The organism is Absicoccus porci, from assembly GCF_003725415.1.
Classification (GTDB): Bacteria; Bacillota_I; Bacilli_A; order Erysipelotrichales; family Erysipelotrichaceae; genus Absicoccus; species Absicoccus porci.
Window position 1 is genome coordinate 114,607 of record NZ_RJQC01000003.1, and the last position, 57,671, is coordinate 172,277.

Annotated in this window: 56 protein-coding genes and 6 tRNA genes (2 of these 62 only partly in view); 51 read left to right on the forward strand and 11 right to left on the reverse strand. The window is 37.7% G+C overall.

The genetic code is table 11. The features are described 5' to 3' along the window. A protein-coding gene (locus tag EDX97_RS08630) for a hypothetical protein (protein WP_128520765.1) crosses the window boundary here: on the forward strand, window positions 1–953 show its 3' portion. Its footprint begins 223 nt before the window's first position; 953 of the gene's 1,176 nt are visible here — the last part of the coding sequence; its start codon lies off the left edge, out of view; its stop codon occupies window positions 951–953. Between the two features lie 47 nt (window positions 954–1,000). Here the strand turns inward: EDX97_RS08630 and EDX97_RS08635 are convergent, their stop codons facing one another. Continuing rightward, window positions 1,001–1,498, reverse strand: a complete 498-nt coding sequence (locus tag EDX97_RS08635; protein WP_183164326.1) for an ECF transporter S component — start codon at window positions 1,496–1,498, stop codon at window positions 1,001–1,003. 128 nt (window positions 1,499–1,626) lie between these two features. Here EDX97_RS08635 and EDX97_RS08640 point away from each other — a divergent pair, with 128 nt between their 5' ends. From EDX97_RS08640 to EDX97_RS08655, 4 genes are read left to right on the forward strand one after another with little or no spacing between them, the layout of a single operon-like run. Then, window positions 1,627–3,777 carry an ATP-dependent helicase gene (locus EDX97_RS08640; RefSeq protein WP_128520767.1) on the forward strand — a complete coding sequence of 717 codons (2,151 nt, stop codon included), beginning with the start codon at window positions 1,627–1,629 and terminating at the stop codon, window positions 3,775–3,777. A 30-nt stretch (window positions 3,778–3,807) separates the two neighbouring features. After that, on the forward strand, window positions 3,808–5,802 hold the full coding sequence (gene ligA, locus EDX97_RS08645) for an NAD-dependent DNA ligase LigA (RefSeq protein WP_128520768.1): 1,995 nt from the start codon (window positions 3,808–3,810) through the stop codon (window positions 5,800–5,802). Continuing rightward, window positions 5,789–6,865 (forward strand): CamS family sex pheromone protein, encoded by a 1,077-nt coding sequence (locus EDX97_RS08650; RefSeq protein ID WP_128520769.1) that lies wholly within the window; start codon window positions 5,789–5,791, stop codon window positions 6,863–6,865. The genes ligA and EDX97_RS08650 overlap by 14 nt, the downstream gene beginning before the upstream one ends. A gap of 40 nt (window positions 6,866–6,905) precedes the next feature. Next, window positions 6,906–7,490 carry a hypothetical protein gene (locus EDX97_RS08655; RefSeq protein ID WP_245978042.1) on the forward strand — a complete coding sequence of 195 codons (585 nt, stop codon included), beginning with the start codon at window positions 6,906–6,908 and terminating at the stop codon, window positions 7,488–7,490. A gap of 56 nt (window positions 7,491–7,546) precedes the next feature. On the opposite strand, the gene EDX97_RS08660 is transcribed toward EDX97_RS08655, so the two are convergent. The 3 genes from EDX97_RS08660 to EDX97_RS08670 are packed head-to-tail and all read right to left on the reverse strand — an operon-like array spanning window position 7,547 to window position 11,557. Continuing rightward, window positions 7,547–9,394, reverse strand: a complete 1,848-nt coding sequence (locus EDX97_RS08660; protein WP_128520771.1) for an ABC transporter ATP-binding protein — start codon at window positions 9,392–9,394, stop codon at window positions 7,547–7,549. After that, on the reverse strand, window positions 9,381–11,129 hold the full coding sequence (locus EDX97_RS08665; protein ID WP_128520772.1) for an ABC transporter ATP-binding protein: 1,749 nt from the start codon (window positions 11,127–11,129) through the stop codon (window positions 9,381–9,383). The genes EDX97_RS08660 and EDX97_RS08665 overlap by 14 nt, the downstream gene beginning before the upstream one ends. Next, window positions 11,123–11,557 (reverse strand): MarR family winged helix-turn-helix transcriptional regulator, encoded by a 435-nt coding sequence (locus EDX97_RS08670; RefSeq protein WP_128520773.1) that lies wholly within the window; start codon window positions 11,555–11,557, stop codon window positions 11,123–11,125. The genes EDX97_RS08665 and EDX97_RS08670 overlap by 7 nt, the downstream gene beginning before the upstream one ends. Window positions 11,558–11,651: 94 nt before the next feature. Here EDX97_RS08670 and rlmD point away from each other — a divergent pair, with 94 nt between their 5' ends. Both rlmD and EDX97_RS08680 read left to right on the forward strand, forming a co-directional pair. Further along, window positions 11,652–12,947 (forward strand): 23S rRNA (uracil(1939)-C(5))-methyltransferase RlmD, encoded by a 1,296-nt coding sequence (gene rlmD, locus EDX97_RS08675; protein WP_128520774.1) that lies wholly within the window; start codon window positions 11,652–11,654, stop codon window positions 12,945–12,947. 13 nt (window positions 12,948–12,960) lie between these two features. Beyond that, window positions 12,961–13,048: transfer RNA gene (locus EDX97_RS08680), tRNA-Leu, on the forward strand. 1 nt (window position 13,049) lies between these two features. Here EDX97_RS08680 and EDX97_RS12120 read toward each other — a convergent pair. After that, window positions 13,050–13,181 (reverse strand): hypothetical protein, encoded by a 132-nt coding sequence (locus EDX97_RS12120; RefSeq protein ID WP_276330013.1) that lies wholly within the window; start codon window positions 13,179–13,181, stop codon window positions 13,050–13,052. A 43-nt stretch (window positions 13,182–13,224) separates the two neighbouring features. Here EDX97_RS12120 and EDX97_RS08685 point away from each other — a divergent pair, with 43 nt between their 5' ends. Together EDX97_RS08685 and EDX97_RS11750 are read left to right on the forward strand one after the other, a co-directional pair. Next, window positions 13,225–14,112, forward strand: coding sequence for an NlpC/P60 family protein (locus EDX97_RS08685; protein ID WP_221175926.1), 888 nt, complete (start codon window positions 13,225–13,227; stop codon window positions 14,110–14,112). Window positions 14,113–14,271: 159 nt separating this feature from the next. Beyond that, complete coding sequence (locus EDX97_RS11750; protein ID WP_183164327.1) at window positions 14,272–14,427, forward strand: hypothetical protein; 156 nt, start codon at window positions 14,272–14,274, stop codon at window positions 14,425–14,427. A gap of 208 nt (window positions 14,428–14,635) precedes the next feature. Here the strand turns inward: EDX97_RS11750 and EDX97_RS08690 are convergent, their stop codons facing one another. Continuing rightward, window positions 14,636–15,619: an aspartate-semialdehyde dehydrogenase gene (locus EDX97_RS08690; protein WP_128520775.1), complete on the reverse strand. Its 984-nt coding sequence runs from the start codon at window positions 15,617–15,619 to the stop codon at window positions 14,636–14,638. 3 nt (window positions 15,620–15,622) lie between these two features. Further along, the gene (locus EDX97_RS08695) at window positions 15,623–16,942 is read right to left on the reverse strand and encodes an aspartate kinase (RefSeq protein WP_128520776.1); all 1,320 of its coding nucleotides are present in this window, start codon (window positions 16,940–16,942) and stop codon (window positions 15,623–15,625) included. Window positions 16,943–17,082: 140 nt separating this feature from the next. Here EDX97_RS08695 and thrC point away from each other — a divergent pair, with 140 nt between their 5' ends. From thrC to EDX97_RS08775, 16 genes are all read left to right on the forward strand, one after another. After that, the gene (gene thrC / locus EDX97_RS08700; RefSeq protein WP_128520777.1) at window positions 17,083–18,558 is read left to right on the forward strand and encodes a threonine synthase; all 1,476 of its coding nucleotides are present in this window, start codon (window positions 17,083–17,085) and stop codon (window positions 18,556–18,558) included. Beyond that, window positions 18,551–19,408 (forward strand): homoserine kinase, encoded by an 858-nt coding sequence (gene thrB / locus EDX97_RS08705; protein WP_183164328.1) that lies wholly within the window; start codon window positions 18,551–18,553, stop codon window positions 19,406–19,408. The genes thrC and thrB overlap by 8 nt, the downstream gene beginning before the upstream one ends. Next, entirely contained in the window at window positions 19,401–19,835 is a 435-nt protein-coding gene (locus EDX97_RS08710) for an ACT domain-containing protein (protein WP_128520779.1), read from the forward strand. Before thrB ends, EDX97_RS08710 begins: the two co-directional genes overlap by 8 nt. A gap of 1 nt (window position 19,836) precedes the next feature. Next, window positions 19,837–20,526, forward strand: a complete 690-nt coding sequence (locus EDX97_RS08715; protein WP_128520780.1) for a TIGR01906 family membrane protein — start codon at window positions 19,837–19,839, stop codon at window positions 20,524–20,526. Continuing rightward, window positions 20,523–21,071: a Maf family protein gene (locus tag EDX97_RS08720; RefSeq protein ID WP_128520781.1), complete on the forward strand. Its 549-nt coding sequence runs from the start codon at window positions 20,523–20,525 to the stop codon at window positions 21,069–21,071. Before EDX97_RS08715 ends, EDX97_RS08720 begins: the two co-directional genes overlap by 4 nt. A gap of 66 nt (window positions 21,072–21,137) precedes the next feature. Next, a complete protein-coding gene (locus tag EDX97_RS08725) occupies window positions 21,138–21,422 on the forward strand; it encodes an HU family DNA-binding protein (RefSeq protein ID WP_128520782.1) in 285 nt (94 codons plus the stop codon). Between the two features lie 111 nt (window positions 21,423–21,533). Then, window positions 21,534–23,132, forward strand: coding sequence for a putative manganese-dependent inorganic diphosphatase (locus EDX97_RS08730; RefSeq protein WP_128520783.1), 1,599 nt, complete (start codon window positions 21,534–21,536; stop codon window positions 23,130–23,132). After that, complete coding sequence (gene pepT, locus EDX97_RS08735) at window positions 23,129–24,313, forward strand: peptidase T (RefSeq protein ID WP_128520784.1); 1,185 nt, start codon at window positions 23,129–23,131, stop codon at window positions 24,311–24,313. The genes EDX97_RS08730 and pepT overlap by 4 nt, the downstream gene beginning before the upstream one ends. Before the next feature lie 49 nt (window positions 24,314–24,362). Beyond that, window positions 24,363–25,010: a PP2C family protein-serine/threonine phosphatase gene (locus tag EDX97_RS08740; RefSeq protein WP_128520785.1), complete on the forward strand. Its 648-nt coding sequence runs from the start codon at window positions 24,363–24,365 to the stop codon at window positions 25,008–25,010. A gap of 72 nt (window positions 25,011–25,082) precedes the next feature. Then, a complete protein-coding gene (locus EDX97_RS08745; RefSeq protein WP_128520786.1) occupies window positions 25,083–25,592 on the forward strand; it encodes a hypothetical protein in 510 nt (169 codons plus the stop codon). Then, window positions 25,573–26,355 carry a hypothetical protein gene (locus tag EDX97_RS08750; RefSeq protein ID WP_128520787.1) on the forward strand — a complete coding sequence of 261 codons (783 nt, stop codon included), beginning with the start codon at window positions 25,573–25,575 and terminating at the stop codon, window positions 26,353–26,355. The genes EDX97_RS08745 and EDX97_RS08750 overlap by 20 nt, the downstream gene beginning before the upstream one ends. Before the next feature lie 82 nt (window positions 26,356–26,437). After that, window positions 26,438–27,145: a FadR/GntR family transcriptional regulator gene (locus tag EDX97_RS08755; protein ID WP_128520788.1), complete on the forward strand. Its 708-nt coding sequence runs from the start codon at window positions 26,438–26,440 to the stop codon at window positions 27,143–27,145. Between the two features lie 86 nt (window positions 27,146–27,231). Continuing rightward, a complete protein-coding gene (gene ilvC, locus EDX97_RS08760; RefSeq protein ID WP_128520789.1) occupies window positions 27,232–28,260 on the forward strand; it encodes a ketol-acid reductoisomerase in 1,029 nt (342 codons plus the stop codon). 81 nt (window positions 28,261–28,341) lie between these two features. After that, window positions 28,342–30,102 carry a 1,4-alpha-glucan branching protein GlgB gene (gene glgB / locus EDX97_RS08765; RefSeq protein WP_128520790.1) on the forward strand — a complete coding sequence of 587 codons (1,761 nt, stop codon included), beginning with the start codon at window positions 28,342–28,344 and terminating at the stop codon, window positions 30,100–30,102. 1 nt (window position 30,103) lies between these two features. After that, complete coding sequence (locus tag EDX97_RS08770) at window positions 30,104–30,658, forward strand: chromate transporter (RefSeq protein WP_128520791.1); 555 nt, start codon at window positions 30,104–30,106, stop codon at window positions 30,656–30,658. Then, window positions 30,655–31,182: a chromate transporter gene (locus EDX97_RS08775; protein WP_128520792.1), complete on the forward strand. Its 528-nt coding sequence runs from the start codon at window positions 30,655–30,657 to the stop codon at window positions 31,180–31,182. The genes EDX97_RS08770 and EDX97_RS08775 overlap by 4 nt, the downstream gene beginning before the upstream one ends. A gap of 51 nt (window positions 31,183–31,233) precedes the next feature. On the opposite strand, the gene cysK is transcribed toward EDX97_RS08775, so the two are convergent. Both cysK and EDX97_RS08785 read right to left on the reverse strand, forming a co-directional pair. Then, window positions 31,234–32,160 (reverse strand): cysteine synthase A, encoded by a 927-nt coding sequence (gene cysK, locus EDX97_RS08780; protein WP_221175927.1) that lies wholly within the window; start codon window positions 32,158–32,160, stop codon window positions 31,234–31,236. 191 nt (window positions 32,161–32,351) lie between these two features. Continuing rightward, window positions 32,352–32,789: an RrF2 family transcriptional regulator gene (locus EDX97_RS08785; protein ID WP_128520794.1), complete on the reverse strand. Its 438-nt coding sequence runs from the start codon at window positions 32,787–32,789 to the stop codon at window positions 32,352–32,354. Window positions 32,790–32,973: 184 nt separating this feature from the next. On the opposite strand from EDX97_RS08785, the gene pfkA reads away from it, so the two are divergent. From pfkA to EDX97_RS08825, 8 genes are all read left to right on the forward strand, one after another. Then, on the forward strand, window positions 32,974–33,936 hold the full coding sequence (pfkA, locus tag EDX97_RS08790) for a 6-phosphofructokinase (protein ID WP_128520795.1): 963 nt from the start codon (window positions 32,974–32,976) through the stop codon (window positions 33,934–33,936). Window positions 33,937–34,030: 94 nt separating this feature from the next. After that, window positions 34,031–34,405, forward strand: coding sequence for a metal-dependent transcriptional regulator (locus EDX97_RS08795; RefSeq protein ID WP_183164329.1), 375 nt, complete (start codon window positions 34,031–34,033; stop codon window positions 34,403–34,405). A 44-nt stretch (window positions 34,406–34,449) separates the two neighbouring features. Next, entirely contained in the window at window positions 34,450–36,489 is a 2,040-nt protein-coding gene (locus EDX97_RS08800; protein ID WP_183164330.1) for a peptidase U32 family protein, read from the forward strand. A 62-nt stretch (window positions 36,490–36,551) separates the two neighbouring features. After that, a complete protein-coding gene (gene eno / locus EDX97_RS08805) occupies window positions 36,552–37,865 on the forward strand; it encodes a phosphopyruvate hydratase (protein ID WP_128520798.1) in 1,314 nt (437 codons plus the stop codon). A 115-nt stretch (window positions 37,866–37,980) separates the two neighbouring features. Continuing rightward, a tRNA-Ser gene (locus tag EDX97_RS08810) sits at window positions 37,981–38,071 on the forward strand. Window positions 38,072–38,089: 18 nt separating this feature from the next. Then, window positions 38,090–38,166, forward strand: a tRNA-Asp gene (locus EDX97_RS08815). 7 nt (window positions 38,167–38,173) lie between these two features. Next, window positions 38,174–38,247, forward strand: a tRNA-Gly gene (locus EDX97_RS08820). Window positions 38,248–38,254: 7 nt separating this feature from the next. Next, a tRNA-Asp gene (locus EDX97_RS08825) sits at window positions 38,255–38,331 on the forward strand. 566 nt (window positions 38,332–38,897) lie between these two features. Here EDX97_RS08825 and traF read toward each other — a convergent pair. Both traF and EDX97_RS08835 read right to left on the reverse strand, forming a co-directional pair. Then, complete coding sequence (gene traF / locus EDX97_RS08830) at window positions 38,898–39,371, reverse strand: conjugal transfer protein TraF (protein ID WP_128520799.1); 474 nt, start codon at window positions 39,369–39,371, stop codon at window positions 38,898–38,900. A 59-nt stretch (window positions 39,372–39,430) separates the two neighbouring features. Further along, window positions 39,431–39,506 (reverse strand) — tRNA-His (locus tag EDX97_RS08835). Window positions 39,507–39,591: 85 nt separating this feature from the next. Between EDX97_RS08835 and radC the strand changes: the two genes are divergently transcribed. From radC to EDX97_RS08925, 18 genes are all read left to right on the forward strand, one after another. After that, window positions 39,592–40,266 carry a RadC family protein gene (gene radC, locus EDX97_RS08840; protein ID WP_173446190.1) on the forward strand — a complete coding sequence of 225 codons (675 nt, stop codon included), beginning with the start codon at window positions 39,592–39,594 and terminating at the stop codon, window positions 40,264–40,266. A 49-nt stretch (window positions 40,267–40,315) separates the two neighbouring features. Then, window positions 40,316–41,152: a rod shape-determining protein MreC gene (gene mreC, locus EDX97_RS08845; protein WP_128520801.1), complete on the forward strand. Its 837-nt coding sequence runs from the start codon at window positions 40,316–40,318 to the stop codon at window positions 41,150–41,152. Then, window positions 41,149–41,715 carry a hypothetical protein gene (locus EDX97_RS08850; protein WP_128520802.1) on the forward strand — a complete coding sequence of 189 codons (567 nt, stop codon included), beginning with the start codon at window positions 41,149–41,151 and terminating at the stop codon, window positions 41,713–41,715. Before mreC ends, EDX97_RS08850 begins: the two co-directional genes overlap by 4 nt. Window positions 41,716–41,772: 57 nt before the next feature. Further along, window positions 41,773–44,340 (forward strand): DNA polymerase I, encoded by a 2,568-nt coding sequence (gene polA, locus EDX97_RS08855; protein ID WP_128520803.1) that lies wholly within the window; start codon window positions 41,773–41,775, stop codon window positions 44,338–44,340. Beyond that, window positions 44,340–45,170 (forward strand): bifunctional DNA-formamidopyrimidine glycosylase/DNA-(apurinic or apyrimidinic site) lyase, encoded by an 831-nt coding sequence (gene mutM / locus EDX97_RS08860; RefSeq protein WP_128520804.1) that lies wholly within the window; start codon window positions 44,340–44,342, stop codon window positions 45,168–45,170. Before polA ends, mutM begins: the two co-directional genes overlap by 1 nt. Next, on the forward strand, window positions 45,143–45,751 hold the full coding sequence (gene coaE, locus EDX97_RS08865) for a dephospho-CoA kinase (protein WP_128520805.1): 609 nt from the start codon (window positions 45,143–45,145) through the stop codon (window positions 45,749–45,751). The genes mutM and coaE overlap by 28 nt, the downstream gene beginning before the upstream one ends. Continuing rightward, window positions 45,738–46,871, forward strand: coding sequence for a DnaD domain protein (locus EDX97_RS08870; RefSeq protein ID WP_128520806.1), 1,134 nt, complete (start codon window positions 45,738–45,740; stop codon window positions 46,869–46,871). The genes coaE and EDX97_RS08870 overlap by 14 nt, the downstream gene beginning before the upstream one ends. Continuing rightward, window positions 46,864–47,709, forward strand: coding sequence for an ATP-binding protein (locus EDX97_RS08875; RefSeq protein ID WP_128520807.1), 846 nt, complete (start codon window positions 46,864–46,866; stop codon window positions 47,707–47,709). Before EDX97_RS08870 ends, EDX97_RS08875 begins: the two co-directional genes overlap by 8 nt. Window positions 47,710–47,777: 68 nt before the next feature. Next, window positions 47,778–48,647 (forward strand): class II fructose-1,6-bisphosphate aldolase, encoded by an 870-nt coding sequence (gene fba / locus EDX97_RS08880; protein WP_128520808.1) that lies wholly within the window; start codon window positions 47,778–47,780, stop codon window positions 48,645–48,647. 97 nt (window positions 48,648–48,744) lie between these two features. After that, entirely contained in the window at window positions 48,745–50,013 is a 1,269-nt protein-coding gene (locus EDX97_RS08885) for a UDP-N-acetylglucosamine 1-carboxyvinyltransferase (RefSeq protein WP_128520809.1), read from the forward strand. 48 nt (window positions 50,014–50,061) lie between these two features. Continuing rightward, a complete protein-coding gene (locus tag EDX97_RS08890) occupies window positions 50,062–50,754 on the forward strand; it encodes a LytR/AlgR family response regulator transcription factor (RefSeq protein ID WP_128520810.1) in 693 nt (230 codons plus the stop codon). 464 nt (window positions 50,755–51,218) lie between these two features. Next, complete coding sequence (locus EDX97_RS08895; protein ID WP_128520811.1) at window positions 51,219–51,995, forward strand: HAD-IIB family hydrolase; 777 nt, start codon at window positions 51,219–51,221, stop codon at window positions 51,993–51,995. Between the two features lie 26 nt (window positions 51,996–52,021). Further along, the gene (gene cdaA, locus EDX97_RS08900) at window positions 52,022–52,951 is read left to right on the forward strand and encodes a diadenylate cyclase CdaA (protein ID WP_128520812.1); all 930 of its coding nucleotides are present in this window, start codon (window positions 52,022–52,024) and stop codon (window positions 52,949–52,951) included. Further along, on the forward strand, window positions 52,948–53,706 hold the full coding sequence (locus tag EDX97_RS08905; RefSeq protein WP_128520813.1) for a CdaR family protein: 759 nt from the start codon (window positions 52,948–52,950) through the stop codon (window positions 53,704–53,706). Before cdaA ends, EDX97_RS08905 begins: the two co-directional genes overlap by 4 nt. Window positions 53,707–53,719: 13 nt before the next feature. After that, window positions 53,720–55,057, forward strand: coding sequence for a phosphoglucosamine mutase (glmM, locus tag EDX97_RS08910; RefSeq protein ID WP_128520814.1), 1,338 nt, complete (start codon window positions 53,720–53,722; stop codon window positions 55,055–55,057). A gap of 15 nt (window positions 55,058–55,072) precedes the next feature. Then, the gene (locus tag EDX97_RS08915) at window positions 55,073–55,732 is read left to right on the forward strand and encodes a response regulator transcription factor (RefSeq protein WP_128520815.1); all 660 of its coding nucleotides are present in this window, start codon (window positions 55,073–55,075) and stop codon (window positions 55,730–55,732) included. Between the two features lies 1 nt (window position 55,733). Beyond that, a complete protein-coding gene (locus EDX97_RS08920) occupies window positions 55,734–57,164 on the forward strand; it encodes a HAMP domain-containing sensor histidine kinase (RefSeq protein ID WP_128520816.1) in 1,431 nt (476 codons plus the stop codon). A 99-nt stretch (window positions 57,165–57,263) separates the two neighbouring features. Beyond that, on the forward strand, window positions 57,264–57,671 hold the beginning of the coding sequence (locus EDX97_RS08925) for an IS3 family transposase (protein WP_221175928.1). Its footprint extends 735 nt past the window's final position; the window shows 408 of its 1,143 coding nt (coding positions 1–408); its start codon is at window positions 57,264–57,266; the stop codon falls past the right edge of the window.

Genomic DNA, 57,671 nt, shown 5'->3' on the forward strand with positions numbered 1-57,671 from the left:
TTGCGGTTGAATTTTGTAAAGATATTCAAACAGAATGTCCTGGTGAATATGAATTGGTTGATGATCTAGATTTTGATGCCGATGAAGATTTTCATCGTTTACACCACATCTATGAAGATGAAATCGTATACTTGAAGGATTTATTGTTGAAAAATCCGGAAGTACGAAATATGAACTATATGTTTGATCAGACCTATTTTTTACCTATTGAAAAAGATGGACGCATTTCTACAGCCATTGGCGATATGGACATTTCGGAATTTGCCCGTATGGAAGCCCATGATTTGATGGACAGTTTCTTTGTCTGGAATGACTGGGAAAAGAATGCCCGTTACTACAAGAATGCCGCTTTAGTCACACTGGCTAAAGAAGGGGTTGGTCCTTATGCGACCATGAATGCGGATACGATCAAACATGCGAATGAAATTTGTGATTTTATTGAATTAGCGAATCGGAAAGATCCACATATTTCGTTGCCACTGGATGTGTATGAAGATTTATGTCAACAGCTGGGTCGTCAACCTCAATTGGAACATGCTCATGCAATGGAACAAGAAGCCATTCAATATCGGACCAAAGAAGTGTACCATCTTTTTGACGATGTAAAGGTAGTAGCGGATGGAGCCAGTGAAAGAAGTGTCGATCCGGTCAATGAAGCTTTATGTTTAATGTCACCTTATAATGATGAATCGCAATGGTCTTGGCTATTGATGGCTAGTAAACAACCAGGCATCTGTTCACATTTGGATGAATTACTGCATGAAGAACCGATTACGTATGATGGAAAACAATTTTATTTTACGCAATGGACCGAAGAAGGAGCAACCATGATAGATGCTTTATTGGAAGAAGAGGATCGTGGTTTGTATTTCCATGCGATCATTGCGGATACAAAGGATATTCCATATATCAAACAATGCATCAAAGAAAGTGGATTTGTTCATCAAGCCTAGTCATCTAGGCTTTTTCTTTTGCCAAAAAAAATAGTCAGCCAAGCTGACTAAAAAGAAAATCTTCGAATGGCGGCTTTTTTAATAGCAGGTTCTAATGCGGTCGCAATGATCACACTTGCACCTCCTTGCACCAAGTTTCCGGTTACGGAGGCTAATCCCAACCAAAAGCTTTGATTGACGATGCTATCTGCAATGAGATAACCACCAATCATCCAAATGGCAGCAATGAGAAAAGCTAACCAACCTCTATTCCACTGTTTGTATAATCGACTAGCGACATAGCCTTCGATTCCTTTTATGATCAAAGTAAAGATTGCATAATAGGCATATCCACCAGCAATATCGGCAATGGCAGAACCAATACCACCAATCAATAGTGCATCGACTGGATCAACCAATACAGCGAAGATAAAAATAACGGCATCGCCCACATTGACATAGCCCTGAAGACCATTGGGGATACGAATCAATAGTGTCGTAATGGCAACCAGTGCAATGCCCAAGGCAACAAGAACAATACGATGTGTTTCTTTTTGTGTCGACATATTCATCACCCTTCCTTAGGCATACTCTAGCGCAAATTTTGGCGTTTGTCTAATTAAAGAAAATAATAGATGGTATTCATTCTATACATAACAAATTGAACCGTGATATGATAAAGCACGGTGATAAAATGACAGAAGTACTGGACTCTTTAAATGAAAATCAATATAAAGCAGCAACGACCATTGATTCGCACGTGCGTATCATTGCTGGGGCTGGATCTGGAAAAACACGTGTATTGATGGCACGTATCGTATATTTGGTCAACACGATTGGCGTATATCCCAGTCGTATTCTTGCTATCACATTTACGAATAAGGCAACCAATGAAATGAAAGAACGCCTGATCCATTTATTGGGAGAAGATGCCTATAGTGTGCGTATTTCAACGATTCATGCTTTGTGTGTACGAATATTACGTGAAGATGCGGATAAGTTAGGCTATCCAAAATCCTTTACGATCTTAGATAGCGATGATCAACGATCCATCTTGAATCCTTTCTATCGAGAGTTGGATATCGATAAGAAAAGTTTTCCAGTGAATAAAGTGATTGGTTTTATTTCCAGTCATAAGATGGCACATGTGGATCCGGATGAAGCGGAAAATTATGTACAAACCGAAGATCAAGAAATCATGGTCAAATTGTATCGGAAATATGAAAAGAAAAAGAAGGAAATGAAAGCCTTTGACTTTGATGATTTATTATTGGAAGGCAATCATTTATTAAACTTTGATCGTGAAGTTCGAGAGAAATGGCAAAATCGTTTGGATTATATTCATGTCGATGAGTTTCAAGATGTGGATCCGACCCAATATGGCATCATTCGATTGTTGACTGGACCAGATACAAAACTTTGTGTTGTCGGTGATCCAGATCAAACGATTTATACATGGCGTGGTGCTTCGGTGGATATCATCTTACGATTTGATAAAGATTTTCCCGATTGTAAGACTTTGATCTTGAATCAAAACTATCGCAGTACCCAACCTATATTAAATGCTTCCAATGCGGTCATTGCCCATAATCAATCCCGAATCAAAAAAGATCTTTTTACCCAATTGCCTGGCAATGAAAAGATCCATGTACATTGTGAATCGGATGATGATCAAGAACCATTGTATGTCGCAAGATTAGTGAAACAAAGACACGATCAAGGCGTTCCTTATGCGAATATGGCCGTATTGTATCGTTCTAACTACACATCTCGTGCGTTTGAAAAGCGGATGCGACAGGCCGGTATTCCTTATGTGGTGTATGGTGGTATTCGTTTTTATGAACGACAAGAAATTAAGGATGCCTTATCGTACTTGAAATTATGTACGCGTCCCGATCTAGAAGATCCACAACAGTTCTCGTTGGATTTAGCCGTAACGCGTGTAATCAACCAACCACGAAGAAAAATTGGTGCGGTATCATTACAAAAAATTCAAGATGAAGCTAGTCGTCGTCACATCAATATGTTGGAGACCATGCGTCATAGTGAAGATCTGACAGGCGCCACCAAAAAACGTTGTGAAGACTTTGTTCATTTGATTGATGATTTACGTTCTCATCGCGAGGACTATGCTTTGGAAGATTTCTTAGATTATGTATTAGATCGTTCAGGCTATATGAATATGTTGGAACAAGAAGAAGATACGGCGCGTATCGATAACTTGAAAGAATTAAAACAAGATATCGCCCAAACGGTACAAGAGAATCCAGATACGACTTTAGAAACGTATCTGCAAGATATTTCTTTGTTTACGGATCGTAATGAAGTGGCTAATTCGGATCATATCCTTTTGATGACGGTGCATGCAGCCAAAGGCTTGGAATTTGATACAGTCTTTTTAGTGAATTTTAATGATGGTATTTTTCCAAGCTTACGTTCTATGGACGAAGGTGGAAATGCGGCGTTAGAAGAAGAAAGACGATTGTGTTATGTAGCGATGACACGTGCTAAAAAAGCGTTATATATCACGTATAATCGGGGCTATAGTTATATGTTGGAAGGCAATAAATTGCCAAGTCGGTTTTTGAAAGAAATACCAGATACGTTTATTGAGTCAGATGCTATACAAACAAGAAATCAACCACAAAAACCGATTTTATCTTCGCGCCCAAAAGCAGGCCATCATTCGAAATATCGAAAAGGGGATCTTGTCGAACATACTGTATATGGACAAGGTGTCATCATTAAAATTGAAGGGCGTGTGGCCACCATTGCCTTTGATCATAAGATTGGTGTGAAAAAGTTGAATATTCTGCATCCATCTCTCAAGAAAGTGGTTTCGTGATATAATTTAAACATTAATAGGTAAATTTATATGGATGAAAAGAAACGAATTCTAGAATTAAGAAAAATATTAGAAGAATATTCAATCGCATATTATGTCTATGATGATCCGATTGTACCGGATCAAGAATATGATCGATTATTGGATGAATTGATTCATTTGGAACAAAAACATCCAGAAATGTATGATGCGAATTCGCCAAGTCAACGTATCATTGGTTCGGTCTTAGATGGCTTTGAAAAAGTAACCCATACATCTTTGATGTTGTCACTTTCCGATATTTTTAATCTTGACGAAATTCGAGCGTTTTGTAGTCGAATTGAAGAAAGCGTAGCAGATGCAGAATATGTGGTGGAATGCAAGTACGATGGATTGGCGATGTCGCTAACCTATGAAAATGGCGAGTTTATCCGTGCCGTAACCCGTGGCGATGGTACCGTTGGTGAAGACGTTTCCAATAATATTCGTACTATCCCTTCGATTCCTATGCATATTCCTACTTCTCAGCATGTTGAAGTACGTGGGGAAGTGTATATGCCCAAAAAGAGCTTTGAAGCATTAAATGAAAAACAAAAAGCCGAAAATAAAAAGCCTTTTGCGAACCCACGAAATGCAGCAGCCGGTTCGATTCGTCAATTGGACTCCCGCATTTGTGCTTCTCGAAAATTGGATGCGTATTGGTATTATTTCCAAAATGCCCAGGATTTTGGGATTTTGACCCAAGAAGAAGCATTGGAAAAAATGCATGATCTGCATTTTCGAGTCAATCCGATTCGAAAAGTTTGTAAGAATGCCGATGAAATTTGGGCATTCATCCAAGAAATAAGTCAAAAACGAGAGAATTTGCCTTATGAAATTGATGGAATGGTCATTAAATTAAATTCTTTACCGGATTCTCGTCGTTTAGGTACGACAGTGAAAGTACCGCGTTATGCGATTGCGTATAAATTTCCGGCTGAAGAAGTACAAACTCGTTTGTTGGATATTCAATTAACGGTGGGAAGAACAGGAAAGATCACACCGAATGCAGTCTTAGAACCAGTTCGTGTAGCTGGAACGACGGTACAAGCAGCTACCTTGCATAATGAGGATATGATCCTTCATAAAGATTTGCGTATTGGCGATATTGTGGTCATTCATAAAGCCGGAGAAATCATACCAGAAGTTGTGCGAGCAATCCCTGAGCGTCGGGATGGGACCCAGAAGCCGTATGTTTTTCCGTCTACTTGTCCTGTTTGTGGGTCAAAATTGGTCCGTTTTGAGGATGAAGCAGCTCATTATTGTGTAAACCAAGATTGTCCGGCACGAGTCGTTGAGAGTATGATTCATTTTGCATCTAGAGATGCGATGGATATTGAAACGTTGGGCGATAAGAAAATTGAACAGTTGCATACTTGGGGTTTATTGAACTCCATCGAAGATATTTATTTTTTGAAAGATCATCGAGAGGAGTTATTGAACAAACCGCATTACCAAGCAAAATCGGTAGATAAATTATTAGAACAAATCGAAGCCAGTAAAAAACAAGAATTAGGTGTTTTATTATTTGGACTGGGTATTCGTCAAGTAGGTAAGAAAGCCGCTATGATTTTAGCGAATGCGTTTGGTTCCATGGATGCACTGATGCAAGCCTCCATCGATGATTTGGTGCAAATCAAAGATATTGGTCAAATTACTGCTGAAAGCGTTGTTGCGTTTTTTCAAGAAGAAAAAAATCTTCATTTGATTCAAGTATTAAAAGAGCAGGGACTTTGTATGACACAAACGAAACAATCTATCCAACAGAGTCGATTCACGAATAAAACATGTGTATTGACAGGTACGTTGGAACACTATACTCGAAATGAAGCCAAAGCTATTTTGATTTCATTAGGTGCCAATGTATCGGGTTCGGTTTCGAAAAAAACCGATTATGTCATTTATGGAACGGCAGCAGGTTCAAAATTGGCGAAAGCCCAATCGTTAGGTGTCGCAACGATGAGTGAAGATGAATTCTTACAGGAGGTAGAAAATGCGCAAGCGTAATATATTCGTAGGCATTCTTTGTGCTTCTTTAGTTAGTGGTAGTGGTTGTTCTGCCATTACGTCCAATTCCAATACATCGTCGAATCAACAAGAAGAATACAGTGCGATCTTGCCGTATGAATCCAGTGATACACGGGTAAAACATGTAGGTATCATTGCGAGTGAAGATGTTCGTATACAAATTGAAGATGGTTTAATGGATCTTTCCAAACAACATTTTTCACCAAGTGAAGTGGGATATAAAACGCATACATTCTTGGATTATGATGAATTGGATGCGACCGATGGTTCCCGTGGATTATTAGGAACTTTACGTGATGACAATCCCAACGGCTTAAATCCAAGTACCAATGATGAATTTGATACGGGCAATGGTAAAGTCAAAGGTGCTACGATTTTGGTGGATATCTATGAATTAGATTGGTATGCCAAAGATGATCTAAAAGGCATTTCTTTGGGTCTTGTTGTCAATGATCGAGTGGGAGATAAGAACACAAAAATTAAAAAGTCGAAGATGCGAGAGTATTTAAAAGTCACATCCACAAAATTGGTCAATTATATGCGTTCTCGCTTTAATGAGATCAATGATAATATTCCTATCTATGTAGCAACGTATGAATTAAATGGAAGTGAAACCGCAGATGATACGGGCGGCTATATCTATTCTGGTTATTTTGAAGGAAATAACCAAGATTATACGGCATTGGATGAAAAATGGTATCGAGTGCCAAGTACGAGCTTGACGAGTAAAGATTCTACAACGGCCGATCAATTTACTTCTTTCCAAGATGCGATGAAAGATGTTCTGCCGGATAATACGTATGTGATTGGTTCTGCTGAGTACGAAGGGGATACCCTCACCAAAATGACCATTGAAATTACAGCCCATGGAAAAACAGCGGGAGAAATGTTGGCTGTTTCACAGAGTGCACAGAAAAATTTATCGAAATTCAAAAAGCGTACGTGCGAATATACAGTACGAATCATGAATAATGATACCGTGTATTGTATGATGAAGCGAGCCGCAAACTCGACAGAAGTACAGAGTGTTACTTCCATGTAGTTTGCAGAGTATGTTATAATGAAAGCCAGGAGACATGCGTATGCAAGAAGAAAAAACAAGAAAACCGAAACGAATAAAGAAGGTGAAACGCAAACAGGGACACAAACTTGTTTGGATCACGTTGATCTTGATTGCGATTCCCATTGTTTTCGTATTATATGTTGTGGCAACTAGTGCCATAGGTGGTGATCGTCCAGTAGAAGGCAATCGATTCCAAGATGGCGATCTCGATCCTAAAATCACAACGGAAAATGTTGCAGAAGTACAAACGAAGGTAGCTAAAATTGATGGCGTATCGGATGCAACCGTTACGTTGGAGAGTGCAACTTTACGTGTGAATTTAGATTGTGCAGATGATGCAGATCAAGCCACGATCAACCAAATTACGGAAGAAGCATATAGTGAAGTGAATAAATTACTTCCGATTGAAACCTATTTTACAAATACAAGTAAAGGAAAGATGTATGATCTAGAAGTCGATGGCTATAACTATGTGGTTGATAATTCACATCCACAATCGGGTCAGATATATATCAAGATTACAAAGACGGCACCTGGTAAGAAAACAACGGATGTTTTAACAACACCGAAAGATCAGGAATTGGTCAATGAAATCACACGTTAGGCAAGGCGTAAGCTTTGCCTTTTTCTATGCGAAAAAAATACCTAAGAGAAAGTCTCTTAGGCATTATCGGCAAAGGAACCCGTATATAACTGGTAATATTTGCCTTTTTGTTTCAATAGATCTTCGTGGTTACCACGTTCAATGATCTTACCTTGTTCTAAGACCATGATGGCATTGGCATTCTGAATGGTGGATAAACGATGCGCAATTACAAAGACGGTACGACCTTCCATTAGTTTATCCATACCTTCCTGAACGATTCGTTCAGTATGGGTATCAATGGAAGACGTGGCTTCATCTAGAATCAAAACTGGTGGATCGGCAACAGCCGCACGAGCAATAGAAAGCAGTTGTCGTTGACCTTGCGATAAGCTTTCACCATTGATGATCGTGTTATAGCCATGTTCCAAGTGCATGATAAATTCATGGGCATTGGCTAGTTTGGCAGCTGCAATACAATCTTCATCACTGGCTTCTAAATTACCATAACGAATATTATCCATGACCGTACCTGTAAATAAATTGACATCTTGAAGGACGATACCTAATGAATGACGAAGATCTTTCTTCTTGATCAATTTGACATCGATACCATCATAGGTGATGGATCCTTGTTGGATATCGTAGAAACGATTGATCAAGTTGGTGATGGTCGTTTTTCCAGCACCGGTTGGTCCAACAAACGCAATCTTTTGACCAGGTTTCGCAAATAGATTGATATCATGGAGAATTTCTTTTTCTGGTGTATAGCTAAAGGAAACATCATGGAAACGAACATCTCCCTTTAATTCCACATATTCAGTACCTTCTTTTCTTGGATGGGCCCAGAACCAATGACCTGTATTTTCGTGGCATTCATGCCAATTGCCTTGTTCATCTTGTTTCATATTGACTAAGGTTACACGACCATCATCCACTTCGCTAATAGCGTCTTGTAGTTCACAAATTCGTTGTGCACCTGCTTGTGCCATAATGATCGCATTTAATTGCGTTGAAATCTGGCCAATTGGACCATTGAAAGAACGATTCAATTGGATAAAGGCAGCAATAGTACCTAGGGTCAAACCACCCACATGATTGATGGCTAAGATGGATCCCACTAAGGCATTTAAGACCAAAGAAATATAGCCCATATTGCCTAAGATTGGCATCAACACATTGGCGTATTTATTGGCTTTATCAGCGGCATGAAATAAATCTTCATTGTATTGATTGAATTCTTCGATGGAAGCTTGTTCATGGTTGAAGACTTTAATGACTTTGCTTCCTTCCATCATCTCTTCGATAAAACCATTGACTGTTCCTAAATCTTTTTGTTGGCGAATAAAATATTTACTTGATTTTTTTGATACATTTTTAGAAACAATGATCATTAAAGCACCAACTGCAAATGTGACACAAGCCAAAGGAATATTTAAGATCAACATGGAAATGGATACAGTAATGATCGTAATCAACGAAGAAAGAGCCATAGGAATACTTTGCGACAACAATTGACGTAACGTATCGATATCGTTGGTATAAACCGACATCATATCACCATGGGCATGGGTATCAAAGTAGCCAATGGGCAAGGATTCCATGTGTTTAAATAAGCCATCACGCAATTTTTTCAAAGAACCAACGGAAATGGTTACACATAAGAAATTAAATAACCAGTTTGCCAATACACCAATCAGAAAGATGATCGATAATTGGATCAAGGCATGGAGCAATGGCATATAATTTGGATGACTTTGACTCAACAGTGGTGTGATGTAGTTATCGACCAATTGTTGCATGAACATGCTGCCATAGACACTGGCCACAGATGAAACAATGATGAAGATCAATACAAGAAGAGCATGGATGGGATAATTATGAAGAACTTCTTTAATAATACGGACTAAACTATTCTGCTTCATCAAAATCACCTCCTCCTTCTTGTTGGGCTTCAAATGTTTCTTTATATGTTGGTGATGTTTTTAATAAGGTTTCATGATTACCAACGGCATCGATTTTTCCATTATTTAATACAATGATCGTATCTGCATCTTGAATGGAACTGATACGTTGGGAAATGATCAAACGTGTAATATGTGGTACTTTTTCTTTAAATGCCTGACGAATCAGTGCATCGGTCTTGGTATCCACGGCACTAGTTGAATCATCCAGGATCAAGATTTTTGGTTTTTTCAACAGGGCACGTGCAATACATAATCGTTGTCTTTGACCACCGGAAACATTGGCTCCACCACGTTCAATATGACTATCATATTTATCTGGCATTTTTTGAATGAATTCATCGGCTTGTGCCCATTGACAAGCTTCCAGAATTTCTTCATCACTCGCTTTTGGATTTCCCCAACGCATGTTGTCTTTGATGGAACCAGAGAATAAGATATTCTTTTGAAGAACCATAGCGACATTATCACGTAATACTTCTACCTCATATTTACGAACATCGATACCACCAACTTTTATGGATCCGGCTGTTACATCGTATAAACGTGGAATCAATTGTACGAGGCTGGATTTTGAACTTCCAGTCGCACCAAAGATGCCAACCGTTGATCCAGTAGGAATAGAAAGATTGATATCACTCAATACATGTTCGTCTTCTTTATCATTTTTTCCATAATCAAAATACACATGATCAAATTGAATGCTTCCATCCGGAACGGAAGTAACAGCATTTTCTGGAGATACAATGGAACTCTTTTGTGTTAATACTTCACTAATTCTTTGACCAGAAGCAATGGACATTGAAACCATAACGACAACCATCGATAACATCATCAATGAAAATAAGATGTTCATGACATAGGTTAGCAATGTCATGAATTGACCGGTTGTGAGTTGGGAACTAACGATCATATGGGCACCGACCCAGGAAATACCTAAAATCATGATATAGGCGGAAAGCTGCATGGCTGGTGAGTTAATACTTAAGATGCGTTCGGCTTTGCGTTGGGTCTTGAATAGATCTTCACTGGTTTGTTTGAATTTATTGATTTCATAGGGTTCGCGTACAAAGGATTTCACAACACGGATACCGGTGATATTTTCTTGAATACGTGCATTCAGGGCATCGTATTTTTTAAATAAACGATTAAAGATTGGACGTACGATGAAGATGACACTAAATAATACGGCAGCAAGGAAAATACTGACAATCAAGAAAATCAATGCAATCTTACGGTTGATCCAAAAGGTCATGACTAATGAGGCAATTAACATCATAGGGGCACGTGCACAAGTACGAATAACCATCATAAAAGCCATTTGTACATTGGTTACGTCTGTTGTCATACGGGTAATCAATGAACCAGTGGAATAGTCATCGATTTCTTTGAAAGAAAAATTCGAAATGTTTTCATATTCAGCTTTTCGAAGATTTTTGGCAAAACCACTCGAAGCATAGGCGGCATATTTTCCACTTTGGAAACCACAAAATAGAGAGAGTATGGCAGCGCCAAGCATCAATGTAGCACTGATGCCAACGATATGCATATCGCCTTTTTCAATGCCTTGATCGACCATGATGGACAATTGATACGGAATGAAGACTTCCATCAACGCTTCGAGAATGACCCATAGTGGGGTAACAATGGTTGCGTGTTTGTATTCTTTGAGTTCAGAAAGAATGATTTTTAGCATGTTTTTTCCTCCATTTCTATATTCTGTAAGATTTGAATCAACATAGATTGTAAAGATTGTTGCGCCGGTTCATCGATATTTTTCATGAGTTGCGATTCAAGATCTTGAAATACATGACGAATTTGATGATGGATCTTTTTGGCTTCTTCCGTTTCAACAATATAATGAATGCGTTTATCTTTTTCATTGATACGTCGTTCTACATAGCCTTTTGATTCCAATCGGTGGACAAGACCAGTCAAGGTCGGATACGAAAGTTGTAGCTGATCTTGTAGTTCTTTTAAGGTGATACAATGATCCTTGTGTTTATGCAAGATAAATAAAATATCCATCTGAGGCTTGGTCAGATCCAGTGTTTGAAGATGTTGTTGGATATATTTATTGATTTCTATGTTTATATGTTTAAAGTAATAGCCATAGTGAAACATAAATCCTCCTATTATTTAGCATGCTAAATATATATACACCGAATAAGTGTATTCGTCAATTGATATCTATGAATAAATTGTTTAGAATGTGGACATGAAGAAAAATGAAGTATACAAAACGCAGATCATTGATCTTACGAATATGGCGTATGGAGTCGCTCGTATAGATGGATTGGTTGTTTTTGTTCCCAATGTCTTACCACAAGAAGAAGTGAAAATAGGCATCACCAAGGTTTGTAAGAAATATGCCTATGCCCGATTGATTAAAATCATAAAACCAAGTCCGGATCGGATTGAACCAGTTTGTCCAGTGGCAGACAAATGTGGTGGTTGTCAGTTACAGCATATGCGCTATGCTGCGCAATTGGCTTATAAACAAAGGTTAGTACAAGATTTAATGCCAAACCAAGAGGTTCGGTATCCATTGGGTATGGAGGATCCGTATGCGTACCGAAATAAAGCGCAATTTCCGATTCAGATCAAGAACAACCAGGTTTTCATGGGATTTTATCGTGTTCATTCCAATGACATCGTTCCCATTCAACAATGTGCCATTCAAGATCCCGTCATCAATGAATTATATGCATGGTTTCAAGAGCATTTGACCGTTTCATTGGCACAAGGCTTACGTCATTTATATATTCGATACATTCAATCAACCAATCAATCACAAATTGTTTTGATTGGGCAATACAAAAATGATTGGGAACAATTGGTAAAAGATTGTGTTTCGACATTTGATCATGTGGCTAGTATTGTCTTTAATCAAAACAATCGAAAAGATAATGTGATCTTAGGTGAAAAATACGAAGTCCTTTATGGAAAGCCATATATTTTAGCAACATGTTTTGAAAATAAAGTTCATCTACATTTTAAATCTTTCTTCCAAGTGAATTCTGTGCAAATGGAAGTTTTATACAAACAAGCCTTACAAGCTGCAAATCTGGATTCATCAATGACGGTCATTGATCTATATGCTGGTACGGGAACCATTGGGATGATGGCTGCTCGTTATGTGAAACAAGTGATTGGTGTGGAAATTGTGCCAGAAGCGGTTGAAAATGCGAAGGAAAATTATGCATTAAATGATTTATACAATGGCTCTTATTATTGTATGGATGCGAGTGTATTTGCTCATGAAATGAAAGAAAAGGTGGATGTGGTATTTGTGGATCCACCACGAAAAGGAATGAGTGAACAAGGCATCGATGATATTGCTCGATTGAATCCACAACGTGTGGTCTATGTGTCTTGTAACCCAAAGACATTAGCACGAGATATCAAGATTTTTGAACAAGAAGGATATCATTGCGAATATGTGCAACCCGTTGATTTATTTTGTCAAACAAATGGTATAGAATGTGTAGCCAAATTAGAAAAAATGGATTAAAATAAGACTACACGCGGTCGTGGTGGAATCGGTAGACACGCAGCTTTGAGGGGGCTGTGGAAATTATTTCTGTGTGCGTTCAAATCGCATCGGCCGCACCATTTAAGTAAATGCAAGCACTTCCAAATGTGGGAAAATGGAAGCGCTTTTTCTTTGCTTTATCTCAAAAAGTGGGAAATACTGTGTGAAATTGTGTGCTTTTAGCTTAAAAAGTGGCATTTCTTTTAAATTCATGGTTTCATAAAAAAGGTTTTTTTATAAGAAACGGAGGGATTTAATGCGTTACGCAAAAAGATGGGCCATGATTTTAGCGACAGTTTCTTGCTTAGGTTCAGTGGCCACACCTGTATTTGCCAACGAGGGGAGCACATACAAAGTAGATTACAAAGATAAGGGTTCGGTTATTCCTGTGTTTGAAAAAGTCTATTCCGAAGACATAGGAACTATGAAGTACAAAGATACAAGTTTGATTCAAGACCAAAAGGTCATGACTTATGAATCGAAAACATACCGAATGGAAGTTTCGGGATTGGAGCTCGATGAAAAAGGGGACCAAAACGTCGTATTTAAACTTTCTAAAAAGAATACAGTATTACCATCAACAGAACAGAAAAAAACCACTGTATCCGTTGAGGTGCCAAAACCAAATTTAGAAGTGAGCCAATCAACGATTGATACGATTCAAAATAAAACGGTGGATCTCACTTCTTATGTATCAACCGATGAGGATGCAACCATCACATTAAAAGGTGATGTGAATTATGCACAAGTTGGTACATATACCGTAACGGCTACCGCCACTAATGAAGCCGGTGGTAGTACCAGTACAAACTTAACAGTCAATGTCAATAAAGATGATTTCTATGATAAGATTGCCGAAGCGGCGAAAGCACAAGTTGGTGTCAACCAAGATTGTACAATGCTTGTAACCAATTCATTAAAGGCCGTAGGCATTAATTTTCATGGATGGCCATCGGAATATTTGTCATTAGGGGATCAGACAGATAACCCAGTTCCGGGTGATATCTGTGTATATCAAGGACATGTTTCTATATATATTGGCAATGGACAAGCCGTACATGGTGGATGGAATGGTAATCAAACCGTGATTACCAATGTACAATGTTCCACACCATTGATTGCGTATGTACATGTTCGTCATTAGTCGTGTGAAAAGCACGACTTTTTTTAATGCATGGATCTTATTGTTAACTATACATTTATATAATAAAATCTAAAAATATGGGATAATGAAAAAATTAAATGGGTTATAGTTTATGAAAAATATGAAGTAAAAGCCAAAACAAGTTATTTACGCGACCAAATGGCTATTGCTGTCTACTATTTATTTGAAAGACATTTTCCACAAATTAGAAGAAGTGAATACGATGATATAGAAGAAGAAATAAGAGAAAAAATCGTAGCGGATTCTTTTCAAAAAGTAAAATTGAAGGAGTCAATTTTAAAGCGGAATTTTTAACCAAGAAAACAAAGGAAGATAAAGAATATGCAGATGTGATAAAAACGATGTCCGATTTAGAATTAGATCCTACATATCTAAAGAAAAATAAATTTCTAGATACCAGTTATATTTTAATAAGAATCGATTTGGAACGAAACAATGTTCCACAATATATGAAAAAATATCAACAAGAAAAAATATAGGCCCAGACTGTTCTGGGCCTTCATTATTTGATTAATTCTTGTAAGATTTGTACCGCGTTTGTTGCAGCTCCTTTACGGATCTGGTCACCACAACAGAATAGAGATAAACTATGTCCGGTTGGATCAGAAATATCTTTACGGAAACGACCAACAAATACAAGATCTTGATTGGTTGTATCTAATGGCATTGGATAGACACCATTCTTTGGATCATCTTTTAAGACACATCCAGCGGCTTCGTTGATCAATGCACGTGCTTTTTCTACATCCACTTCTTTTTCACATTCGATGAAGATACTTTCACTGTGACTACGGAAGATTGGTACACGCACACAAGTACAACTTACTAGTAAGTTGTCATCATGCCAGATCTTACGTCCTTCATTTTGCATCTTCCATTCTTCTTTGGAAATACCCAGATCATCAAAATCACCAATTTGTGGAATCAAGTTATAAGCAATCTGATAAGGGAAAGCCGTACTTGGTACACTTGGATCTTTGGATTGTACTTCTAGATCATGGATACCTTTGACACCAGCTCCAGAAACAGCTTGGTACGTAGAAACGATCATTCGTTTGATACCGAATTCTTTACGAAGGGCATTTAAAGCGACTAAAGCAATGATGGTTGCACAGTTTGGATTGGCAATCAAACCATGATGTTTTTGGATGTCTTCTGGATTGATTTCTGGAATAACCAAAGGAACATCTTTATCCAAACGATATGCACTGGAATTATCGACTACGACTACATGATTTTTTTTTGCCCATGGCATCCATTTCTTTGTGATATCATTGCCAGTTGCACCCAATGCATAATCAACATCTTCAAATGATTCTTCACAAAGTTCTTCCACAGCGATTTCTTGTCCTTTATATGTGAATTTCTTGCCAACCGAACGAGCGGAAGCTAATAATTTCAATTCACCAGGTACGTTTCTTTCTTCTAAGCATTGCAACATTTGCTGACCAACAGCACCTGTTGCACCGACGATTGCGATTTTCATGATTTATTCTCCTTTTTTTGTAACAAATGTATCATAAATAACTTGAATGGTCTTTTTGAAATCTTCTTCTTTGACACCAACGGTAATGTTCATCTCATCACTACCTTGTGCAATCATACTAATATTGATATGATTTGCGCCCAAAGCGCCAAATAAACGACCGGAAGTACCTGGTTTGGATGACATGTTACGGCCAACGGTTGAAATCAAAGCTAGACCGGATTTTGCTCGTACACGATTGGGTTTTAATTCGGATTTGATACGTGCCACCATTTCATATAATATATCTTCCACATCTTTATCCGCTACGACAATACTGAATGAATCAATAGAACTTGGAATATGTTCAATGGAAATATGATATTCTTCTAAGATTGATAAGACCTTGCGAATGTATCCAACTTCATTGGACATGTGTTTTTTATAAACAAGAATACTTGTGAAACCTGTCTTACCGGCAATACCAGTAATTGGATATTCACTTGGCTGATCAATATTTTCTTGGATGATCGTACCTTTATCTTGAGGACGATTTGTATTTAATATATGGATAGGAATATTTTTCTCTTTGGCAGGGAAAATTGCATCTTCGTGTAAAACGCTGGCACCCATATAGGATAATTCGCGCAATTCTGAATAGGTAATGTGTGTGATTGGTTCTGGATTCTTTACGATACGAGGATCCGCCATCAAGAAGCCAGAAACATCGGTCCAGTTTTCATAAATATCAGCATCGATACAACGTGCCAAGACAGCACCTGTAATATCACCACCACCACGAGGGAACGTTTGAATATGGCCATTGGCATCGGTTCCATAGAAACCAGGGAAAACGAAATGGTCATATTTGGCACATTTGGCTTTTACTTTTGCGGTCGTTGCTTCCCAGTCAATGCTTTTATCCATCTTAAAACGAATGACATCAGCTGCATCCACAAAGGCATAGCCTAAATATTCAGCCATCATTTTGGCACAAAAATATTCACCACGACTGACAATTTCGGCTTGTGTCATCTTGGATAAATTGGCAAAGAACTCATCTAGTTCTTTTTCCATATTTATTTGTAGGCCTAATTCTTCTTTGATTGATAAAAAACGCTCGCGAATGATTTTAGTAACATTCGAAGCATCGACATGATAATGACGATGTGCATCTAATAGATAAAGCAAATCCGTAATTTTATTATCGCTTGCCGTACGCCGACCCGGTGCACTGACAACGACATATTGACGGGCAGGATCCGATTCGACAATATTTTTTACTTTTTTAAACTGTGTTGCGTTTGCGACACTGCTACCACCAAATTTTGTGATCTTTAACATGCTAGTCTCCATATCTATAAATAACATTTGTGTACGAATGGTGTACATCATGCAAGAAAAAAGTTTCGCCTTGAAAACACTTGTTTTTGCATTGTGGACATTGTATCATAGGAGATGTAGATTTTCAAGGAGGATTTGACATGCACGAAGTATACGAATCTACTCGAAATAGAGATCGAAAAATCACTAGTAAACAAGCCATTTTTGAAGGTATTTCTCCCGATGGAGGATTATATGTTTGGCCTGATCTAGCACAAGTACAATTAGATTTGACTACGATTTGTAAACAAAGTTATAAAGAAAATGCTGTATATATTTTAAGTCATTTATTACCCGACTTTACCAAGGAAGAATTGGAACAATGTGTTGCCAACGCATACGGAAATACTTTTTCTTTACCAGATATCACCCCACTGCGCAAAGTAGGGGATGTCTATGTATTGGAATTATTCCATGGACCTACCTCGGCTTTTAAAGATGTTGCGTTGACTTTATTGCCACAATTGATGTCGGTGGCATTACAATCCGCTCATCAAAAAGCCTTGATCCTGACGGCTACAAGTGGTGATACAGGAAAAGCTGCTTTGGCTGGTTTCCAAGATGTAAAAGATACCGGTATTGTTGTCTTCTATCCTGATCATAAGGTCAGTCAGGTACAATATCGTCAAATGGTTACACAACGTGGTAAAAACGTAAAAGTCTATGGTGTCAAAGGAAATTTTGATGATGCTCAAAGCAAAGTCAAAGAATTATTCTTGGATGAGGATCTGCGTGAAATCGCAGCGAAACACCATGTACGCTTGACTAGTGCCAATTCGATTAATATTGGTCGTTTGGTACCACAAATTGTTTATTACTTTGAAGCCTATAAACAATTAGTCAATCGTGGTGTGATCCAACTCGGAGATAAGATTTCGTATAGTGTACCTACCGGTAATTTTGGTGATGTATTAGCCGGTTATTATGGCTACTTGATGGGATTGCCAGTCGAAAAGTTCTATGTCGCTTCCAATGCGAACCATGTATTGACGGATTTCTTGACAACAGGTGTTTACGATCGTAATCGTGAATTTATTCAAACCATCTCGCCAAGTATGGATATTTTGATTAGTTCCAATTTGGAACGCTTACTATATTATATGTCGGATTGTGATGCAGACTTTGTGAAAGGTTGCATGGATGAATTAGCACAAACAGGTAAGTATCAAATTCCAGCTGAAATGTTGAAAAAGATCCAATCGTTATTTGATTGTGGTTATATCGATGATGCACAAACCAAAGCTGTTATTGGCAAGACATATAAAGAGACAAATGAAATTTTGGATCCGCATTCTGCGATTGGTTATGAAATTGGCAAAGAAGCTAAAGAGCGTCCCATGGTTTCCTTGGCAACGGCCAGTCCTTATAAATTTGCCCAAGATGTATTGGCTTCTATTGGTGTAACCGAAGAGGATCCAATGCAAGCTATGAAAAAATTAGAAGAATATGCCCATGAAAAAACACCAAAAGGATTGGCAGAATTGGATGATTTACCAATCTTACATAAAGATGTCATTGCGATTGATGAAATGAAACAAGATGTTGCCAATTATATCGAGGAGCTGTTTCATGATTAAAGTGTGTGTGCCTGCTACATCGGCCAATTGTTGTGTTGGTTTTGATTGTATGGGGATTGCCCTGGATTGGTGGTCAACCTTTACATTTGATGTTGCACATACAACATGGGTATCTGGTTGTGATCCTCAATTTGGGACACCAGACAATTTAGTTCTACAAGCGTTTTATCATACTTGTGAAATATTGGATGTCAAAAAACCAGCCGTGCATTTACACATTGAGACGGATATTCCTTTTAGTCATGGTTTTGGGTCTTCCGCAACATGTATCGTGGCCGGAATCATGGGTGCAAATGCCTGGTTTCATAAAAACTTAACAAAAAATGATGTTTTAAAGATTGCGACGGATATTGAAAGGCATCCCGATAATGTAGCACCGGCTATTTTTGGTGCAGCTACGGTATCAATCATGGTGGATGGAATACCACATATGACATATATACCGACAGCCGATTGGCAAATCCTAGCTATCGTACCAGAAGAGACGATTTCTACCAAAGCCGCACGTAAGGTTTTGCCTTCGTCTATTTCTTTTGATCATGCCAAACAACAAGTGGCTCATGCTCTTGTGTTTGAGCAGGCCCTACAAACCGGTGATGAGAATGCTTTATTTCTAAGTTGTGTGGATTATCTTCATGAACCTTATCGAAAAGCTTTGATTCCTGAATATGAAGGAATTCATACATACTGTCAAGCTCATGCGTTATCGATGTGGATTTCCGGTTCGGGTAGTTCAATGCTAGTGATCTCAAAAGATAAGAAAAAATTAGATGATCTTGCCGACACATTGGATGTTCCTTGGCATCATGTACAAATTTCCCAAAAAGGAGCGTATGTAGAGTATGAGTAAGTATTATGTCGTTTCCTCGGATATATTGCCAGATGTGCTAGAAAAAGTTATTGAAGCCCGTAACTTGTTGCAGTCAGGAAAGGTAAAACGCATCAGTGAAGCGGTAAAAGCCGTTGGTGTATCACGAGGTACTTATTATAAATATAAGGATGCTGTATTTTCATTTAATGATGAAACTTCCCGTCGTCGGGCTGTCATTACGATGATCATTTCGCAACAGGCAGGCTCGTTATCCAAAGTACTGAATTTGGTCGCTTCGAAAAACGGGAATATCCTAGCTATCAATCAAACGATTCCAATCAATGGGATTCATACGTTGTCTTTGACCTTGGATATTACAGATATGGATGTAACCATCGATGTGTTCTTGCATTTATTATCCAATCTCGATGTCATCGATAAAGTAGATTTGGTTGCTGTAGAATAAAATGAAAAAAACAATCAGTTTTCTCTTTGGTTGGTGTGTTATTGTTGCCGTTCTTTTATGGAGCGTGCGACTTTGGGCACTTCAACCAAGTTTTTATTATCATATCTATGATCAAATGGATCTAGCCGATAGCTTGGATGTTTCTGATAAAGATCTGGATCGTTGCATCACGGTATTGTTGGATTATTTAAACGATGATCGACAAGATATTAAGGTGAATATCACCAAAGCTGGAACAAAGCGTGTGGCATTTGATTGGCGGGAAACAACACATATGAAAGATGTAAAACGTTTCTATCAAAAGGCGATGTTGGTAAGAAATGTCACCTCGTTTGATGCGATTGTACTTGGTATCTATATCTATCGAAAGAAAAATGGTCTATTCTTTTTAGCAAAGGGATATTTACGAGCTTGCTTCAGTTTTTTGATCGTGATTGTGATATTGGGACTATGGATCTTAACGGATTTTACAGATTTTTGGATCCATTTTCATCAGGTTTTTTTTACCAATGATTATTGGTTATTGACACCTGGTGTGGATTTTATGATTGATATGTTACCAGAACCAGTCTTTCATCAATTGGTCATCACCATTGTGATTATGGTACTTGTGATCTTAGGTTGTGCTTGTCTATGGAGTGGCCGTATTTTATTAAAAAAAGCACCCATTGGTTTTGAGGAGGAAAAATGAAATTATTATTAGCCTCGAATTCACCCCGAAGAAAAGAATTATTGGAACAGGCACATTTTCATTTTGAGATTGAGCCAGCCAAAGTGGAAGAAGTATTTGATGAAAGCCTACCTATCGATGAGGCTTTAATGAAAGTGGCGCAAACAAAGGCTATGGATGTTGCGGATGTGTATCCGGACTATGTTGTGATTGGTGCGGATACGATCGTTTATTTCCAAGGTAAACGTTTGGGAAAACCGAAAAATAAAGACGAAGCAAAAAGATGTCTGCATGCCTTATCCAATCAAACGCATGAAGTAAAAACAGGGGTTTGTATTATCAGGGATCATCAGCCCTATACATTTGTGGAAACGACCAAAGTGCATTTTCGAGATTTATCGGATTTTGAAATTGATAAATATGTGAAAAGTGGAGCTTGCATGGATAAAGCCGGTGCATATGGAATCCAAGAATGCGATTTTGTGGAATGGATCGATGGTTCGTATTCCAATGTTGTGGGTTTACCAATGGAAAGAATATGTCAATTTTTCCACGTGCGGTTTTAGCTTTTCTTTTCTAAACGTAAGTGTTACAATAAGCGCGTTCAAGAATTAAAGGAGGAACAAATTATCATGGCAGAAGTGGTAAAAAAACAAGACTTAGCTAATGCATTAGCTGAAGAGTATGGCATTTCAAAAAAAGATGCGACTGCATATGTACAAAGCGTATTTGATACGATTGCTGATACATTGAAAAACGATGGAACCGTTGATGTATTTGGCTTTGGAAAATTTACCTTGGCTCAACGTTCAGCTCGTACAGGTATTAACCCAATGACGAAGGAAAAGATTGAGATTCCTGCTTCGAAAAGCGTCAAATTCAAACCTGCAAAGACTTTGAAAGACGCAGTGAAATAAGGATGTTTCTAAAGAGCACGATGTGCTCTTTTTTTAAAATATGCACAAAACCGCGAAAGCGCTTTGAATTTTGCTATAATGAATACAGAATATTAGAAAAAGAGGAAATCTATGAGTTTACCAATTTATGTTATAGGACATAAACATCCAGATACGGATGCCATATGTTCATCGCTTGCGCTTACGGCTTTGAAAGAAGCACAGGGAGTTCATGCCGTGGCAGGACGCATTGGACATTTAAGTCCTGAGACCGCCTTTATTTTAGATAAAGTAGGAGTTGAACCGCCTCTATATATGAATACGGCCAAATGTGCCTTATCCGAGATTGAAATTGATGAAGCGGTTCGTGTCCATCCCGAAGATACCATTCGATCGGCATGGGATGTTTGCTTAGAACATAATGTTAAGACATTGTATGTTGTAAGTGACGACGATGAATATCTCGGCGTTTGCACGATCAATGATATTTCTAAGATCCAGATGCAAGATGTCAGCATCACCAAAGATTTATTGAAAGATACCCCTTTAACGAATATCGTGCGAGCATTAAAAGGACAGTTTATTTATGAAGGGAATTTAGCACGAAGTGGCTATGTGCGCATTTCGGATAAACGCTTGAATGAAAGAAATCTGGAAGGGGCCATCATGGTACTGGATGATCATGAAGATGATATGTTTAAAAGTATCGTTCGTGGTTGTGCTGTTGTTGTGTGTACGCAAAATTATCGTCCTTCTGATTATATTATTGAAATTGCCAAACAAAAGGGTGCTACTTTGATACAGACACCATACAATATCATGAAAGTCATCCAAATGATTTATCGATCGATTCCGGTTTCTTTTATCATGACCCCAAAAGAGAAAATTATTTCTTTTAGTCAATCGGAATTTGTCGAACAAGTAGAAAGCGAAATGTTGAAGACACGTCATTCTAACTATCCCGTTCTTTTCCAGAATCATTTGGTGGGTTCTGTGGCACGATATCATTTGTTGAAAAGTGAAAAGAAAAAATTCATTTTGGTGGATCATAATGAAGTTAAACAATCGATTGATGATATTGAAACGGCAGAAATTGTAGAAATTGTCGATCATCATCGCATTGGTGATATCGAAACCAGCCGCCCTATCTCTTTTCGAAATATGATTATTGGCAGTACTTGTTCCATTGTGACCATGATGTATCGAGAAGCCAATATTCGTATGTCCGATAAAGTGGCTTTGTTGTGCGCGTATGGAATGATCAGCGATACGTTGAATTTTCATTCCCCAACGACAACGCCCATTGATTTGGATCTAAAAGCATATTTAGAAAAAGAATATGGTTTGCATTTTGATGAAATGGCCAAAGAGTTATTCGAAAATACTGCAACTATCAAAGGAAAAGAATTCAAGAATTTATTGTATAACGATACAAAAGAATATATCTTGAGTGGACATCGTATCGATATTTCCCAAGTATTTACATATAATTTGGATGATGTCGATAGTATCGAAGAAGATTTTAAAGCCTTTATGGAACAAGAAAACAAAAAACGTCATTATGATTTATTGATGATGGTCTTTACCAATGTCGAAGGCAATGGTTCTCGTTTCATATGCGTAGGTGATTTAGCTCATGATGTGGCACCAGCGGTTGCTCGGTTTGCCGATCAACAATTCGTCTCGCGTAAGAAACAAATCGTACCATCTTTAGCGCAGGTGTTACTATGAGTTTGACCGAACGGTTTTTGCGATATATTTCGTATGATACACAATCGAATGAAGATAGTTCGACCATTCCCAGTACTTCAAAACAATGGGCATTATCCAATGTATTATACGAGGAATGTCTTTCCTTATTTGACCAAGTGGAACAAGGAAAAGATGGCATTATCTATGCGACACTAGAAGCAACCAAAGTCGATGATGCCATTGGCTTCTTGGCACATATGGACACGGCGACTGAAATCAGTGGAGCCAACGTATCTCCACAAAGGATCCAAGACTATGAGGGACAATCCATTTCTTTAAAGAATGGTCTTGTGATCGATCCAGAAATCTATCCGGCATTGAAACAATGCATACATGATGATTTGATCGTAACCGATGGAAACACCTTATTGGGTGGTGATGATAAAGCAGGGATTGCCATTATTCTTACAGCCATTGAACAAATACGAGCTATACCACATGGTAAGATTTGTGTGGCTTTTACGGTTGATGAAGAAATTGGTCGTGGTACGGATACATTTGATTTGCAAAAATTCCCGGTTGATTATGCCTATACGATCGATGGAGATCGAATTGATGATGTTGAATATGAAAATTTTAATGCGGCACAAGCGACCATCACCATCCAAGGAAGTGCCATACATCCGGGTGAAGGAAAAGATAAACTTGTGAATGCGTCTTTATTAGCGATGGATTTTGCCCATTGTATACCACATGATCAAACACCCGCTCATACACAAGGTAGAGAAGGCTTCTTTCATTTGATCAAGATGGATGGAGATGTAGCCAAGGCTCGTTTGGTTTATATCATTCGTGATCATGATGCGACCAAATTTGCACGTAAGAAAGCATTGATGCAAAATGTTGTTGATGCATTGAATGATAAATATGGACAACGTTTTTCCATCGAAATGCATGATCAATATCATAATATGGCTGAATTTATGAGTGATATGACACCAGTCAATCGAGCAAAACAAGCCATCCAACATTTAGGTATCGAGCCGGTATCCATTCCCATTCGTGGTGGAACGGATGGGGCCATGTTAAGTGAAAAAGGATTGTCTTGTCCAAATCTAGGAACGGGAACGTTTCTTCATCATGGACCACGGGAATTTGCCTCCATCACCAAGATGGAACAAATGGTTGATATTTTAGTACAAATGATCAAGGGCATCTAAGATGCCCCCTTTTTTGCGTTTTTTTCTATAAAAGGCTACAATACTACTAATGAAGATCCAAGCATCCAGCAGGACTGGAAAAAAAGCACAAAATGAAGATTATTTTGGTGTGTATCAAAATGGTCGAAAGCTGATAACACCATCGAGTTGGTTTCATACACGACTAGCGAAAGATCATGTTGGCTTGGTGGTGGCGGATGGCGTTTCTACTTCGTATGAACCTTTGCGAGCCGCTCGTTTTGCGTGTGAACAGATGGCAAACTGGCAAGGACAAGGTATGGAACAAACCCTACAAACCATCGATCAGATGATTAAAGAGAACATGAAGGAATCGATGTGTACACTTTCGGGTGGATACATCGAAAAAAAGCGATTTACCTATTTTAATGTGGGTGATAGTCCAATCTTTTTATTTCGTGATCATTCGTTGATGCTTTTATCGCAACCACATACTTTAGAAGGATATCCCCATGTGATTACGTCTTGTATGGGTTATTTGACAGCTTATTATGCGCATTCTTTGCCAATTCGCTCTGAAGATCAATTGCTCATTGCTTCGGATGGTATTTTGGAGTCTTTATCTATGGATGCATTGGCGGAGGCATTGGATCAAAATGCAACAATTGAACAAATATTTCAAATGGCTTTAGATGCGGGTTCACAAGATAATATGACTTTGATTCGTGTCCAAATTTAAGGATACTTTTTAGTATCTGTTTTTTATTTTATGAAGGGATAGTGTACAATGGGTACATGGGAGGATGTTACTATGGAAATGGTTCGAATTGATATTTCCAACATTAAAGATCTCAATAAACGGCAGGTATGTTGTACATACATTCCGACGTTTCCATTGAATCATGATGTTGTGTGTGCGATGATCCAAACCTGGGCCTGGAAAAATCTAGCCAAGATCATTTCTTTAGAAACCTATGAAAAGAAAGATTATGAGAACATTTGTCGCTATAAAGATGTGGATGCCAAAACATTCGATGGGTTTCATGATCAAAGTTTTCGACGGTTGGATTGTCCCAATGTATTTGTTGAAGGAGAAAGCCAGTCTTGCGATTGCAGAATTCGATTTGCGTTTTTGGAGTCAGAAAATAAAATTGAATTGCAATGTCCGAATGATTATATTGTGAATCGATTTTTATTAGGAGGAAGTCAAAAAGAGCGTTCATTACATGCATTTACGCATTTGATGGATGCGATGGAAATCGAGGCATATGTTTTTCTAACCAAAGAAAAGGAGCGAAAATATGTCATCAAATTTAGATAGAGGTTCAAAAATAAGGATCGCGATTGCCATCGTATTAGCATTAGCTTTTATGGTTGTATTGATTTTTAATATTCAATTGCGAATGATGCCAGAATGGGAAAATACCAGCTTACATTATGAATTAGGTGAAAAAGTGGATATTAAAGCAACCGATGTTTTAAGTCGGAATTCACATTCTTTTACCGTAGATACAAGTAAGATCAATGAAAATGAACCTGGCGTTTATATTGTTGAGGCATCGTTTAATTCCGTGGCCGGCAAACAAGTGAAATATTTGCGTGTAACGATTTCGGATACGAAAAAGCCAACATTTACCAAAGCACCAAAGACTGTGAAGGTAAAAGTAGGAAATGATACGTATGATTTTCGCAAGAAATTTAAAGCAACGGATCAAACAAAAGTGTCTTTAACTTTCGATACAAGTGCTGTAGATTTTAATACACCAGGTACGTATACTGCCAAAGTAACGGCTTCAGATTCATCTGGAAATGAAAGAACAAAGAAGTTTAAGGTAAAGATTGTTGCGTCTACGAGTCAAGATACAACAAACGAATCCACAACACAACAAGATACGACGCAAGATACGACAACGCAACAAGCTACAACGGATGATAGTACAAGTACATATGATTCAAATGCGAGTGACTATTATAATGGAACGGATGGAACGTATGATGGTAGTGATACCTATACGCCAACGACGCCGTATGATTATGATACATCGCAATATGATCCAAGCCTAGGTTGGAACACAGCTGCTTAAGAAGAAGGCAAAGCCCTTCTTCTTTTTTAAGTTGTCTTATAAATAATTTGAGTTGTCTGATGTTTTGGGATATAGTTGTTTTATGGCAAATCAAACTTTATCTCAAAAAACTGCAGATCAACTTAGAAAATCCATCTTGACGAATCATGTATACATACCGGGTCAGAAATTACCCAATGAAAATCAACTTTCGATTCAAATGGGGATTAGTCGGACCACTTTGCGAGAAGCTATTCGTATTCTTGTCTCAGAAGGCTTGTTGCGAGTGGAAAGAGGAAATGGGACTTTTGTGGCAAATCAGGGTGATATCAAAACGGATCCTCAACTGGATATACAAGAGGTACAATCCATGAAAGTGACGTTACATGATTTATTTGAAACGCGATTGATGATTGAACCACAGGCAGCGGAATTGGCTTGTCAAAGAGCGACAAATGAAGAGATTGAGCATATTTTAAAGCTAGGTGAAACAGTGCAACATTTGATTTTGTTGGATCCTACGGCTCAAGAGCGCATCAGTTCTGAAACAGAATTTCATTCATCAATCATTCGTGCTGCTCATAATGAGTTTTTGAATAACTTTATTATGGTTGTCAAGGAAACTATCGAAAAAACATTTGAATTTCATGCGAATCTGGAATTGATTGCACAAGATGCATATGCTGATCATATTCTGATCATGGAGTTTTTAAAACATCGAGATGGACCGGCTTTGCGTAGTGCCGTATTGATCCATTTGCATCATACTTTGATTCGAGAAGAAATCTCGGTAGAAAAAGCAAATCTTTGATTGACAATTGGCTTTAAGCGTTTTATACTTGTCATACAACAACAGATGAAGTTGTATGACAACTTACCATGAAGGAGGAAAAGAACATGGCAGAAAAAGCAAGAATTTTTTATGAAAGTGATTGTGATCTATCTTATTTGGATGGAAAGAAAATTGCCATCATTGGTTATGGATCACAGGGACATGCACATGCATTGAACTTAAAAGAAAGTGGTGCTGATGTCATCGTTGGATTGTATAAAGGATCTAAATCTTGGAAAAAAGCAGAAGAACAAGGTTTGAAAGTATATACTTCTGCAGAAGCAGCAAAACAAGCTGATATCATCATGATCTTGATCAATGATGAAAAACAAGCAGACATGTATAAGAAAGATATCGAGCCAAACTTGGAACCAGGTAACATGTTGATGTTTGCGCATGGATTCAATATTCATTTTGGATGTATCGTTCCACCAAAGGATGTTGATGTTACAATGATTGCTCCTAAGGCTCCAGGACATACAGTTCGTTCGGAATACTTGGAAGGAAAAGGAACACCATGCTTGATTGCTGTTGAACAAGATGCAACAGGACATGCTTGGGATATTGCTAAAGCATATGGTGCTGCTATTGGTGGTGCTCGTGCCGGATTACTTGAAACAACATATCGTACAGAAACAGAAACTGACTTATTCGGTGAACAAGCTGTTCTTTGCGGTGGTGTTTGTGCATTGATGCAAGCTGGTTTCGAAACATTGTGCGAAGCTGGATATGATCCTCGTAATGCTTATTTCGAATGTATCCATGAAATGAAATTAATCGTTGACTTAATCTATCAATCTGGATTTGCTGGAATGCGTTATTCAATTTCTAACACAGCTGAATATGGTGATTACATCACTGGACCAAAGATTGTTACAGAAGAGACGAAAAAAGCTATGCGTCAAATTTTAAGTGATATCCAAGATGGAACATTCGCTAAAGACTTCTTGCTTGATATGTCACCTGCTGGTCGTCAAGTTCACTTCAAGGCTTTACGTAAGAAAGCTGCTGAACATCCATGTGAAAAAGTTGGTGAGGAAATCCGTGCTTTATATTCTTGGAACAACGAAGGCGACAAATTAATCAACAACTAATAATGTTATGGAAGCACTTCTTCGGAAGTGCTTTTTTTATGGTATGATGAAACTACGAAATGACTTCGTGGAGGGAAGAGTATGAAACGGCAAGATTTTTATGATGGCAAATCCTTTGATGCATATACATATTTTGGAGCACATCCTCAAAATGGCGGAATCCAATTTCGAACATATGCACCACAAGCACAAAGTATTTGTGTCATTGGCGAATGGAATCATTGGCAAGAAGAACCAATGGATCAAGATGCACAAAGCGGCATTTGGCAGTTGTTTAGTCGAGACGCCCAAATTGGTCAAATGTATAAATATGTAGTCTATGGTGCCAATGGACGGGTTGAACATTGTGATCCTTATGGATTTGGAATGGAACTACGACCTAATTTTGCATCAATCATTCGCGATATCAATGCGTTTGCGTTTACGGATGAAACATGGATGAAACAGCGAACCCGCAATTTTGATCAACCCATGAATATTTATGAGATGCATTTGGGATCATGGAAAAAAAATGAAAAGGATGAGAATGGATGGTTTACTTATGATGCCATTGCTTCTGATCTCATTGCCTGTTGTAAAGAAAATCATTTTACCCATGTTGAATTGATGCCTTTGAGTGAATATCCATTTGACGGTTCTTGGGGCTACCAAACCACAGGTTATTTTAGTCCGACCTCGCGTTATGGCACGGCTACACAACTGCAATCTTTGGTAAATCGTTTACATAATGCGGGAATCGGTGCCATTATTGATTTTGTTCCTGCCCATTTTGCGACAGATTCTTATGGATTAAAAGAATTTGATGGTTCGCAATTGTATGAGTATCCAACCAGTGATGTAGGTGAAAGTGAATGGGGTACTTGCAACTTCATTTATTCTCGTTATGAAGTACGAAGTTTTCTTCAATCGGCTGCTAATTATTGGTTAGATAAGTATCATTTTGATGGCATTCGAATGGATGCGGTAAGTCGACTCATTTATTGGATGGGGGATGAAAATCGTGGCTTCAATCCAAAAGCCATTGATTTTTTGAAACAGATGAATGCAGGTCTACATGCACTTCATCCAAGTGCTATGTTGATTGCAGAAGATTCCACGGCGTATCCACATGTCACAAAACCGGTCAATGAAGGTGGTTTGGGATTTGACTATAAATGGGATCTAGGCTGGATGAATGATACCCTGGACTATATGATGAAGACCAGCGATGAGCGGAAAGAATTGTCGGGAAAACTGACGTTCTCGATGTATTACTTTTATAATGAAAGATATTTATTGCCATTGTCTCATGATGAAGTTGTGCATGGAAAACGCACGATCGTGGATAAGATTTATGGCACTTATGAGAAAAAGTTTGCACAATTACGTTCTCTCTATTTATATATGATGATGCATCCAGGTAAGAAATTGAATTTTATGGGGAATGAAATTGCGATGTTCCGTGAATGGGATGAAGAAAAAGAATTGGATTGGTTTTTATTGAAGTATCCAATGCACGATGCTTTTCATCATTACTTTGAAACTTTAGGAAAGATTTATCAAAGTACCCTGCAATTGTATGAATGGGATGATGATCCGCGTAGTTTTGAATGGATCACGATCAATGACAAACAAAACAATGTCTATGGATTTCAACGTTTGGCGGGTACATTAAAACCAGTGGCTGCATTCTTTAATTTTTCAAATAAGACCCAAACCATTCATACAGAGGATAAATGGGTTTTGCGTCTTCATACGGATTGGGAATGTTTCAATGGAACCACAAAAGAAAAGAAAGAGAAAAAATCCACAGATTATTTTGTGTTACCACCATTTAGTTCAATCTATGTTGTGATGGAGTAATATGGACACAAAAAAACTTTGGAAAATGTTTACTTCCATGTTTTATTTGAGTGCATGTACGTTTGGTGGTGGTTATGTCATCGTTTCTTTGATACGGGATGTATTTGTGAAGAAGTATCATTGGATCGATGATGATGAAATGTTGGATTTAGTAGCGATTGCACAATCCAGTCCTGGAGCGATTGCCGTCAATGGGGCCATTGTTGTGGGATATAAATTAGCGGGTATTCTTGGAGTCATCGTTGCATTATTGGCAACGATATTGCCTCCTTTTATGATTTTATCGCTTGTATCTCTTGTATATGATGCATTTATCGCCAATCTTTGGATTCGCTGGTTGTTAGAAGGCATGCAAGCTGGTGTTGTAGCCATTATTCTTTCGGTTTGTTTGGATATGGCCATGCCATATTGTAAACAGAAAGATCGTATATCTATTCTTTTCTTTGCGATAGCACTGTGTGCCAATTCTATTTTCAATATTCCGGTGGTCGTGATCATCCTTTGTGTAATTTGTATGGCTTGTATCGAAGTTATCTGGCAAAGGTATAAAAGATGAATATCTACATCACTTTGTTTATTAGTTTTCTGTGGATTGGTGCTTTTAGTTTTGGTGGTGGCTATGCAGCCTTGCCTTTGATCAAAGAGCAAACGGTGACGATTCATCATTGGTTATCGATGAAAGAATTTACGAATCTCATCACGATTTCTCAGATGACGCCAGGACCTATTGCGATAAATAGTGCTACTTTTGTTGGTCAAAAAGTAGCTGGTTTTGGTGGGGCGTTGGCTTGTACTTTGGGATGTATTGTACCATCTTTGATCTTGGTCACCATTTTAGCGAAGATCTATTTTAAATATCGAAATCTGGATGTGATGAAAAAGATCTTTCAAGTTTTGCGACCGATTGTTTTAGCGATGATCTTAGGTTCGGGACTTTTGATTTTTAGTGGGTATGCAAAAAATGTGCTTTTGGTTATTTTGACCATTGTATGTTTATTGTTGGCGCGTAAAACCAAACTGAATTTGATCTGGATCATGCTCATTGGGGGAATCGTAAATATTGTATTTCATTGCATATAAAAAGCCGTTCTTGTTAGGAACGACTTTTTTATTATGGCTGTATTTTGAGGATTAATCTTGGAAAAGGGCAGTAGAGTAGTAACGGTCACCACTATCTGGTAATAATACGACAATATTCTTACCAGCATTTTCTGGTTTCTTTGCTTCAACTAAACCAGCTTGTAAAGCAGCACCGCTAGAAATACCAACGCTAATACCTTCTTTATGAGCTAACAATTTTGCATATTTAAATGCATCTTCATTGGATACTGTTAATACTTCATCATATACGTCAGTATCTAATGTTTCAGGAACAAATCCGGCACCAATACCTTGGATTTTATGTGGTCCACCATGTCCTTCCGATAATACGGGAGAAGTTTCTGGTTCAACAGCAACGACTTTTGTGTTGGCTTTTTCTTTTAAATATTTACCAGTACCAGTAACGGTTCCACCAGTTCCAACACCGGCAACAAAGACATCAACTTTACCATCTAGATCTTTATAAATTTCTGGTCCTGTTGTTTCATAGTGAATCTTAGGGTTAGCTGGGTTTGTAAATTGACTTGGAATAAAGGCAGGGGCGTGTGTTTTGGCTAATTCTTCTGCTTTTGCGATTGCGCCTTTCATTCCTTTTGCACCTTCGCTTAAAACGATTTCAGCACCATAGGCTTTGATGATTTGACGACGTTCAACACTCATTGTTTCAGGCATTACGATGATTAAATGATATCCTTTGGCGGCAGCAATGGAAGCCAAACCAATACCAGTATTTCCTGAAGTTGGTTCAATAATTGTTGTGTCTGGCGTTAATTTTCCTTCTTTTTCGGCATCTTCGATCATTGATAAGGCAATACGATCTTTTACAGATCCAGATGGATTAAAATATTCAACTTTCGCAAAGATTTTTGCTTGTAATCCTTCTGCTTTTTCAACGTTTTGTAATTCTAATAATGGTGTGTTTCCAATTAATTGACTTGCACTTGTATAGTATCCCATGATTCATACCTCCTTATATTTTTTTTACTCATCTTGGTTTCTATATTTAAGTTTCTACAACAACAATCGCTATTCATTGTAAGCCCCCTTTCGTTTGGGTTGTCTATATAATAACCTAAAAACCTATAAAGTCAAGAGGAAATATAGGAAAAATAAAAAAGACATAAAAAAATGCGACTGATCGCATTTTCTTAAATATAGTATTCTCCGCCATTGGATCGTTCTTGATCCACAAGATCTTGAATCGTGACATGATCCACAACCCCACAAATGGCTTTGTATAATTTTTGCCAAACCATGATATCAATCGTATCCAGATCATCCGATGTCGTATTATGAATATCGGTATCGACTTGATCAACGGGAGCTAGCGAACCTTCTGTCAAACGCAAGATATCACCAACCGTGATCGCATCTAGGCTTTTATTGATATAGTAGCCCCCTTTTGGTCCGCGAACGCTACGAATCAATCCGGCACCCGTTAATGCAGGCATGATTTGTTCTAAGTATTTAAATGAGATATTCTGGCGTTTGGATACATCTTTCAAGGCCACTGGACGGTTGGATGGTTGTAGCGCAATATCCAACATTAATTGTAGGGCATATCTTCCTTTCGTTGAAATTTTCATAATGACTCCTTTTTTACTTAGTATAAGATAAAAATCCTAGTAAATCAATAGGTATATTAGTGTAAAAAACTTATAGAATTGTCATGATTTTTTTCGAGATTCTTACAAAAATAGAGTATGATAGAAGTAGTAAAGTTAAGAAATATAAGAAAGGATTTCGAATGTTTTCTTAGGAGGACTTTTTATGGTAAAAAGAATCGGTATTTTAACTTCTGGTGGCGATTCACCAGGAATGAATGCAGCCATTCGTGCTGTGACACGTGTAGGTATCAATGCAGGTTTGGAAGTTTTTGGCATTTATAATGGTTATAAAGGCATGACAGAAGGATATATTGAACCGTTAACACGTGAATCGGTTGGTGAAATTGTCAATCGTGGTGGTACCATTTTAGGTTCTGCACGTCTACCAGAATTCAAAGATTTGGATGTTCGTCAAAAAGCCGTAAAACAACTTCAAAAACGTGGTATTGAAGCCGTTGTTGTCGTTGGTGGTGATGGTTCCTATCGTGGTGCTTTGGCACTAACTGAAATGGGTGTCAATTGTATTGGCTTACCAGGTACCATTGATAATGATATTACTTGTACGGATTACACCATTGGTTTTCAAACAGCATTAGAAACCGTTGTGGAATGTATCGATAAATTGCGTGATACTTCCAATTCTCATCATCGATGCTCCATAGTCGAAGTTATGGGAAATCGTTGTGGGGATTTGGCATTGTGGTCCGGAATTGCGTGTGGTGCCGAAATCATTGTCACAAGTGAAACCGGATTTGATGAAGAAGAAGTTTTAGGTCGTTTGCGTGATTTGGATCTAATCAAGAAAAAACGTCATGCGATCGTTGTTATTTCTGAAAAGATTACCGATGTTGATCAATTCGCAAAGAAAGTAAGTTTGAATACAGGATTTGCTGGTCGAGCAACAACGCTTGGACATATTCAGCGTGGTGGATCACCTTGTCCATTTGACCGTTTGCTTGCTTCGCAAATGGGCGAAAAAGCGGTTGATTTGTTGATGCAAGGTATTGGAGGTCAATGTATTGCGATTCGCAATAATAAGATCGTAGCTATTCCTATTACAGAAGCTTTAGGTATGCCACATGAATCGCGTAAACCATTGATGAACTTATTTGAACGTCTTGTTTAACAAAGTGGACAAAAAGTCCACTTTGTTTTTAGGCAAGTTGTTTGACAATCATAGAAATCCTAGCATAGAATAAAACAATCAAAGGAGACGAATTATGCAACAATTAGGTGAATCCATGGAGGATTATTTAGAAGCAATATACGTCTTGTCACAACAACTTGAAAGTGTTCGTAGTGTGGATGTGGCAAGTTATCTCGGCTTTTCTAAACCAAGTGTTTCACATGCCGTCAAGGTTATGTCAGAAAAAGGTTTAGTTCGATTGGATCAAGGAAAAATCTTGCATTTAACCGATGAAGGAAAAGAAATTGCTCAATCGACATATCAAAGACATTGTTTCTTTTCAGACATGTTAGAAAATATTGGTGTCAATAAGGAAACAGCAGCAAAGGATGCTTGCCGAATCGAACATGTCATCAGTGAAGAATCATTTGAAGCGATTCAGAATTTTTATAATAATAATAAGAAGTAAAGCTGTCGATGGACAGCCTTTTTTATGAGAGGAAGGAAAACAATATGGAGATTTTAGCACCTGTAGGGAATTATGCCATGTTAGATGCTGCTTTGGCCGCTGGATGTGATGCCGTATATCTGGCTTTAAAACAATTTGGTGCTCGAGCCTTTGCGAATAACTTTACCCTCGATGAAGTAAAAGATATAATTTCGCGTTGTCATCTGATTGGCGTAGATGTACATGTGACAATGAATACGATTTTATATGAAGATGAAATCGAAGCTGCCTACGCACAAGCCAAAGCATTGTATGAAATGGGTGTGGATGCCTTGATCGTACAAGACTTAGGTTTGATTCATTTGTTGCATCATCGACTGCCAGACCTGACCATTCATGCCTCTACACAAATGAGTATTCATACGCCGGCACAAATTGAAAAATTAAAAAAATTAGGTGTAAAACGAGTCGTTTTAGCTCGCGAATGTACCAAAGCAGAAATCGAAGCTTGTCAACAGTGTGGTGTAGAAATCGAAGTGTTTGTCCATGGAGCTCTTTGTATCAGTATGTCGGGTCAATGTTACTTTTCTAGTTTTTGTTTTGGTAGGAGTGGCAATCGTGGCATGTGTGCACAACCTTGTCGCATGGCTTATACACTGTATAAAGATGGACAACCGATTCCTTTTGATCAAGAATATCTTTTAAGTCCGAAAGATGTTTCAGTCATTGATAAAATCGGGGAACTGTCTGTGGATTCTTTGAAAATCGAAGGACGAATGAAAAGTCCAGTTTATGTATATGAAGCTTGTCGACAAGTCAAAATGGTTCGTGATGGTAAGAAACGAACGTCACAAGATATGGAACGATTGAAACTGGCTTTTAATCGTGGATATACCTTAGGGCATATGTTCGACAAGCGTGGACGAGATCTCATGCATATGGATTCACCAAATCATCAAGGTATTCCGATAGGCAAGGTGATTGGTTTTCATGGAAAGCGGGTAAAGATTCAGTTGGATCGATCGGTCGATCAAAATGATGGGATTCGATTTGGACACGAATATGGTTGTCGTATTAATTTTTTATATGATGAAAAGGGACGTCTGCAAAATCATATCGATGGGTATCATATTTGTGAAGTCGAAGTAAAGTCGAAGGTCAAAAAGGGAAGTATTGTTTATAAAACGATTTCCTATGCTTTAGAAAAAGAAGTAGAAAAAGAATCCAAAGAAACGGTTCGTAAAGTGAATGTTTCATGTTTTGTGTATTGTGATGGACCTTCACAACCACTAATTTGTACGATGTCGGATGGTATCCATAAAGTGACTTGTGTATCGGATCAATTGGCTTCTATTGCTCAAAAACATGCTCTAAACAAAGAGACAGTCTCTAAACAAATGCATAAGACGAAAGATAGCTGGGTAGAAATCAGTGAATTTCAGTGCACACTTTCCAAAGATATCTTCTTTCCAATGGGCATCATCAATGCTTTGCGACGTAAGACGATTGCGGCATTAGAAAAAGAGCGAACAAGTGTGCATTGTATGCCTGAAAAACCATATGAATTTCAACCGCATATAGGTAGAAACCATCAAATCTATATCCAAGATTTACCAGAATCTGTTGCGGATCAAACGAAAAATGTAACCAATTCTTATGGTATTGCTGCTTGTTTAGAGATGGGTTTTGAACAAGTGGCATTGAGCATTGAAATGACACCAGATCAAATCCAAGAGACGGTTTTGGCATTTCATGATCGATATCAAATGGATGCACCGGTTGTTGTGGATATATATGGTAAGATTCGTTATATGATCATGAAACATTGTCCAATCAATACCATCTGTGTGGATGGGAAACGACAAAATTGTCATTTATGTCATATTCATCGGTTTGAATTGGAAGGCAAGGATGGACGTCGATTGTTGATGGAGGGAAATCCAGATTGTTTTATGCAGTTGTTTGATGAAACACCAAGAAATTGGGTGATGCAGATTCCTGTATTTCAACAATGGAATATCAATAATTTCTTTGTTTATTTTGTGGATGAAAGCCCAAAAGAAAAGGATGAAATCATTGCTCGGATTCATTCTGTTTTACATTGAAAGAGACTTGTTAAAGTGTTATCATATGTACAGCTAGAGGCTTAAAGGAGGATATTTTAATTATGCCTATTATTACAGATGTTTATGCTCGCGAAGTATTAGACTCTCGTGGTAACCCAACTGTTGAAGTTGAAGTGACTACTGAATCTGGCGCTTATGGTCGTGCTATGGTTCCAAGTGGTGCAAGTACTGGTGAAAGAGAAGCATTGGAGCTTCGTGATGGAGATAAAACTCGTTTTGGAGGAAAAGGAACTACTAAAGCTGTTGCGAATGTAAACGAAAAAATTGCGCCAGCTGTAATTGGTTTGGATTGCCGTGATCAAAACTTTGTTGACCAAACAATGATTGATTTGGATGGTACCCCAACAAAATCTAATTTAGGTGCAAACGCAATCTTAGGTGTATCAATGGCTACTGCTCTTGCAGCTGCTGATTTCTACGGAATGCCTTTGTATAACTACTTTGGTGGATTCAACGGAAATACATTGCCAGTGCCAATGATGAATGTCATCAATGGTGGTTCTCATGCTGACTCTACAGTAGATTTCCAAGAATTTATGTTGATGCCTGTTGGTGCAAAATCAATTAAAGAAGCCGTTCGTATGGGTGCTGAAACTTTCCATGAATTGAAGAAAGTATTGAAGAGCAAAGGATACAATACAAACGTTGGTGATGAAGGTGGATTCGCTCCAAGCTGTAAAGATGGAAACGAAGAACCATTGGAATTGTTAGTAGAAGCTATGAAAGCTGCTGGTTATGAACCAGGTACAGATATGTGCATCGCTATGGATGTCGCTTCTAGTGAATTCCATAACCATGAAACAGGTTTGTATGAATTGAAGAAATCTGGTCAAGGAAACAAGACTGCTGATGAAATGATCGATATGTATGAAGCATGGTTGAAGAAATACCCAATCATCTCTATCGAAGATGGATTAGGAGAACGTGACTGGGATGGATGGAAACGTTTAACAGATCGTCTTGGTGACAAGGTTCAATTAGTTGGTGATGACTTGTTCGTTACTAACCCTAAAATCTTACAAGAAGGTATCGAAAAGGGTATTGCGAATGCCATTTTGATCAAGGTTAACCAAATTGGTACTTTGACTGAAACTTTCGACGCTATCGAATTAGCTAAGAAACATAATTATACTTGCATCGTTTCTCACCGTTCTGGAGAAACAGAAGATACAACAATTGCTGATATCGCAGTTGGTTTGAATGCTGGTCAAATCAAGACTGGTTCTATGTCTCGTACAGACCGTATCGCTAAGTATAACCGTTTAATGCGTATCGAAGATGAATTGAATCAACGCGGAAATGCGCATGTTGCTAAATACTTGGGAAAGAAAGCTTTCTATAACCTTTATAAGTAATGATGAAGTAGGCCTCTCATGAGGCCTATTTTTTTTGAAAATAATTGTTGCAATTCATTTTTTCTCATGCTATTATATGTAGGCGCTAACGAGTAGCGTTCTGACCTAGATTTTTGGAGAAGTACTCAAGTGGTTGAAGAGGTGCCCCTGCTAAGGGTATAGGTCGGGAAACTGGCGCGAGAGTTCAAATCTCTCCTTCTCCGCCATTTTAAAAAATGAATATTGGTCCAGTGGTGTAGTGGTTTAACATGCCTCCCTGTCACGGAGGAGATCGTGGGTTCGAGTCCCATCTGGACCGCCAATCTGATGCAGATGTAGTTCAATGGTAGAACACAGCCTTGCCAAGGCTGATACGGGGGTTCAATTCCCCTCATCTGCTCCATTTTATTGGTCCAGTGGTGTAGTGGTTTAACATGCCTCCCTGTCACGGAGGAGATCGTGGGTTCGAGTCCCATCTGGACCGCCATTATAAATGAAACGATGCTTGCATCGTTTTTTTTTATGATTTGACAAGAATCTACACAAAATTGGTGTTGTGTATTATCGTACATATCAATTATAGTGACCTTGACCCTGTTTCTTTGGCTGATATGAATGTTGAAAAAGTAATCACTAAAGAACTGGGTCTTTCTTGATTCAAGAATCTCTCTGTTCTTAAAATTGAACATCATAAAAGGCATATAAGGGAGAATCACGGGAAAAACGCACGTTGAATAATGTTTTTCCTTTCCTCTATATGACAAAGTAAGACAAACCATCCAACGATAACATATATAGAACACAGTCGTAGGATCTACTTGAAAATATTTGTGCGGATCTTAAAATTGCATTTATGGATACCTCCATTCACAGAATCGGATAAAACCATTCTAACAATGGAGGTCTTTTCAATTTCTAATTTAAGATGGAAATTGAGTAAGAATCTATTTTTGCCCAAAAAAAGAAGATACTATTTTAGTACCTTCGTATATGTTTTTTCTAATTTCTTTTTTTCTTTCTTTGTCATCTTACGCTTTGTCGCATCATGCCCCTTCACTGTTCCTTCATGACCGGCAACGGCTTTGCTTTTTTTACATGAATGACCAATGGCACATAAAGCCAAAGTTTATTATCTTCATCTTTATTTTTTGACATATATTTAGGAATATATTTTGTCAATTCCACCCGTTGATCATCCGAATAAAGCAGGTTCTTATCCTCATCACGAACTTTTACATAGTAGACAGTGGTATTCTTTTTATCTGCTACTTTTTTTAATATAGGTCTAGCTTCTTTACACCATGGACAAGAATCAAATCCAAAAAAGAGGATTCCACTTTTTTTCTCCTTAAAATAGGAAAGTGCTTCATCCATTGATATTTCTACAAATCCTTCGGTGGTTTTGGTTTCCGTATCTTCACATTCAGCAGTAGGATCACAGGCATTGACAGTGTCATTGGCATAAATGGTCGTTGGTAGGCTTAAAGCAACAATCAGTGCTAAGCATAAGGCTAATTTCGTTTTCATGGAAATATTGTAGCATAAAGCATAAAAAAAAGCTCCCATAGGGGAGCTTACATTCACATTGGGGCGGCTGACGCGATTCGAACGCGCGCATCACGGAGCCACAATCCGCTGTGTTAACCGCTTCACCACAACCGCCATGTGCTTATATATAATAACAAAACTAGAAAAATGTGTAAACCCCTTTTTTTGTTATTTATTATTTTTACTCGTATTAGAGTATATGAAAGTCAAAGATATGAATGAGGCAGAGCGACCTCGAGAAAAAGCATTGCGATTTGGTTTGAAATCGTTGACCGATGAAGAATTGTTGGCATTGATGTTACAGAGCGGGAATAAAAAACGTTCGGTATTTGCGATTGCGAAGGAGGTATTGGAAGTGTCGAACCACTTATCGAATTTGTTTGATTTATCACCCAATCGATTGATGCAAATTCAAGGTATTCGTGAAGTCAAAGCGTTACAACTTTTAGCAAGCATTGAATTGTGTTCGCGTGCTGCAAAAGCCCGTGCATATTCCCATGTGATTGCTGTTCCAAATGATATCGTGCAATGGTTTAAATTGGAATATGCCTATGAGAAACAAGAACATTTTGTGGCGGTTTATTTAGATACAAAAGGAAAAATCATTTCCCATCATTTATTGTTTAAAGGAACGTTGAATGAGAGTTGCGTACATCCTCGTGATATTTTCAAAGAGGCATTCTTAGAAAATGCTTGTTCGGTATTGTGTATTCATAATCATCCTTCCGGAGATCCACAACCAAGTGAAGCGGATATTTGTTGTACAAAACAAATCAAAGAAGTAGCACAAGTGATGGGTATTCATTTTTTAGATCATATTATTGTGGGTAAAGAAGGTTGGTATTCCTTCCGACAAAGCCAATATCTGGATTGAAAGGAAAATGGAATCTTTGTATAATAGGTTTTAGATTTGAGGGATCATTATGCGAAGACTAAATCATCTACAACGAGTATTAGCGATATTGATCGTCATTGTTCTTGGTATCGGAACATGCATGATTGGTTTAAGACAACAAGCTTTATCGAACATGGGATACAGTGCTTGGACATATATTCAATATGGATTGATTGAATATCCAATCACATCGTTAGCGAATGTTTTTAATGATGTTGCTAACCTCTGGCATCAACAAGATGATAATGAATATTTAAAACAAGAACTAGCAGAACAAAAAAGCTATAAAACGTTATATGAAGAAGAATCAAATAAAAATGAAGAATTAGAAAAGCTACTGGATGTAAAAAATTCAAATAGCAGTATGAAAATGATTAGTTGTTCCGTCATTCGTCGTTCAAGTGAGACATGGAATCAAAGTATCACTATTTCAGCGGGAAGTTCACAAGGTGTAAAAGTCGGTATGCTGGTGCAAAGCAGTGAAGGTATGATTGGTTTAGTCACAAAGACGCAGGTCAATACAAGTACGGTTGAACTATTGACCAGTGAGAACTTGGTGAATGATATTGCGGTAAAGATTTCTTTACAAGATGGATCCACAGTTGAAGGTGTCATTCAATCGTATGATCCAGATCGTAATGAGTATTCTATGTCACTTTTCAACAATGATGCAACCGTAACCAGTGGACAAGCCGTCGCAACAAGCGGACAAGGTGGCAATTATCCAAGTGGCATTTTTGTGGGTACAGTAACAGAAGTCGAACGTGATGATTCATCGATTATTTCTACGGTCTATGTGAAACCGGTATCTAATATGCAAAGCTTTAAATATGTGATGGTTGTTGGAAACGGGGATGCATCATGAAATTGCGTACACTCTTCGTATTTTTGTTGATCATGGCTCTTCTTGATACTTTGATCGTTTATATTTGGCCGCCTGATTTTACTTTTCAAGCCATATCATGTGTTCCACATCTTTGTTTTATGGCTTTATTGTTATTGGTATATAAACGAAACTGGATTGATCGTGTATTAATGGGAATATTATGTGGACTCATTTATGATTATTTCTTTTTATCCACTTTTCCTTTATCTACGATTTTATTTCCAGCTGCCTGCTTTGGATTGGGATGGCTCATTGAAAAAGTAAGTGATGATGTACGATGGTTGTCATTAGGAACGATGGGTTGTGTGATCTTGTTAGATATTCTTCCTTTTATCGTTTCAAAGCTTTTTGGTCAAGTTACCGTTTCTTTTAGCCGATGGTTTGTTCATGTTGAATTATTGACCATTGTCTTCCATTGTGCTGCTTTATTGGCTCTTTACTATATCATTGATGTTATGGATCGCATTTCTACACGACATTCAAATCAGAAAAATGCGATGGAAAAAAAGAATTATCGTCGAATTCGTTCTTTCGGGAAGTGAGTCATGGCTCATTTCCTTTTTGCGTGTTAGAATGAATAAATAGAAGTTGGTGACAATATGAAAAAACTCTTATTATTGGATGGCAATTCAATGCTTTTCCGTGCCTATTATGCAACGATGTATCGTCATTCGATGCAAACTTCAAATGGCATTCCAACCAATGCTGTTTATGGATTTATCATGATGTTGCAAAAAGCATTGGATACGATTCAGCCCGATGCATTATTAGTTGCTTGGGATGCGGATTCGCAAACTTTTCGAAAACAAGAATATGAACCATATAAAGGAACAAGAAAACCATTGGATGATGAATTAAAAGTTCAATTTCCAATCGTTCGAGAATTCTTGGATGCAGCCGGTATCAAACGATATGAGATTCATGGATATGAGGCCGATGATATTATCGGTTCGATGGCAAAACAATGTGAAACCAATGCGAATACAACCATCCTAACTAGTGATCGGGATTTATTACAACTGATCGATTCATCCACAAAAGTCTTGTTGATGCAAAAAGGCATTACCGAAATGAAGGTGGTTGATAACGAAAGTTTCTCCGAAATGTATGATGGTTTATCACCCATTCAGATCATTGATCTAAAAGGCCTAATGGGCGATACAGCCGATAATATTCCGGGTGTAAAAGGTGTCGGTGAAAAAACGGCTATTCGTTTGTTAAAAGCACATCCAAGTGTAGAAGAAGTGTATACACATATCGATGAAGTCAAAGGAAAATTAAAGGAAAAACTAGAAAAGGATAAAGAAAATGCCTTTTTATCCAAACATTTGGCAACGATTTACCGCGATATGGAACTGCCATTTGGACTGGAAGCTTGTGATTTTCATGGATTGAATGAAGCTGTAAATGATTTCTATACGAAATATGAAATGCATTCTTTTACCCAAACAAAGAAAGCCGAAACTAAAAAAGAAGTGTCCTGTAAAAAGATAGCGACTTGGAATATTCAAAGTGATTTCTTATTACCCATCTGTTCACCTGATCCATATGTAAATCAAGAACTATATGGGTTTATTGGCTTGCAAGACAATACCGTTTATTATATTTCCAAAACGGATGCATGCCAGGATTTGGCTTTTCAAACCAGTTTAATGGATGATAACTATATGACTTGGGATGCCAAAATGATGATGCATCTCTTATCTAGAAATGGATTTGAACCTTGTCTTTTTAAAGAAGATCTTCATGTAGCTAGCTTTTTACTTCATTCACAAGCAACCAATGAAGATGCTGTTTTAGAAGCTATGCATATTCTCTTGCCAGAATCGATTCATGATTTGAGTAAAAAGAATAAGGAAAAGACCAATGAAGAACGTTCACTCGCTGTGATGCGTACGTTGATCGTGGCCTTAGAAGAAAAATATAATCAAGTATTCGATCAACTCAAGAAAGAAGAATTATTCGATTTATATGAAACGATTGAAAAACCATTGATTCCGATTCTTTTCCAAATGGAAAAAGAAGGTATCCATATCGATCGAAAGATTTTAACCGATATGGGTGTATCCATTGCTGAAAAGATGAATCAGATTTCTACGGCTATTTATACATTGGCGGGAAAAGAGTTCAACATCAATTCACCGAAACAATTAGCGGGGATTTTGTATGATGATTTAGGTTTGAAACATCCAGGCAAGAAGCGTTCGACTTCAGCCGATGTGTTGGAAAAGATCAAAAATCAACATGAAATCATTCCTAAGTTATTGGAATATCGAAAAGTGGCCAAAATAAAGAGTACATATATCGATGGCTTGCAGAAACATATTCAACCGGATGAAAAGATCCATACCACTTTTAATCAAACTATGACACAAACCGGTCGACTATCAAGTAGTGATCCAAACCTGCAAAATATCAGTGTACGAGATGATCAAGGAAAAGAAATTCGAAAAGCATTTACGGCACCAAAGGGAACCGTTCTTTTGTCAGCCGATTATTCACAAATCGAATTGCGTATGTTAGCACATATGGCACAAGAACCACATATGATCGAAGCTTTTAAAGAAGATCAAGATATTCATACACGAACTGCAACTTTAATTTTCAATTGTAAACCAGAAGAAGTAACACCAGAACGTCGTCGTACCGCAAAAACAGTCAATTTTGGGATCGTTTATGGACAAACGGATTATGGCCTTTCACAACAATTGAATATCACAAGAGTGGAAGCCAAAGAATTTATGAATGCTTATTTTTCAAATTATTCTCATATTCATCAATATATGAATGGATTGATTGATTTCTGTAAAGAACACGGCTATGTGGAAACGATGTTTCATCGCCGACGGGATATTCCGGAAATCAACGATAAGAATTTTATGACACGTGAATTTGGAAAACGAGCAGCCATGAATGCACCAATTCAAGGCAGTGCGGCCGATCTAATCAAGATTGCAATGATCAAAGTGGATCAAGCTATGAAAAAGGCACAAGTACGATCAAAAATGCTTCTGCAAATTCATGATGAATTGATCTTTGAAGTGCCAGAAGAAGAACTGGAAATGATGAAACAATTAGTGAAAGAAACCATGGAACATGCTTTGGAATTATCGGTTCCATTGAAAGCTTCATTGGCTTATGGACCGACATGGTATGAGGCAAAATAATGCCGGAAGGTCCTGAAGTACAAGTTGTTGTGTCAACGTTAGAACGACAACTTCAAGATTGCATGATCAATAACGTCGATGTTTTTTATGATAAGTTGATCGCATATCCTAGTGTGGATTCATTTTGTCAACAAATACAAGGTCAAACGTTCCATACATTTTCCCGAATTGGAAAATATCTTTTATTTACATTGGATACTTCGATTTTAGTTGTTCATTTACGGATGGAAGGACGCTTTTACATTTATGACCAACAACCTCCTGTTAGTAAACATATTCATTCGATATGGCATATGAAAGATGGACGAAATGTTTGTTATCACGACACACGAAAGTTTGGTCGAATGTGGCTCTATCCCAAGACGGAAGAAATCACAAAATTACCTGCTTTAAAAAATGTTGGATATGATTTTACGGATCCTCGTGCTGATGCGATGTATTTCTATCAACAGATTCATTCTGCACATCGACCTTTAAAAATGGCCCTTTTGGATCAATCCATCATTGCGGGGATTGGTAATATCTATGCGGATGAAATTTGTTTTGCGACTCGGTTAGATCCAAGAAGTCGTTGCAATCGGATATCAAAAAAAGATTGTGCAAATATCATTATTCAAATGCGAAAGATCTTATCGGAAGCCATTGCTTGTGGTGGGACGACCATTCGTGATTATACGTCCAGTTTAGGTGTTTCTGGACGATTTCAAATTCATTTACAAGTCCATGCAAGAAAAGGGGAACCTTGTCCTGTATGTGGCCATACAATTGAGAAAATTACAGTTGGACAAAGGGGAACGTATTTATGTCGATATTGTCAAAAAAGAAAATAATTGGATTGACTGGTTCCATGGGGGCCGGAAAGTCTCAGGTTTCAAAATACGTAGCGAAGCGATATCCAGTGTTAGATTGTGATCAAGTCAATGCACATCTTTTGGAAAAAGGACAAAAGGGATATCAAGCTTTGGTTAAGAAGGCGTTGGTTCCATTGGATGAGAAGGGAAATATTGATAAGGTTCAAATGGCCCAACAAATGTTTCAAGTGGCAGATCGAAAACAACGGATTGAAGATTTGTTGCATCCATTGATTTTAAATGAAATGCAAACATGGGCACAAGCCCAAACAGCTTCATTGGTTTTCATGGAAGTGCCTTTATTGTTTGAAAGTCATGTGGAATCGATGTTTGATTCGATTTGGTGTGTTGTAACCAATCAAGATATTGCACTGGATCGCCTTCAAAAATATCGGCACTTTACGGCATCGCAAGCACAAGCTCGCTTAGCTTATCAGATGGATCCCGAAGTAAAGATTCGGAAAAGTGATGTGGTTATTTATAATAATGCGGGTTTAGATGGTTTGTATGCACAAGTGCAAAAAGCATTAGAAAGGGAGGAAAGCTGTGTCGGATTGTAAGATCATCTTATGTAGTCCCTGGACAGAAGAATCTTTAATAGACTTGTATTTATTGTATTTGCCCTTGATGGATCATGAAGCCATTGGTCTGTATCAAGTATTGCGAATTATGGCGGAAGTTTCTTGCTCACAAGAAGAGTTGGTGCAAGCGAGCGGTCTATCGTCATCTCGTTTTGTACAGGCACGAAAGAATTTAGAACAGTTTCATCTATTGAAGACATATCATGATATACAATCGCAAAGCTGGCTCTATCATATCTATGCACCGTTGAATGCCCAAGCTTTTTTAATTCATGATACATACAGTCGTTTATTTCTACAAACGGTCGGAGACCAACGTTTTGATCAAATTAAGACACGATTGACAAAAGATGTACAAGTGCCATCAACGATGAAGGAAATCAGTGAACCTTGTCATGTTGAGAAGTTGGATCGTTGGAGCGAGGAAGATGAAAAAACGTATCATGATCATCGCCCGGATTTGGTACGCGCATCGTATGATTTTGATTTTGATACTTTTCTACAAGGAATGGATCAGATTTTTCCGATGCGATTGCGTACCGAAAAGAATTTGACGCGGATTGCCCAATTGGCAACGATTCATGGCATCGATGCGAAAGTGATGAAACGATATGTGATGCGAGCAATCAATCCCAATACACATGTATTTGATTTTGAAAAATTAAAAGCCCAAGTCTATCATAATAAGACGAAAGTGGAAGCATTGAAAGATCCATATTCAATGGCGCCTGTAGCTTTTATGCAACGTATGCAAAAAGGCGTTCCGGTGGCATCTAGTGATCGCATGGTGATTGAAAGGATCATGAACAACTATCATTTTTCTAATGAAGTGATGAATGTGTTGATTGAATATACGTTAAAAACTTCCAATCAAAAATTTCCTCGGAGTTATGTCGAGAAGGTGGCAGCAAGTTGGGTTCGTTTAGGCATTGATTCAAAGGAAAAAGCATTGGCACAAATACAAGCACCGACAACTGCATCGTCTAAGCTATCGTATCCTTCTTGGTATTCACAGGTGCAACAAGAAGAAGCCAGTGATGAATTGAAAGAAGAAATACTTCAGATGCAGAAAGAATTGGAAGGAGATTCGCATGTCTGATATTGAACTAATCAAGAAACAACCGATAATTCGTCGCTTCTTGGATGTCCATCATTTGGATGACTCGTTTATCCAAGAAAATATTATTGAGATGCTTACATGGCAAGAATCTTTAAAAAAATGTGAGGGGTGTTTGGGATTATCCTATTGTCGTCAACCTTTAAAAGGCCATCGATATCAGTTGTCATTCACGGAAGATGGATTGAGTGAATCGTATGGTATGTGCTCTTATATGCGAGAGCAAGAAAAGATGCTGGCGCACGTAAAAAATTTTCGCTATACCCATATGAGTACGGATGATTATTTGATTGATCTCAAAACATTGACTCAAGGAATGACTTCAAAACAGTATTTAGAAGCTTATGCAAAAGTCGTACGATCCTTATCCGCAAAAAAGGGAATCTATTTATGTGGACAGGCAGGTGTAGGTAAGAGCTATTTATTAAAAGGTGTAGCCAATCATTTTGCCAAACAAGGAAAGACCGTTTGTTTTGTAAAGGTGCCAGTTTGGATTGCGGAGTGTCGGGATTCCATGAAGGATACACAATGGCGACAAATGAACATGGCACAGTTGCGATGGGCCGATGTGGTGATTTTTGATGATATTGGTGCGGAATATATTTCGCCTTGGACATTGAATGAAATTGTTTTTCCCATTTTAGATGTGCGTATGGAACAAAAGAAAAAAACATATTTCACTTCGAATTATCAATGGCCTGAATTGGAGAGTCGATATGCAGCTTGTCAAAAAGAAGGTCGAGTGGCTGCCAATCGAATTTTAGAGCGCATTCGCGCATTATCGGATGTAGTTTTGTTAATGGGGACATCCCTAAGATAAGCCTTTTCAAATAGATGAATTGGTAGTAGAATATAGCCGTAAGATGTAATTAACAAGGAGGAAAAAAAATGTTAGTATCTGCTACAGACATGATCAACAAAGCCCATGAAGGACATTATGCGATTGGCGCTTTTAACATCAACAACATGGAATGGATCAAAGCTATCCTTTTAGGATGCGAAGCTAAAAAAGCTCCAGTTATGTTAGGTGTTTCTGAAGGTGCTGGTAAGTACATGTGTGGATTCGACAATGTTGTCGGCATGGTTAAACACATTCATGATAACTTGGGTATTACTGTTCCCGTTGCTTTACACTTAGATCATGGATCATATGAAGGAGCTAAGGCTTGTATCGAAGCTGGATTTACTTCAGTTATGTTCGACGGAAGTCATTATGATTTCGAAGAAAATGAAGCAAAATCAAAAGAAATCATCGCTTTAGCACATTCAAAAGGTATTTCTGTTGAGTGTGAAGTTGGTGGTATCGGTGGTACCGAAGATGGTGTCACTTCTGCTGGTGAATTAGCTGATCCAGAAGAATGTGCTAAAATCGCAGGTTTAGGAGTTGACTTCTTAGCTGCTGGTATCGGTAACATTCATGGTAAATATCCTGCTGATTGGGCTGGATTGAACTTTGATCGTTTGGCTGAAATCCAAAAGGCTACAAATGGTAAACCATTAGTATTACATGGTGGATCTGGTATTCCACGTGAACAAGTACAAAAAGCCATTACTTTAGGTGTTTCTAAAGTAAACGTTAATACAGAATGTCAATTGGTATTTGCGGATGCAACTCGTAAATATATTGAAGCTGGAAAAGACTTAGAAGGTAAAGGTTACGACCCTCGTAAGTTGTTAAAACCTGGTACTGATGCAGTTCAAGCATTGGTTGAAGACATGGTTGAAAACTTCTTCGGTTGTGCTGGAAAAGCTGAATAATTGATTTGAATTGGAGTGGTTCGAGAGAACCACTCTTTTTTTTTTGAGACGTTCATGATAGAATCTTATGGAATGAAAAAGCAGGGGAGGAAAATCAATGGAAAAAGTAATTAAGATTGAAGGGGGACATCGTCTTTCGGGTACAGTGACGATCAGTGGTTCTAAAAATGCTACAGTTGCCTTGATTCCTGCATGTGTTTTAGCCAATCAACCTGTTACGATCTATGGTGTGCCTAATATCTCGGATGTTCGTTCTTTAATGGTTCTACTTCAAGAATTGAATGTGGATGTAAAAGAAGTGGAACCAGGTACTTTATATATTGATCCAAGAAATATGAAAAATATTCCTATGGTTTCAGAAGCTGTGACCAAATTGCGGGCTAGTTATTATTTTATGGGTGCTTTACTTGGTAAATTTGGTCATGCCGAAATTCGTATGCCTGGTGGATGTTATTTAGGACCACGACCTATTGATCTTCATTTAAAGGGGTTTGAAGCTCTAGGTGCACAAATCGACTACGAGAATGGATGTTATATTTTGCATGCGGATGAATTGGTGGGAACTAACATTTTCTTGGATATTTCCAGTGTTGGTGCCACAATCAATATTATGATGGCTGCCGTTTATGCAAAAGGACGAACCATCATTGAAAATGCAGCTCGTGAACCAGAAATCATTGATATTGCGACGCTATTAAATAAAATGGGTGCTCGTATTCATGGTATGGGTACATCGACCATCACGATTGATGGTGTACAAGATTTACAAGGTTGCAGTCATGAAATTATTCCAGATCGTATCGAAGCGGCTACCTATATTATTATTGGTGCTGCTGTTGGTGATGACATGCGTGTTGAAAATGTCATTCCACAACATTTAGATGCGATCATTATGAAATTAAAAGAAATTGGTATAAAAATGGAAGTGGGTTCTGATTTTATTCATATTTTTGGTCAACATGATCAATTAAAACCAACGGAAATTTTAACAAAGCCATATCCTGGTTTTGCGACCGATGTACAACAACCATTTTCTGTTTTATTGACTCAAGCGCATGGACAGTCAACGGTTACGGAAACAATCTATACAGAGCGTTTTAAACATTGCGATGAATTGCGCAAAATGGGTGCAGATATTGATGTTCGTATTCCGAGTGCATTTATTCATGGAAAAACATCTCTGTATGGTACACGGGTCAAAGCAACGGATCTTAGATGTGGTGCGGCACTTGTTGTAGCTGGCTTAATGGCACAAGGTGTAACAGAAATTCATGATATTTATCATATTGATCGTGGATATGATGATTTGGATGGTAAATTGAAAAAGCTTGGTGCTAAGCTTTGGCGTGAAGAAGTTGAAGATTAAGATGGATACTAGGGTCCATCTTTTTTATTAGTGTGCTAAAATATAAGTATGATACGAATGGCTTTTTTAACACGCGAACAAGAAACCAAAGATGTTGTGTTTGCTTTATCCAAATTATTAAATGATCAAGATTGGGGTTTCCGTCATTATTATAAAGCGAGCCGATTAGCGAAAGCATGTGAATCGGTTGATTTTCAAGTGTTTGTTTTTGATGAAATGTTCAAAACAGCACGTATTGAAAGTGTTTTTGTTCATGATCATCCGCAGGCGTTATTTTTTTATCTTTGCGAAGATGCAACAAAGACAAAGGGAAATGATCAAAGAGAGCGTATTCGATATATTCAAAAAGATCGAATTGACACAGATTTAATGGATATGAAAGATTGGTTGTTGTCTTCTTTACATCAGGGAGACATTTATGATTTTTCATATGGAGGCGTTCGTGTCAATTTACCTTATGAAGACATCTATTATTTGGAAAAAATTGATAAAATGGTTTATTTTCATACCAAAAAAGGCGTATTCCATAAACGTGTCAATATTTCTGAATTAGAAAAAGAATTCGAACCCTATGGATTTTTACGCGTTCATGTTTCTTATATTGTCAATCAAAAATACATTACTTCTTGGTTTAATGATATGGTGGAATTAAAGGATTCTATTCAAATTCCTGTTTCTCGTTCACAACATCGTAAGATCCGAGCCAAGCAGCGAGAAACAAAAACAAATCATGCCATATAATCAATCAAGTTATCCATGATGAATCGTAGTTTTGGATAAACTCGTTATAATAAAAATAGAAAAAGGGGATTCACTAGAGAGCGGTGAGAAGATGAAAAGATATTGAAGTTAAAGCGTAGCTTTAACGAAAAGCGAAACTATGGAGAGAAGGCTCCAAAGGATAAGCTGAGTAATCAGAAAAAACTTCCGTTCGCATATGTTCACGAAGGATGTAAGTGAGTTTGGAAAGGCATGTGATTCGTTATCACAAAGAAACATCTGTATGAGGGCATATGATCATCTTCATTGTATGTGCAAAATACCAATAATTTCTATACGTATCATTGAGCAAATACAATTGATTGGAAGATGATGTGTTTATACAATTGAATCATAAAGGTAGGTTTTGTATCCTACCTTTTTTATCGTGTGATTCATGTCAATTGTGTGATAAAATAGAAAAGACAATAAAGGAGACCTATACTATGAAACTGTTAGCCTCAAATTATGATGGAACATTGTGTTATGGAAAACACGTAATGGAAGAGGATAGCCAGGCAATCAGACAATGGCAAGCAAATGGAAATTTATTTACAATCGTAACGGGACGTGCAAAAGAATCGTTGGATAAGTACTTAAAAAAAGATGGATTGTATCCAGATTATATTGTAACCAATAATGGTAGTGTGATTTTTGATAAAGATGGCAATGAAATTGAAAGTAATTTTTTAGATTATATAACAGCTTTGGATGTAATGTATATTGCGAAACAAACCGATGGGGTGGTTAGTTATGTGGTTAATGATGGTAGACATCGTCATCGTATTATTGTAAATCCAAATATTCAAGATGTTCGTTATCCACATATGAAACCAGATTTAACCGAAGAAGAAGTCATGGATAAACAAGGTGGGTATTCTCAAATTGTTCTTTCTATGTCAAATCCAGATATGGCAAGTGCATTAGCAGAAGAATTAAATATTTTCTTTTCTGAGAATATTACGGCTTATGCCAATAATTATTGTGTGGATGTGGTTCCAAAGGGAATTTCAAAAGGGACAGGTCTGGAATTTGTAACAAATTATTTGGATTTAGATGTAGATGATGTTTATGCGATTGGCAACTTAGAAAAAGATATACCAATGTTGGAATTTGCAGGAAACTCGTATGCATTTTTTACAGCTTTCGAAGAAATTAAAGCCGTATGTGATCATGAAGTGATGTCCATTGCCGAAATGATCAAAGACATTGAAACAGAATAATACAATACATTAAGGGGGAATACGATTTGAATGCTGCGATAGATGATATCACATTGATCATTCGTTTGGTCTTAGATATTCTAGCGGTATGGGCATTGATATATTTAGGTTTACGATTATTTCGAAATAATTCACGTACTGTACAGATTTTAAAAGGAATCTTAGTTATTCTAGTTATTAAAGGTATATCTGTAATGCTTGGGCTTCATGCTTTTAGTCATATCATGGATATATTCTTGCAGTGGGGTGTATTGGCTTTGATCATTGTGTTTCAACCAGAAATACGTGGGATGTTGGAACGATTGGGAAAGACGTCGGCTATGCACTTAACGAATGTGACGACGGAAGAAACCATTTCAATGATCAATGAAATTGTCGATGCTTGTGAACAAATGTCAAAATCAAAGACAGGGGCTTTGATTACGATCCAACAAATCCAGGAATTAACCGATTATATCAATACAGGAATTCGTATGGATTCGGTTGTATCGAGTGAATTATTAGGAACGATTTTCCAATATGGAACACCTATGCATGATGGGGCTGTCATCATTCAAGGAAATAAAATTGCTTGTGCAGCTGCTTATTTTCCACCAACCAGTAGAGATTTGCCAAGTAAATATGGTGCTCGGCATCGTGCGGCTGTAGGAATCAGTGAAATTACGGACTCGATCACGATCGTGGTAAGTGAGGAAACAGGAGCTATTTCTCTTGCGGTCAACGGTCAATTGACACAATATCCAGTGGAAGGATTGCGTCGATATTTGTTGAATGTATTGGTTCCAAAAGAACCGGAATTATCGGATTCGCAATTGTTGCGTCGAACTGCGCATTCTTTGATCACACGGAATAAAACAGGATCGGAAAAAGAAAAGAAAAAGAAAGTCGATGAACGAATTCAGCCGATTGAGATTGTCGATTTTTATAATACAGACCACGGAGGTAAAACAAAATGATAGATAATAATTCTCAACCTCCTATGGGTAAATTGCATTTGATTTATCGAATTGTACGATTGATATTCTCAAAATTAAGTAAAATGGTGGATCATATCATTTATTCAAAGACGTGGGCTGCTTTGGTTTCTTTGGTAGCCGCTGTTATTATTTGTGTTTCTATTAATTATGATGTGATTGGTACCCAATTATTTAATGATCAATCAACCACGGTACAAATAAATAGTGTAGAAGTGGATACATTATATGATTCAGAAAAATATGATCTAACGGGCGTACCGAGCACCGTTACGGTGATGTTGACAGGTAAGGCTGCGGATATCCAAGTATTCCGTGCCAAAGGTGAGGTCAAAGTGATTTGTGATTTGCGAAAAAATCAAGAAGGGGATTCGGTCGTTCAATTGGAAGTGGATAATCTTCCTTCCGAATTGGATGCGAAAATAGAACCAGCTACCGTAACGGCTCATTTGGCAGAGCGGGTATCAAAGCGTTTTTCGGTTTCAGCGGAATTATATGCTTCCAATTCTTCCAAATGGAATACGCCTACTTTGGATACAAATAGTGTAACGATTTCAGGTACAGAGGAACAAATAGATACCATTCGTTCCGTGAAAGCTATCATTGATGCATCGAATCAAACGGGTGATTTTGAGACGAATGCAACTTTGGTTGCTTATGATTCGAAAGGCGAGACAGTAGATGTTCAAATTGAACCGTCAACCGTTAAAGCAGAAGTTAGCTTAAAGAATGAATAGAGGGAGTGCAGTAATGGGAAAGTATTTTGGAACAGATGGAGTTCGTGGAAGAGCCAATGAAGGCTTAACATTGGATATATCAATCAAGATTGGACAATATCTTGGTTGGTATTATAGTAAAAGTGGTCGTCATGCACGTATTTTAATTGGTAAAGATACGCGTTTGTCTGGCGATATGTTTGAACTGGGATTGTCTGCTGGTGCTACAAGTATGGGGGCCCAAGTCTATTTGTTGGGCGTATGTCCCACACCATCGATTAGTTATTTGATTCAAAAAGAACGTTTTGATTGCGGTATTATGGTTAGTGCTAGTCATAATCCTTACTATGATAATGGGATTAAAGTTTTTAATGATCGTGGCGAAAAGATGGAAGAATTCGTCTTACTGAAAATTGAAGATTATATGGATGGAAAAACACAATTACCATTGGCAACAGGTGATAAAATTGGTGAATTGATCGAATGGGAAGATGGTTTGGAAATCTATATGTCTTGGCTAAAAGAGACAGTTCCGGTTGATTTAACTGGTATGCATATTTGTGTGGATCTAGCGAATGGATCGGCTACGAGTACAGCGGCTGAAACCTTAGATGCGCTAGGTGCTACGGTCGAGGCTATCAATAACTCGCCAAATGGCATTAATATCAACAACAAATGTGGATCTACACATCCGGAAGGTTTACAACGTATCATGACAGAAAATGATTATGATATTGGCTTAGCTTTTGATGGTGATGCGGATCGTCTAATTATTTGTGACAGTGATGGTCGTTTGATGGATGGAGATTATATTTTATATATTTGTAGTCGCTATCTAAAATCAATCAACAAATTGAATAAAAATATGTGTGTTACGACCGTTATGGCTAACTTAGGACTTTACAAAGCATTGGATGCAAATAAAATTGATTACATTCAAACGCCAGTTGGTGATAAATATGTATTTGAAGAAATGCAGAATCATGATTATTGGATTGGTGGCGAACAAAGTGGTCACATTATTTTCTATGAACATGAAAAGACAGGTGATGGTTTATTTACCGCTTTACAGATATTGATGGTCATGAAGGAAACGGGTAAAACGTTACAAGAATTAAGCGAAGGTTTGTTTATCTATCCACAATTGTTAGAGAATGTAGAAGTCAAAGATAAAGAAAATGTTTTAAATGATGAAGCCTTGCAAAAAGTTATTCAAAGTGTTCAAGATGATTTAGGTGATGAAGGACGTATTCTTGTTCGTCCAAGTGGAACGGAACCATTGATTCGTGTCATGGTTGAAGCGAAAACGGATGAATTATGTAAAGAATATGTAGAACGTGTCGTTTCTTATATGCAGGAGCATGCGTTTTAAAAGGAGGGATGCATTTTGAAACGTGTAATATGTGTCGTAGAAGATGAAAAGGATCTGAATAATCTGGTGGCGCAATATTTACGTAAAGAAGGATATGAAGTTCGATCTTATTATACTTATGAAGAAGCGAATGCCCATGTAGCGGATGATGATGTTCATTTATGGATCTTAGATATCATGTTAGATGATAAATCCGGTTTTGATCTGATTGAAGAAATTCGTTTGCAGGGTCCAGAAATTCCGGTTATTTTCATGTCTGCACGTGATAAAGAATTTGATCGTATCATTGGCCTAGAAAAGGGTAGTGATGACTATATCACAAAGCCTTTTAGTCCAAAAGAATTGGTATTGCGAGTCAATAATATCATCAAGCGTGCGTATAAAGATGATAATAATCGAATCAGCATTGATGGATATGAACTGGATGAAGAACAACGTAAGATTTTTTATGAAAATCAAGAGATTGAATTGACGACAAAGGAATTTGATTTGTTGATGATGTTTATTAAAAATAAAGGAATTGCTTTTAGTCGTGATAAAATCTTGGAAAATGTCTGGGATGAAAACTATTTTGGATCGGATCGTGTCGTCGATGATACGTTGCGTCGTTTGCGTAAGAAATTGCCAAATTTGAATATTCATACCATTTATGGATATGGTTATCGGTTAGGATAAGATGAAAAAACTAACAGCAGGATTTCGAAAGCTATCTTTGACCCAGCAGATCATCATGATCATTTTCTTGTTCATTGTTTTCTTTTTTGCGTTTTTCTTTCTTTTCTTAAGTGGCAATATTGATCGTACCATTCGTCTACAAATGTATGATATGATGGAAAGCCGTCAAGAAGCGATCATTACCGTTTTGCAGTCGGATTCATCCGATGCTTTGAAACAGGACTACTTTGATTTTTCTGTAGATAAATATCAAGTAAACTGCATCGTGAAAAAGGATAAAGTACAGGTATTAAATACGAAATTTCATGATAAGACAGTACCAGGACTTGCCAATACGATCGTTAAGGAATCACAGAAAGTCAAGAAAGATGGGGATGTCCAGCAGGGTGTATATCAATATGGTGGCAGGCTTTATTATTATCGCATTCGTTTGGTGAAAACAAATGAGGGCAATGCCATTTTAGCAAGCTATATGGATGATACGTATTCGCAATCGCTACGGTTTTCTTTGGTTGATTCGACATTTGATTTGACAATTTTTGCTTATTTTGCGATGCTGTTGATCATGATGATTTGGGTCTATTCAATCATTCATCCATTGAATCAGATCAAATACTATATCGAACAAGTAAAAATGGGAAAAGATGTTGAATTGCATGTTAATCGTGAAGATGAAATTGGTGAAGTAGCGGATGCATTGGTCAATATGAAAGATGAATTGACGAAGCAAGAAAAAGCCAAAGAGGAAATGATTCATAACATCTCGCATGATTTGAAGACGCCAATCGCAACCATTAAATCATATGCAGAATCCATCAAGGATGGAATTTATCCATATGGAACAATGGAAAAAAGTGTGGATGTGATCATTGATAATGCGCAACGATTGGAAGATAAAGTACATAATCTTTTATATTTGAATCGAGTAGAGTATTTAATTACGAGTGATGCCGAAGGTGTCGTCACGAATATGAAAGATGTGGTAGAACAAGTTGTTTTGAATACGGCTGTTATTCGTAAAGATATTGAGATCCAAACAGATATGGAAGAAGTTTTCTTTGATGGCTTGTTGGAGTCTTGGCGAGTGACCATTGAGAATATCATGGAAAATGCTTTTCGATATGCGAAAACATATATTCGTATTGAATTGCACGAAGATGATCTAAAAATATCCAATGATGGACCAAAAATGGATGAAGATCGGATTGAAACGTTATTTCATCCTTATGAAAAGGGTGAAGGCGGTCGTTTTGGTCTTGGTTTATCCATTGTTGATAAGGTCGTGAAAGCTAATCATTATTATGTGAAGGGATACAATACGGATGATGGTGTTTGTTTTGAGATTTATCGGCCACATCCAAAAGTGAAGAAACAAACCAATCGTCGACGAAATTATCGGCAAAAGAACGATAAAGGAAATAAAAGAGGTTAAAAAGGATGAATACTTCATATTTTGAAGATTCATCTTTTTTTATGTGAGAGGGGGGGTGCGGACAAATTCTTGGACCGACGATGACAGGGAGGAAGAAAAATGTCGTTTACGGAGGAAGAAAAAAAGAAAGCACTTCAATTGTATGATGAAACTGGATCGATAGCTAAGGTAATTCATAAACTCGGATATCCAAGCAGACAAAATATGTATACTTGGATCAAGAATCGAGATATCGAAAAGAAACGCAAGAAATATGATGCTACAGATTCACCAGGGCACAGGCATCATCCATCATTAGAAATAAAACTTGAAATACTTCACCGTTGCTTTGAAGAAGGAGAAGACATAAAATCAATATCAGAAGAATACGGATATTCAAGGACGAGTATTTATAGTTGGAGAAAGCTGTATTTATCTGGAGGTGCAGCGGCGATAATGAATAAAAAGAAAGATTTGCCAAGAGGAACTTTGATCGTTAATGAAGATGCTGATAAGGGTTCCGATAAT

Bases quoted from the DNA above. Each gene is read 5' to 3' on its own strand.
- EDX97_RS08635 (WP_183164326.1), bottom strand. From the start codon at position 1,498: ATGTCGACACAAAAAGAAACACATCGTATTGTTCTTGTTGCCTTGGGC.
- EDX97_RS08640 (WP_128520767.1), top strand. From the start codon at position 1,627: ATGACAGAAGTACTGGACTCTTTAAATGAAAATCAATATAAAGCAGCA.
- ligA (WP_128520768.1), top strand. From the start codon at position 3,808: ATGGATGAAAAGAAACGAATTCTAGAATTAAGAAAAATATTAGAAGAA.
- EDX97_RS08650 (WP_128520769.1), top strand. From the start codon at position 5,789: ATGCGCAAGCGTAATATATTCGTAGGCATTCTTTGTGCTTCTTTAGTT.
- EDX97_RS08655 (WP_245978042.1), top strand. From the start codon at position 6,906: ATGCAAGAAGAAAAAACAAGAAAACCGAAACGAATAAAGAAGGTGAAA.
- EDX97_RS08660 (WP_128520771.1), bottom strand. From the start codon at position 9,394: ATGAAGCAGAATAGTTTAGTCCGTATTATTAAAGAAGTTCTTCATAAT.
- EDX97_RS08665 (WP_128520772.1), bottom strand. From the start codon at position 11,129: ATGCTAAAAATCATTCTTTCTGAACTCAAAGAATACAAACACGCAACC.
- EDX97_RS08670 (WP_128520773.1), bottom strand. From the start codon at position 11,557: ATGTTTCACTATGGCTATTACTTTAAACATATAAACATAGAAATCAAT.
- rlmD (WP_128520774.1), top strand. From the start codon at position 11,652: ATGAAGAAAAATGAAGTATACAAAACGCAGATCATTGATCTTACGAAT.
- EDX97_RS12120 (WP_276330013.1), bottom strand. From the start codon at position 13,181: ATGAATTTAAAAGAAATGCCACTTTTTAAGCTAAAAGCACACAATTTC.
- EDX97_RS08685 (WP_221175926.1), top strand. From the start codon at position 13,225: ATGCGTTACGCAAAAAGATGGGCCATGATTTTAGCGACAGTTTCTTGC.
- EDX97_RS11750 (WP_183164327.1), top strand. From the start codon at position 14,272: ATGGCTATTGCTGTCTACTATTTATTTGAAAGACATTTTCCACAAATT.
- EDX97_RS08690 (WP_128520775.1), bottom strand. From the start codon at position 15,619: ATGAAAATCGCAATCGTCGGTGCAACAGGTGCTGTTGGTCAGCAAATG.
- EDX97_RS08695 (WP_128520776.1), bottom strand. From the start codon at position 16,942: ATGTTAAAGATCACAAAATTTGGTGGTAGCAGTGTCGCAAACGCAACA.
- thrC (WP_128520777.1), top strand. From the start codon at position 17,083: ATGCACGAAGTATACGAATCTACTCGAAATAGAGATCGAAAAATCACT.
- thrB (WP_183164328.1), top strand. From the start codon at position 18,551: ATGATTAAAGTGTGTGTGCCTGCTACATCGGCCAATTGTTGTGTTGGT.
- EDX97_RS08710 (WP_128520779.1), top strand. From the start codon at position 19,401: ATGAGTAAGTATTATGTCGTTTCCTCGGATATATTGCCAGATGTGCTA.
- EDX97_RS08715 (WP_128520780.1), top strand. From the start codon at position 19,837: ATGAAAAAAACAATCAGTTTTCTCTTTGGTTGGTGTGTTATTGTTGCC.
- EDX97_RS08720 (WP_128520781.1), top strand. From the start codon at position 20,523: ATGAAATTATTATTAGCCTCGAATTCACCCCGAAGAAAAGAATTATTG.
- EDX97_RS08725 (WP_128520782.1), top strand. From the start codon at position 21,138: ATGGCAGAAGTGGTAAAAAAACAAGACTTAGCTAATGCATTAGCTGAA.
- EDX97_RS08730 (WP_128520783.1), top strand. From the start codon at position 21,534: ATGAGTTTACCAATTTATGTTATAGGACATAAACATCCAGATACGGAT.
- pepT (WP_128520784.1), top strand. From the start codon at position 23,129: ATGAGTTTGACCGAACGGTTTTTGCGATATATTTCGTATGATACACAA.
- EDX97_RS08740 (WP_128520785.1), top strand. From the start codon at position 24,363: ATGAAGATCCAAGCATCCAGCAGGACTGGAAAAAAAGCACAAAATGAA.
- EDX97_RS08745 (WP_128520786.1), top strand. From the start codon at position 25,083: ATGGAAATGGTTCGAATTGATATTTCCAACATTAAAGATCTCAATAAA.
- EDX97_RS08750 (WP_128520787.1), top strand. From the start codon at position 25,573: ATGTCATCAAATTTAGATAGAGGTTCAAAAATAAGGATCGCGATTGCC.
- EDX97_RS08755 (WP_128520788.1), top strand. From the start codon at position 26,438: ATGGCAAATCAAACTTTATCTCAAAAAACTGCAGATCAACTTAGAAAA.
- ilvC (WP_128520789.1), top strand. From the start codon at position 27,232: ATGGCAGAAAAAGCAAGAATTTTTTATGAAAGTGATTGTGATCTATCT.
- glgB (WP_128520790.1), top strand. From the start codon at position 28,342: ATGAAACGGCAAGATTTTTATGATGGCAAATCCTTTGATGCATATACA.
- EDX97_RS08770 (WP_128520791.1), top strand. From the start codon at position 30,104: ATGGACACAAAAAAACTTTGGAAAATGTTTACTTCCATGTTTTATTTG.
- EDX97_RS08775 (WP_128520792.1), top strand. From the start codon at position 30,655: ATGAATATCTACATCACTTTGTTTATTAGTTTTCTGTGGATTGGTGCT.
- cysK (WP_221175927.1), bottom strand. From the start codon at position 32,160: ATGGGATACTATACAAGTGCAAGTCAATTAATTGGAAACACACCATTA.
- EDX97_RS08785 (WP_128520794.1), bottom strand. From the start codon at position 32,789: ATGAAAATTTCAACGAAAGGAAGATATGCCCTACAATTAATGTTGGAT.
- pfkA (WP_128520795.1), top strand. From the start codon at position 32,974: ATGGTAAAAAGAATCGGTATTTTAACTTCTGGTGGCGATTCACCAGGA.
- EDX97_RS08795 (WP_183164329.1), top strand. From the start codon at position 34,031: ATGCAACAATTAGGTGAATCCATGGAGGATTATTTAGAAGCAATATAC.
- EDX97_RS08800 (WP_183164330.1), top strand. From the start codon at position 34,450: ATGGAGATTTTAGCACCTGTAGGGAATTATGCCATGTTAGATGCTGCT.
- eno (WP_128520798.1), top strand. From the start codon at position 36,552: ATGCCTATTATTACAGATGTTTATGCTCGCGAAGTATTAGACTCTCGT.
- traF (WP_128520799.1), bottom strand. From the start codon at position 39,371: ATGAAAACGAAATTAGCCTTATGCTTAGCACTGATTGTTGCTTTAAGC.
- radC (WP_173446190.1), top strand. From the start codon at position 39,592: ATGAAAGTCAAAGATATGAATGAGGCAGAGCGACCTCGAGAAAAAGCA.
- mreC (WP_128520801.1), top strand. From the start codon at position 40,316: ATGCGAAGACTAAATCATCTACAACGAGTATTAGCGATATTGATCGTC.
- EDX97_RS08850 (WP_128520802.1), top strand. From the start codon at position 41,149: ATGAAATTGCGTACACTCTTCGTATTTTTGTTGATCATGGCTCTTCTT.
- polA (WP_128520803.1), top strand. From the start codon at position 41,773: ATGAAAAAACTCTTATTATTGGATGGCAATTCAATGCTTTTCCGTGCC.
- mutM (WP_128520804.1), top strand. From the start codon at position 44,340: ATGCCGGAAGGTCCTGAAGTACAAGTTGTTGTGTCAACGTTAGAACGA.
- coaE (WP_128520805.1), top strand. From the start codon at position 45,143: ATGTCGATATTGTCAAAAAAGAAAATAATTGGATTGACTGGTTCCATG.
- EDX97_RS08875 (WP_128520807.1), top strand. From the start codon at position 46,864: ATGTCTGATATTGAACTAATCAAGAAACAACCGATAATTCGTCGCTTC.
- fba (WP_128520808.1), top strand. From the start codon at position 47,778: ATGTTAGTATCTGCTACAGACATGATCAACAAAGCCCATGAAGGACAT.
- EDX97_RS08885 (WP_128520809.1), top strand. From the start codon at position 48,745: ATGGAAAAAGTAATTAAGATTGAAGGGGGACATCGTCTTTCGGGTACA.
- EDX97_RS08890 (WP_128520810.1), top strand. From the start codon at position 50,062: ATGATACGAATGGCTTTTTTAACACGCGAACAAGAAACCAAAGATGTT.
- EDX97_RS08895 (WP_128520811.1), top strand. From the start codon at position 51,219: ATGAAACTGTTAGCCTCAAATTATGATGGAACATTGTGTTATGGAAAA.
- EDX97_RS08905 (WP_128520813.1), top strand. From the start codon at position 52,948: ATGATAGATAATAATTCTCAACCTCCTATGGGTAAATTGCATTTGATT.
- glmM (WP_128520814.1), top strand. From the start codon at position 53,720: ATGGGAAAGTATTTTGGAACAGATGGAGTTCGTGGAAGAGCCAATGAA.
- EDX97_RS08920 (WP_128520816.1), top strand. From the start codon at position 55,734: ATGAAAAAACTAACAGCAGGATTTCGAAAGCTATCTTTGACCCAGCAG.